This is a genomic window from Crocosphaera watsonii WH 8501, assembly GCF_000167195.1.
GTDB classification, from domain to species: domain Bacteria; phylum Cyanobacteriota; class Cyanobacteriia; order Cyanobacteriales; family Microcystaceae; genus Crocosphaera; species Crocosphaera watsonii.
Genome location: NZ_AADV02000002.1, coordinates 1 through 57,418 on the forward strand (window position 1 = coordinate 1; position 57,418 = coordinate 57,418).

At 38.0% G+C, this 57,418-nt stretch carries 51 protein-coding genes, 1 tRNA gene and 14 pseudogenes (1 of these 66 cut by a window edge); 30 read left to right on the forward strand and 36 right to left on the reverse strand.

Features of this window, described 5'->3' with window-relative positions; all coding sequences use genetic code 11:
* Positions 1-604 (reverse strand): transposase (locus tag CWATDRAFT_RS03515; RefSeq protein WP_042711160.1); only part of this gene is annotated, 604 nt, incomplete at its 3' end.
* 135 nt (positions 605-739) lie between these two features.
* Between CWATDRAFT_RS03515 and CWATDRAFT_RS32795 the strand changes: the two are divergent.
* From CWATDRAFT_RS32795 to CWATDRAFT_RS03530, 4 genes and pseudogenes are all read left to right on the forward strand, one after another.
* A pseudogene (locus tag CWATDRAFT_RS32795) lies at positions 740-949 on the forward strand (transposase); the annotation flags it as partial.
* 47 nt (positions 950-996) lie between these two features.
* On the forward strand, positions 997-1,521 hold the full coding sequence (locus tag CWATDRAFT_RS03520; protein WP_007303698.1) for a helix-turn-helix domain-containing protein: 525 nt from the start codon (positions 997-999) through the stop codon (positions 1,519-1,521).
* 121 nt (positions 1,522-1,642) lie between these two features.
* Positions 1,643-2,284 (forward strand): annotated as a pseudogene (locus tag CWATDRAFT_RS03525) (transposase).
* Between the two features lie 48 nt (positions 2,285-2,332).
* Positions 2,333-2,895: pseudogene (locus CWATDRAFT_RS03530) on the forward strand (transposase).
* Positions 2,896-3,119: 224 nt separating this feature from the next.
* Here the strand turns inward: CWATDRAFT_RS03530 and CWATDRAFT_RS03540 are convergent.
* The 3 genes from CWATDRAFT_RS03540 to gltX form a co-directional block, all read right to left on the reverse strand.
* On the reverse strand, positions 3,120-3,431 hold the full coding sequence (locus tag CWATDRAFT_RS03540) for a type IV pilin protein (RefSeq protein ID WP_071892142.1): 312 nt from the start codon (positions 3,429-3,431) through the stop codon (positions 3,120-3,122).
* 196 nt (positions 3,432-3,627) lie between these two features.
* A complete protein-coding gene (locus CWATDRAFT_RS03545) occupies positions 3,628-3,840 on the reverse strand; it encodes a hypothetical protein (protein WP_007309239.1) in 213 nt (70 codons plus the stop codon).
* A 307-nt stretch (positions 3,841-4,147) separates the two neighbouring features.
* On the reverse strand, positions 4,148-5,599 hold the full coding sequence (gene gltX / locus CWATDRAFT_RS03550; protein WP_007303702.1) for a glutamate--tRNA ligase: 1,452 nt from the start codon (positions 5,597-5,599) through the stop codon (positions 4,148-4,150).
* Between the two features lie 566 nt (positions 5,600-6,165).
* Here gltX and CWATDRAFT_RS03560 point away from each other — a divergent pair.
* The 4 genes from CWATDRAFT_RS03560 to glgX all read left to right on the forward strand — a co-directional run bounded on the left by CWATDRAFT_RS03560 (position 6,166) and on the right by glgX (position 10,121).
* Entirely contained in the window at positions 6,166-6,747 is a 582-nt protein-coding gene (locus tag CWATDRAFT_RS03560; protein WP_007303150.1) for a helix-turn-helix domain-containing protein, read from the forward strand.
* A 64-nt stretch (positions 6,748-6,811) separates the two neighbouring features.
* On the forward strand, positions 6,812-7,453 hold the full coding sequence (locus CWATDRAFT_RS03565; protein WP_007303704.1) for a transposase: 642 nt from the start codon (positions 6,812-6,814) through the stop codon (positions 7,451-7,453).
* A 111-nt stretch (positions 7,454-7,564) separates the two neighbouring features.
* Positions 7,565-7,711: a hypothetical protein gene (locus CWATDRAFT_RS36950; protein WP_021836417.1), complete on the forward strand. Its 147-nt coding sequence runs from the start codon at positions 7,565-7,567 to the stop codon at positions 7,709-7,711.
* Between the two features lie 292 nt (positions 7,712-8,003).
* A complete protein-coding gene (gene glgX / locus CWATDRAFT_RS03570; protein WP_007303705.1) occupies positions 8,004-10,121 on the forward strand; it encodes a glycogen debranching protein GlgX in 2,118 nt (705 codons plus the stop codon).
* A gap of 27 nt (positions 10,122-10,148) precedes the next feature.
* Here glgX and CWATDRAFT_RS03575 read toward each other — a convergent pair whose 3' ends face one another.
* On the reverse strand, positions 10,149-10,433 hold the full coding sequence (locus tag CWATDRAFT_RS03575; RefSeq protein WP_007303706.1) for a hypothetical protein: 285 nt from the start codon (positions 10,431-10,433) through the stop codon (positions 10,149-10,151).
* A 570-nt stretch (positions 10,434-11,003) separates the two neighbouring features.
* Here CWATDRAFT_RS03575 and ltrA point away from each other — a divergent pair.
* From ltrA to CWATDRAFT_RS03585, 3 genes and pseudogenes are all read left to right on the forward strand, one after another.
* Positions 11,004-12,788 carry a group II intron reverse transcriptase/maturase gene (gene ltrA / locus CWATDRAFT_RS03580; RefSeq protein ID WP_007303707.1) on the forward strand — a complete coding sequence of 595 codons (1,785 nt, stop codon included), beginning with the start codon at positions 11,004-11,006 and terminating at the stop codon, positions 12,786-12,788.
* 83 nt (positions 12,789-12,871) lie between these two features.
* A pseudogene (locus CWATDRAFT_RS41615) lies at positions 12,872-13,356 on the forward strand (HNH endonuclease); the annotation flags it as partial.
* A 120-nt stretch (positions 13,357-13,476) separates the two neighbouring features.
* On the forward strand, positions 13,477-14,217 hold the full coding sequence (locus tag CWATDRAFT_RS03585) for a phycoerythrobilin:ferredoxin oxidoreductase (protein WP_007303709.1): 741 nt from the start codon (positions 13,477-13,479) through the stop codon (positions 14,215-14,217).
* Between the two features lie 108 nt (positions 14,218-14,325).
* Here the strand turns inward: CWATDRAFT_RS03585 and CWATDRAFT_RS39305 are convergent.
* The 5 genes and pseudogenes from CWATDRAFT_RS39305 to CWATDRAFT_RS03610 form a co-directional block, all read right to left on the reverse strand.
* Positions 14,326-14,873 (reverse strand): annotated as a pseudogene (locus CWATDRAFT_RS39305) (RNA-guided endonuclease InsQ/TnpB family protein); the annotation flags it as partial.
* Between the two features lie 100 nt (positions 14,874-14,973).
* A pseudogene (locus CWATDRAFT_RS03595) lies at positions 14,974-15,282 on the reverse strand (DUF4277 domain-containing protein); the annotation flags it as partial.
* 309 nt (positions 15,283-15,591) lie between these two features.
* Positions 15,592-16,206, reverse strand: coding sequence for a HEAT repeat domain-containing protein (locus CWATDRAFT_RS03600; protein ID WP_007303712.1), 615 nt, complete (start codon positions 16,204-16,206; stop codon positions 15,592-15,594).
* 74 nt (positions 16,207-16,280) lie between these two features.
* Entirely contained in the window at positions 16,281-16,874 is a 594-nt protein-coding gene (locus tag CWATDRAFT_RS03605; RefSeq protein ID WP_232286990.1) for a HEAT repeat domain-containing protein, read from the reverse strand.
* Between the two features lie 373 nt (positions 16,875-17,247).
* On the reverse strand, positions 17,248-18,687 hold the full coding sequence (locus CWATDRAFT_RS03610) for an NF041680 family putative transposase (RefSeq protein ID WP_007303714.1): 1,440 nt from the start codon (positions 18,685-18,687) through the stop codon (positions 17,248-17,250).
* Positions 18,688-18,766: 79 nt separating this feature from the next.
* On the opposite strand from CWATDRAFT_RS03610, the pseudogene CWATDRAFT_RS03615 reads away from it, so the two are divergent.
* Positions 18,767-19,162, forward strand: a pseudogene (locus CWATDRAFT_RS03615) (hypothetical protein).
* Between the two features lie 135 nt (positions 19,163-19,297).
* Here the strand turns inward: CWATDRAFT_RS03615 and CWATDRAFT_RS03620 are convergent.
* Together CWATDRAFT_RS03620 and CWATDRAFT_RS32815 are read right to left on the reverse strand one after the other, a co-directional pair.
* Positions 19,298-19,450: pseudogene (locus tag CWATDRAFT_RS03620) on the reverse strand (HEAT repeat domain-containing protein); the annotation flags it as partial.
* Positions 19,451-19,479: 29 nt separating this feature from the next.
* A pseudogene (locus CWATDRAFT_RS32815) lies at positions 19,480-21,006 on the reverse strand (IS5-like element ISCwa2 family transposase).
* A 638-nt stretch (positions 21,007-21,644) separates the two neighbouring features.
* Here CWATDRAFT_RS32815 and CWATDRAFT_RS03640 point away from each other — a divergent pair.
* The gene (locus CWATDRAFT_RS03640; RefSeq protein ID WP_007303717.1) at positions 21,645-21,920 is read left to right on the forward strand and encodes a hypothetical protein; all 276 of its coding nucleotides are present in this window, start codon (positions 21,645-21,647) and stop codon (positions 21,918-21,920) included.
* 214 nt (positions 21,921-22,134) lie between these two features.
* Here the strand turns inward: CWATDRAFT_RS03640 and CWATDRAFT_RS39310 are convergent.
* A pseudogene (locus CWATDRAFT_RS39310) lies at positions 22,135-22,770 on the reverse strand (RNA-guided endonuclease TnpB family protein); the annotation flags it as partial.
* Between the two features lie 63 nt (positions 22,771-22,833).
* Here CWATDRAFT_RS39310 and CWATDRAFT_RS03650 point away from each other — a divergent pair.
* A complete protein-coding gene (locus CWATDRAFT_RS03650; RefSeq protein WP_007303150.1) occupies positions 22,834-23,415 on the forward strand; it encodes a helix-turn-helix domain-containing protein in 582 nt (193 codons plus the stop codon).
* Between the two features lie 64 nt (positions 23,416-23,479).
* Positions 23,480-24,121, forward strand: a pseudogene (locus CWATDRAFT_RS03655) (transposase).
* Between the two features lie 26 nt (positions 24,122-24,147).
* Here the strand turns inward: CWATDRAFT_RS03655 and CWATDRAFT_RS32825 are convergent.
* A pseudogene (locus CWATDRAFT_RS32825) lies at positions 24,148-24,354 on the reverse strand (helix-turn-helix domain-containing protein); the annotation flags it as partial.
* Between the two features lie 239 nt (positions 24,355-24,593).
* Positions 24,594-25,592, reverse strand: a complete 999-nt coding sequence (locus tag CWATDRAFT_RS03665) for a metal ABC transporter solute-binding protein, Zn/Mn family (protein WP_007303719.1) — start codon at positions 25,590-25,592, stop codon at positions 24,594-24,596.
* Positions 25,593-25,946: 354 nt separating this feature from the next.
* On the opposite strand from CWATDRAFT_RS03665, the gene CWATDRAFT_RS03670 reads away from it, so the two are divergent.
* Positions 25,947-26,666: a metal ABC transporter ATP-binding protein gene (locus CWATDRAFT_RS03670; RefSeq protein ID WP_007303720.1), complete on the forward strand. Its 720-nt coding sequence runs from the start codon at positions 25,947-25,949 to the stop codon at positions 26,664-26,666.
* Positions 26,638-27,582 carry a metal ABC transporter permease gene (locus CWATDRAFT_RS03675; RefSeq protein WP_007303721.1) on the forward strand — a complete coding sequence of 315 codons (945 nt, stop codon included), beginning with the start codon at positions 26,638-26,640 and terminating at the stop codon, positions 27,580-27,582. Before CWATDRAFT_RS03670 ends, CWATDRAFT_RS03675 begins: the two co-directional genes overlap by 29 nt.
* A 110-nt stretch (positions 27,583-27,692) precedes the next feature.
* Here the strand turns inward: CWATDRAFT_RS03675 and psaC are convergent, their stop codons facing one another.
* Together psaC and CWATDRAFT_RS03685 are read right to left on the reverse strand one after the other, a co-directional pair.
* Entirely contained in the window at positions 27,693-27,938 is a 246-nt protein-coding gene (gene psaC / locus CWATDRAFT_RS03680; protein ID WP_007303722.1) for a photosystem I iron-sulfur center protein PsaC, read from the reverse strand.
* Between the two features lie 211 nt (positions 27,939-28,149).
* Positions 28,150-28,536, reverse strand: a complete 387-nt coding sequence (locus tag CWATDRAFT_RS03685) for a hypothetical protein (RefSeq protein ID WP_021831103.1) — start codon at positions 28,534-28,536, stop codon at positions 28,150-28,152.
* Positions 28,537-28,784: 248 nt separating this feature from the next.
* Here CWATDRAFT_RS03685 and CWATDRAFT_RS03690 point away from each other — a divergent pair, with 248 nt between their 5' ends.
* The 3 genes from CWATDRAFT_RS03690 (at position 28,785) to CWATDRAFT_RS03700 (ending at position 30,824) form a co-directional block, all read left to right on the forward strand.
* The gene (locus CWATDRAFT_RS03690; RefSeq protein ID WP_007303724.1) at positions 28,785-29,066 is read left to right on the forward strand and encodes an HU family DNA-binding protein; all 282 of its coding nucleotides are present in this window, start codon (positions 28,785-28,787) and stop codon (positions 29,064-29,066) included.
* Between the two features lie 16 nt (positions 29,067-29,082).
* A complete protein-coding gene (gene cobD / locus CWATDRAFT_RS03695) occupies positions 29,083-30,144 on the forward strand; it encodes a threonine-phosphate decarboxylase CobD (protein ID WP_007303725.1) in 1,062 nt (353 codons plus the stop codon).
* A gap of 194 nt (positions 30,145-30,338) precedes the next feature.
* Positions 30,339-30,824, forward strand: a complete 486-nt coding sequence (locus tag CWATDRAFT_RS03700) for a hydrogenase maturation protease (RefSeq protein WP_007303726.1) — start codon at positions 30,339-30,341, stop codon at positions 30,822-30,824.
* Between the two features lie 113 nt (positions 30,825-30,937).
* Here CWATDRAFT_RS03700 and CWATDRAFT_RS03705 read toward each other — a convergent pair whose 3' ends face one another.
* The 5 genes from CWATDRAFT_RS03705 to CWATDRAFT_RS03720 all read right to left on the reverse strand — a co-directional run bounded on the left by CWATDRAFT_RS03705 (position 30,938) and on the right by CWATDRAFT_RS03720 (position 35,017).
* A complete protein-coding gene (locus CWATDRAFT_RS03705) occupies positions 30,938-32,629 on the reverse strand; it encodes a restriction endonuclease subunit S (RefSeq protein WP_007303727.1) in 1,692 nt (563 codons plus the stop codon).
* A gap of 4 nt (positions 32,630-32,633) precedes the next feature.
* Positions 32,634-32,981 carry a DUF5615 family PIN-like protein gene (locus CWATDRAFT_RS03710; protein WP_007303728.1) on the reverse strand — a complete coding sequence of 116 codons (348 nt, stop codon included), beginning with the start codon at positions 32,979-32,981 and terminating at the stop codon, positions 32,634-32,636.
* On the reverse strand, positions 32,981-33,259 hold the full coding sequence (locus CWATDRAFT_RS03715; protein WP_007303729.1) for a DUF433 domain-containing protein: 279 nt from the start codon (positions 33,257-33,259) through the stop codon (positions 32,981-32,983). Before CWATDRAFT_RS03715 ends, CWATDRAFT_RS03710 begins: the two co-directional genes overlap by 1 nt.
* Before the next feature lie 476 nt (positions 33,260-33,735).
* Positions 33,736-34,095, reverse strand: coding sequence for an N-6 DNA methylase (locus CWATDRAFT_RS39315; protein WP_007303730.1), 360 nt, complete (start codon positions 34,093-34,095; stop codon positions 33,736-33,738).
* A complete protein-coding gene (locus CWATDRAFT_RS03720) occupies positions 34,055-35,017 on the reverse strand; it encodes a class I SAM-dependent DNA methyltransferase (protein ID WP_232286991.1) in 963 nt (320 codons plus the stop codon). The genes CWATDRAFT_RS39315 and CWATDRAFT_RS03720 overlap by 41 nt, the downstream gene beginning before the upstream one ends.
* A gap of 105 nt (positions 35,018-35,122) precedes the next feature.
* Between CWATDRAFT_RS03720 and CWATDRAFT_RS36955 the strand changes: the two genes are divergently transcribed.
* Complete coding sequence (locus CWATDRAFT_RS36955) at positions 35,123-35,269, forward strand: hypothetical protein (RefSeq protein WP_042711232.1); 147 nt, start codon at positions 35,123-35,125, stop codon at positions 35,267-35,269.
* Between the two features lie 99 nt (positions 35,270-35,368).
* On the opposite strand, the gene CWATDRAFT_RS03730 is transcribed toward CWATDRAFT_RS36955, so the two are convergent.
* The 7 genes and pseudogenes from CWATDRAFT_RS03730 to CWATDRAFT_RS03760 all read right to left on the reverse strand — a co-directional run bounded on the left by CWATDRAFT_RS03730 (position 35,369) and on the right by CWATDRAFT_RS03760 (position 42,355).
* Positions 35,369-35,560 (reverse strand): type I restriction-modification enzyme R subunit C-terminal domain-containing protein, encoded by a 192-nt coding sequence (locus CWATDRAFT_RS03730; RefSeq protein ID WP_007303732.1) that lies wholly within the window; start codon positions 35,558-35,560, stop codon positions 35,369-35,371.
* A 169-nt stretch (positions 35,561-35,729) separates the two neighbouring features.
* Positions 35,730-37,883, reverse strand: a pseudogene (hsdR, locus tag CWATDRAFT_RS03735) (EcoAI/FtnUII family type I restriction enzme subunit R); the annotation flags it as partial.
* Between the two features lie 161 nt (positions 37,884-38,044).
* Positions 38,045-38,509, reverse strand: coding sequence for a DUF29 domain-containing protein (locus tag CWATDRAFT_RS03740; RefSeq protein ID WP_042711165.1), 465 nt, complete (start codon positions 38,507-38,509; stop codon positions 38,045-38,047).
* A gap of 28 nt (positions 38,510-38,537) precedes the next feature.
* Positions 38,538-39,239, reverse strand: coding sequence for a hypothetical protein (locus CWATDRAFT_RS03745; protein WP_007303735.1), 702 nt, complete (start codon positions 39,237-39,239; stop codon positions 38,538-38,540).
* Positions 39,229-39,705, reverse strand: coding sequence for a hypothetical protein (locus tag CWATDRAFT_RS03750; protein ID WP_007303736.1), 477 nt, complete (start codon positions 39,703-39,705; stop codon positions 39,229-39,231). The genes CWATDRAFT_RS03745 and CWATDRAFT_RS03750 overlap by 11 nt, the downstream gene beginning before the upstream one ends.
* 3 nt (positions 39,706-39,708) lie before the next feature.
* On the reverse strand, positions 39,709-40,887 hold the full coding sequence (locus tag CWATDRAFT_RS03755; protein WP_007303737.1) for a MotA/TolQ/ExbB proton channel family protein: 1,179 nt from the start codon (positions 40,885-40,887) through the stop codon (positions 39,709-39,711).
* 73 nt (positions 40,888-40,960) lie between these two features.
* Complete coding sequence (locus CWATDRAFT_RS03760) at positions 40,961-42,355, reverse strand: sensor histidine kinase (RefSeq protein WP_326997401.1); 1,395 nt, start codon at positions 42,353-42,355, stop codon at positions 40,961-40,963.
* 202 nt (positions 42,356-42,557) lie between these two features.
* Between CWATDRAFT_RS03760 and CWATDRAFT_RS03765 the strand changes: the two genes are divergently transcribed.
* Positions 42,558-43,376, forward strand: coding sequence for a hypothetical protein (locus CWATDRAFT_RS03765; RefSeq protein ID WP_007303739.1), 819 nt, complete (start codon positions 42,558-42,560; stop codon positions 43,374-43,376).
* 129 nt (positions 43,377-43,505) lie between these two features.
* Here CWATDRAFT_RS03765 and CWATDRAFT_RS03770 read toward each other — a convergent pair whose 3' ends face one another.
* Both CWATDRAFT_RS03770 and CWATDRAFT_RS03775 read right to left on the reverse strand, forming a co-directional pair.
* Positions 43,506-44,411 carry a putative bifunctional lysylphosphatidylglycerol flippase/synthetase gene (locus CWATDRAFT_RS03770; RefSeq protein WP_042711166.1) on the reverse strand — a complete coding sequence of 302 codons (906 nt, stop codon included), beginning with the start codon at positions 44,409-44,411 and terminating at the stop codon, positions 43,506-43,508.
* Between the two features lie 89 nt (positions 44,412-44,500).
* A tRNA-Glu gene (locus CWATDRAFT_RS03775) sits at positions 44,501-44,573 on the reverse strand.
* 180 nt (positions 44,574-44,753) lie between these two features.
* On the opposite strand from CWATDRAFT_RS03775, the gene leuB reads away from it, so the two are divergent.
* The 8 genes from leuB to CWATDRAFT_RS03815 all read left to right on the forward strand — a co-directional run bounded on the left by leuB (position 44,754) and on the right by CWATDRAFT_RS03815 (position 53,678).
* Entirely contained in the window at positions 44,754-45,839 is a 1,086-nt protein-coding gene (gene leuB, locus CWATDRAFT_RS03780) for a 3-isopropylmalate dehydrogenase (protein WP_007303741.1), read from the forward strand.
* An 87-nt stretch (positions 45,840-45,926) separates the two neighbouring features.
* Entirely contained in the window at positions 45,927-46,184 is a 258-nt protein-coding gene (locus CWATDRAFT_RS41275) for a hypothetical protein (protein WP_007303742.1), read from the forward strand.
* 24 nt (positions 46,185-46,208) lie between these two features.
* Positions 46,209-47,231 (forward strand): ABC transporter ATP-binding protein, encoded by a 1,023-nt coding sequence (locus CWATDRAFT_RS03790; RefSeq protein ID WP_007303743.1) that lies wholly within the window; start codon positions 46,209-46,211, stop codon positions 47,229-47,231.
* Between the two features lie 114 nt (positions 47,232-47,345).
* Positions 47,346-48,131: an ABC transporter permease gene (locus tag CWATDRAFT_RS03795; protein WP_007303744.1), complete on the forward strand. Its 786-nt coding sequence runs from the start codon at positions 47,346-47,348 to the stop codon at positions 48,129-48,131.
* A 15-nt stretch (positions 48,132-48,146) separates the two neighbouring features.
* The gene (locus CWATDRAFT_RS03800) at positions 48,147-49,910 is read left to right on the forward strand and encodes a GldG family protein (protein WP_007303745.1); all 1,764 of its coding nucleotides are present in this window, start codon (positions 48,147-48,149) and stop codon (positions 49,908-49,910) included.
* Positions 49,911-49,934: 24 nt separating this feature from the next.
* Complete coding sequence (locus tag CWATDRAFT_RS03805) at positions 49,935-50,495, forward strand: DUF4340 domain-containing protein (protein WP_007303746.1); 561 nt, start codon at positions 49,935-49,937, stop codon at positions 50,493-50,495.
* An 81-nt stretch (positions 50,496-50,576) separates the two neighbouring features.
* Positions 50,577-52,016 (forward strand): caspase family protein, encoded by a 1,440-nt coding sequence (locus tag CWATDRAFT_RS03810; RefSeq protein ID WP_007303747.1) that lies wholly within the window; start codon positions 50,577-50,579, stop codon positions 52,014-52,016.
* Between the two features lie 135 nt (positions 52,017-52,151).
* Positions 52,152-53,678, forward strand: coding sequence for an IS5-like element ISCwa2 family transposase (locus tag CWATDRAFT_RS03815; protein ID WP_007303748.1), 1,527 nt, complete (start codon positions 52,152-52,154; stop codon positions 53,676-53,678).
* Positions 53,679-53,757: 79 nt separating this feature from the next.
* Here CWATDRAFT_RS03815 and CWATDRAFT_RS03820 read toward each other — a convergent pair whose 3' ends face one another.
* From CWATDRAFT_RS03820 to CWATDRAFT_RS03840, 5 genes and pseudogenes are all read right to left on the reverse strand, one after another.
* The gene (locus tag CWATDRAFT_RS03820; RefSeq protein ID WP_007309294.1) at positions 53,758-54,252 is read right to left on the reverse strand and encodes a host attachment protein; all 495 of its coding nucleotides are present in this window, start codon (positions 54,250-54,252) and stop codon (positions 53,758-53,760) included.
* 184 nt (positions 54,253-54,436) lie between these two features.
* Positions 54,437-54,808: pseudogene (locus CWATDRAFT_RS03825) on the reverse strand (clan AA aspartic protease).
* Positions 54,805-55,080, reverse strand: a complete 276-nt coding sequence (locus tag CWATDRAFT_RS03830; RefSeq protein ID WP_007303750.1) for a hypothetical protein — start codon at positions 55,078-55,080, stop codon at positions 54,805-54,807. The pseudogene CWATDRAFT_RS03825 and the gene CWATDRAFT_RS03830 overlap by 4 nt, the downstream one beginning before the upstream one ends.
* A 188-nt stretch (positions 55,081-55,268) precedes the next feature.
* Complete coding sequence (locus CWATDRAFT_RS03835; protein WP_007303751.1) at positions 55,269-56,549, reverse strand: D-alanyl-D-alanine carboxypeptidase; 1,281 nt, start codon at positions 56,547-56,549, stop codon at positions 55,269-55,271.
* Between the two features lie 152 nt (positions 56,550-56,701).
* Positions 56,702-57,418 carry the 3' portion of a hypothetical protein gene (locus tag CWATDRAFT_RS03840; protein ID WP_007303752.1) on the reverse strand. Its footprint extends 156 nt past the window's final position, so 717 of the gene's 873 nt are visible here — the last part of the coding sequence; its start codon lies beyond the right edge, outside the window; it ends in the stop codon at positions 56,702-56,704.

A 57,418-nucleotide genomic window follows, 5' to 3' on the forward strand; every position in this document is an offset into this window, starting at 1 on the left:
ATATTACGCTTAATGGTTGATAAAGATAATCTATTATTCTTTCTGTCTCAATTCTGGCTTGATTTAATATGCCTAAATCCGTTGGGTATTTGATGTCTGCTGGCGCACAAGTCGCATCTAAAATTAGTTTACCTTTATTTTTTATTTTTTCTCCTTTTTCTTGGAGACAATCCTTTTTTTTTACTTCTTTATCACTCTTGTCTATTTCTCTTTTTACTATTTTTTTATTGATTTTGTTTATCAATTCTCCATCAATTCTTTTCCTAAAATGAACTAGCATTGAAGATTCCAGTGGTGGCTCTTGTTGATAACAATTTAAACCTATAAAGTATTGTAGATAGGGATTTTCTCTAATCTGTTCTATAGTTTCTCTATCACTTGTTCCTAATTTTTCCTTAATAATTAATGTCCCTAATGCCATTCTAAATAGTTTGGCTGGCGCACCTTTTTCTGCTGAAAAAAGTTTAGCATATTCTTCCTCAAAATCATCCCAAGGTATCAACTCTGCCATGATTACCCAACGATTATTGGGGGACAATTTGCCCTCGAAAGGTAATTCAAATTTTTCTGGGGGCGGTAAAGGTTGCTCCTCTTTTCGATACATTTGTTCTTGACCAACAACTGGGAGGTGTTTCTACCAATTATAGCGGTTTGTAGCCGACAAAGCTGATCTTTTTTGCGATCGCGAATATGGGTGTAACCTTTTAAAGAATAGGGTTTTGCTTTTATTCAGCAAACCCTAATTAGAGAAAAATGGTCAGAGACTCATATCCTACTTAGGGGTGATAGTGCCTATGCCCGTGAAAAAATCTTCTATTTTTGTGAAAATCAGCCTTTAGTTGATTATGTTATAGCTATGGGAACAAATGGCGTTCTTAAGTTACGAGCGGATGATGTAATTGAAAAAGCCAAACATGAATATGAAAAAAAACTAGTGCAGCTTGGCGAAAGTAATCCACCAGATTTTTACAGAAACTTTCGTGACTAGCCACGACAATGTGTTTCAATGAAACTAACGGAAGAATCTCGAAGTTGATGTCCATGATAAAAGCATTGCCAATTAACCTCTCCAACCTACAGAAAACAGTACTCCAACAAATAGTGAGAGGGACAACAAACCCCTATCGCCTTGTTAGACGAGCCAAGCTAATCTTAGCCGCAGCATCAGGAGAGAGCAATAGTTCGATTAGTCGAAGATTAGAATTAGACCTAGTACAAGTGCGTCAGTGGCGATCGCGATGGTTTGAGGAGAGAGAAAAACTGAGTGCCGCCGAAGAACAACAGGTAACGGAGAAAGCATTAATGGTCTTGATCAAAGGAATTTTAAGCGATCGCCCAAGACCTGGAACAACAAAATCCTTTACGGTCGAACAAGTAGTCCAGATTGTAGTGATCGCTTGTGAAGAATGTGAAAAATCAGACAGACCAGTGAGCCATTGGACACCTTCAGAGTTGGCGGATGAAGCCATAAAAAGAGGAATTGTCGAAAAGATTTCCCCCCGTAGTGTGGGGCGTTTTTAAAAAAGAAGCGACATTACAACCACATCTCGTTCGTTACTGGTTAAATGCCAAAATTGATGATCCCTTAAAATTTAAAAAGCAAGTCAAATATATCTGTGAACTTCATCAAGAAGCTAAAACTTTGTTAGAACAAGGAATTCATTTAATTAGTACAGATGAAATGACAGGGATTCAAGCTCTTGAGAGATTATTTCCGAACAAAAGAATCAAGCCTAAACAAGTAGAAAAAATCGAATTTGAATATGAAAGACACGGAACTTTAAGCTTGATTGCGAACTGGGATGTGGCAAGAGGAAAAGTTGTTAGTCCCTCTATTGGACCGACAAGAACAGAACAAGATTTTTCTGAACATATCCAGAGAACGATTAAGATTGATGAAAAAGCAGAATGGATTTTTATTGTAGATAAACTCAACACTCATAAATCGGAAAGCTTAGTCAAATTAGTAGCAGAAAGCTGTGGAATTACTATTGATTTGGGGAGAAAAGGAAAGGAGGGGATTTTGCAATCTATGGACAGCAGAGCAGATTTTTTATCAGATGAATCTCATCGAATTCGCTTTGTTTATATTCCCAAACATACATCGTGGCTTAATCAAATTGAGTGTTGGTTTTAGATCTTAGTCAGGCGTTTACTCAAAAGAATTACTGTCCGTTCAACTGAAGAACTATCCCAAAAAATTCTCAATTTTATTGATTACTTTAATCAACATTTTGCTAAGCCGTTCGTTTGGAAATTTAAGGGCTTTAAAGATCATAAGTGACTGGTGGATTATTTTTGCTAAGCTGCACTAGCTCCAATAACTGAATTAATGGATAGTTTATTTCAGAAAAAAGAAGATTTAGAAGAAGTTAAAAAATTAGTACCAATTTCTACTTGGTATCGCTCTATTCGTTATAAAACAGAAAAGTCATGGAGTTGTCAAAGAAGAGTAGTGACAAAAGTTTGTTATGGAAGTGATGGCTTAAAAATGCGCCATGTGGTGACATCTTTGCCCGCTTCAAAAATTCCACCCTCAAAACTTTATACAAAAAAATACTGTCCGAGAGGCGAGATGGAAAATCGGATTAAAGAACAACAATTAGACTTGTTAGCTGATAGAACTTCAACTCAAACATTTCAAAGTAATCAACTAAGATTATGGATACATTCCTGGGCTTATGTTCTCATAAATGCTTTTCGTCAACACTGTTTAAAAAAACTTCATTGGCTAAAGCAACTGTGGGAAGAATACGTCTAAATCTTCTTAAGTTGGGAGCCAGAATAAAGATTAGTTGTAGAAGAATTATTATCGCTATAGCTAGTGCTTGTCCTTATCAAGATATTTTGTCTATTGCTAACAAAAGAATTAAAACTATTCCTAATACTGGATAAGTAGAATAAGTTGTTTTTTAAAAAAGATATCTATCATAAGTTGTTGACTGACTGATACTTTCATTTAGTCTTATTTATCGTGGAGAAAATCAAAAGTTAATATAATTATTCCCTCTTAAACTCAATTTTTGGATAATCAAAGTCAATTTTTTTATTCATCTATATTCAAAATTTCTATTAGTCCTAAAAATTATCATTTTTCATCTCTGGATTAGGCTTTCAAATTAATTTGTGAGAAATCCGGGTACTGCACCATATTTAACTCTTAGGTGATCGATGCGAGGACGGGGAATATCGCGATAGATGTAGTACTTCGCTTGTAAACCCAGTTCAAGGTTGGAGGGTTCGTTAATTCCCTCGGGAGTAATTTCGCCGATTAAAGCAAATGTTCCATATTCATAGCGATAGGCTAGTTGCTTCCGATTTATGCTTGCTAGTGTTGTAACTGCTTCTGTTTCTCTAGAACGAGCTACTTGGACTAACAAACTGGGTATGGTTAAAGCCGCCAAGATACCCATAATTACAACAGTAATCATAAGTTCTAGGAGGGTAAACCCGAAAGGAATTGATCTGTTTTTTTGGCAACACTTGACTATTATTAAGCCAAAAAGCTTACTATTCTTCATTCTTCCTATGGGTTAGACTTAATATAGAATGTGTTCATAAGATACCCAGAAAGTTATCTTTATCTATCATCTGTAATATTACGTAATAAAAATGGGATGCTCCGAATTATTCCTTCTCTATCAACCTAATCTTTCCTGATTCCAATCCTTGAAAAATATCAGTAATTCCCGTTAATTCCTCTTGTGTAATAGGTTGATTACACAGCATTGCATCTAGAAAATATTTTTCATCCACTGAGGTTAACTTTCCTTGTTGAAGCACTCGTTTGATTTGAGTAATGAGATAAGAATGAGAATGGGTATAACTTAAATGGTACATTACAATTTCCTTGTATTTATCACATTTTTCTCAGCTTCTAATTGCTAAAAAGTTGTAATCAAAAAGAATTATCATGACTCAATGATAACAATCTTAAGAGTGGGTTAATTGTGATATCAGGAAAATATAGATGTGATCCTGATCAATTTTGCTTTTCTCAGGTGGGCAACTATTGCAGATTTGATCATAGACGTGATCCTGATCAATTTTGCTTTTCTCAGGTGGGCAACTATTGCAGATTTGATAATCGTTTTAAATGAGTATCTGCTTTGCCCACCCTACAGTGTAAGAGAAGATTTTGAGGGGATTATAATAAATCTAAGCCATGACTCAAACGACTTTTATCCCACCCTTTTTGATTAAGTAAAAGCCAAGATTGAATTAAATCAGGTCCGTGTAATTCACCCATTAAACCAGCACGAAGCGATCGCATCACTAATCCTTTTTTTACTTTGAAGTTTTTTGTCACTTGTTTGAGGGTATCTTTGGCTTCGTCTTCTGTTAACTGAGAAGATTCAGCAATCTTCTCTAAAACAGCTTGCAAAACCTCTTTGACCCCTTCTTGGCGCATTTGGGCTATAGCTTCTTCACTGTAGTCCACCCTGTCACCAAACAATAAGACACTTTCTTTAACCCCGTCACTCAAACGGGTAAGACTGGGTCCTATTAAGGTAGCCATTTGTTCTAACCAAGGGCGATCGCCGTCTACATCGACAGGATAACCCGCTTGTTGCCAATAGGGAACCAAGAGATCCACTAATTCCTCCCCTGACATTTTGTGTAAATATTGACTATTAATCCAATCGAGTTTATCCCAATCAAACTTAGCCCCGGGCTTATTAACCCGTTCTAAGTTAAACTGCTCGGCAGCTTGCGTCAAGGTGAAAATTTCTTCAGTGGAGTCTGGGGGAGTCCATCCCAAGAGGGTCATATAGTTAGCTAAAGCTTGGGGTAAAAAGCCCATTTTACGGAAGTCATCGATGGAAGTTACCCCACCTCGTTTTGACAACTTTCGTCCTTCCTGGTTCAAAATTAAGGGAGTGTGGGCAAAGTCTGGGACTGTTGCCCCAAAAGCCTCATATAAGAGAATTTGTTTAGCTGTGTTAGCGATATGATCTTCTCCTCGGATAACCTGGGTGATTTTCATATCCATATCATCCACCACCACGGCTAAGTTATATAAAGGTTGTCCAAAAGGTTGCTCAGGGTTATCAGCAATACGAGCGATTACCATATCTCCGCCGAGATCACTTCCTTTCCAGGTAACTTGACCTCGGATGAGATCCTGCCAAACAATTTCGCGATCGTCATCGATCATAAAGCGGATGACTGGTTTTCTCCCTTCTGCTTGAAAAGCAAGACGTTGTTCTTCCGTGAGATGACGATGACGGTTATCATAACGAGGGGCTTGATTTTTAGCTTTTTGGGACTCTCGCATCTGTTCCAGTTCTTCTGGAGTACAATAACAGCGATAGGCACAACCTTTGTCTAGTAGGGTTTGAATGGCTTGACGATAGAGATCGAGGCGTTGGGTTTGAAAGAAGGGGCCTTCATCCCAGGTTAAACCTAACCAGGCTAATCCTGATTTAATATTCTCTGTGTATTCAGGCCGCGATCGCTCTTGATCTGTATCTTCCACTCTGAGGATAAACTGGCCTTGGTTATGATGGGCAAATAACCAGTTAAAAACGGCGGTTCTGGCGGTTCCTATGTGTAAATTCCCTGTAGGACTAGGGGCGATCCGAACTCTAACTGTCACAAAATTTTCCCTGTAGTCAATGTTATTAAGTCCAACTTATCATCATAATTGATTTTAGGTTAACTCATTTTGAAACATTCAGGCCCCCAATCCCCCTTTAATAAAGGGGATTAGCTGGAAAAACCTGATGAAGCAAGAATCCCACACACTTCTACTCGTGAGACAGAGAAGTGATCTAAGCTCTTTCAACCAAAAAGGGCAGAGATAAGCGGTAGAATATCCATCCAACAAAAGTAGTAATTAAAGCTATAGCACTAGTGATCCAAAACCCTGTAAGATTAGTAATCTCCCCAGTGGTTATTAAGTCTCTTGTGGTTACCAATAGGGGAGTAACAGGATTAATGGCCACTAAAATTCCCCAGAGTCCCTCTGTAAGTTGAGGATAGATCACAGGAGTGACGAATATCCAGAACCGATTGACAAAACCGATTCCCCTATTAACATCACCATACAGACAAGAAAAAGGGCTTAATATTAATCCCATCCCTGTACCCAACATTACTAGTGCAGCTTGGCGAAAGTAATCCACCAGATTTTTACAGAAACTTTCGTGACTAGCCACGACAATGTGTTTCAATGAAACTAACGGAAGAATCTCGAAGTTGATGTCCATGATAAAAGCATTGCCAATTAACCTCTCCAACCTACAGAAAACAGTACTCCAACAAATAGTGAGAGGGACAACAAACCCCTATCGCCTTGTTAGACGAGCCAAGCTAATCTTAGCCGCAGCATCAGGAGAGAGCAATAGTTCGATTAGTCGAAGATTAGAATTAGACCGGGTACAAGTGCGTCAGTGGCGATCGCGATGGTTTGAGGAGAGAGAAAAACTGAGTGCCGCCGAAGAACAACAGGTAACGGAGAAAGCATTAATGGTCTTGATCAAAGGAATTTTAAGCGATCGCCCAAGACCTGGAACAACAAAATCCTTTACGGTCGAACAAGTAGTCCAGATTGTAGCGATCGCTTGTGAAGAATGTGAAAAATCAGACAGACCAGTGAGCCATTGGACACCTTCAGAGTTGGCGGATGAAGCCATAAAAAGAGGAATTGTCGAAAAGATTTCCCCCCGTAGTGTGGGGCGTTTTTTAAAAAGAAGCGACATTACAACCACATCTCGTTCGTTACTGGTTAAATGCCAAAATTGATGATCCCTTAAAATTTAAAAAGCAAGTCAAATATATCTGTGAACTTCATCAAGAAGCTAAAACTTTGTTAGAACAAGGAATTCATTTAATTAGTACAGATGAAATGACAGGGATTCAAGCTCTTGAGAGATTATTTCCGAACAAAAGAATCAAGCCTAAACAAGTAGAAAAAATCGAATTTGAATATGAAAGACACGGAACTTTAAGCTTGATTGCGAACTGGGATGTGGCAAGAGGAAAAGTTGTTAGTCCCTCTATTGGACCGACAAGAACAGAACAAGATTTTTCTGAACATATCCAGAGAACGATTAAGATTGATGAAAAAGCAGAATGGATTTTTATTGTAGATCAACTCAACACTCATAAATCGGAAAGCTTAGTCAAATTAGTAGCAGAAAGCTGTGGAATTACTATTGATTTGGGGAGAAAAGGAAAGGAGGGGATTTTGCAATCTATGGACAGCAGAGCAGATTTTTTATCAGATGAATCTCATCGAATTAGCTTTGTTTATATTCCCAAACATACATCGTGGCTTAATCAAATTGAGTGTTGGTTTTCGATCTTAGTCCGGCGTTTACTCAAAAGAATTACTGTCCGTTCAACTGAAGAACTATCCCAAAAAATTCTCAATTTTATTGATTACTTTAATCAACATTTTGCTAAGCCGTTCATTTGGAAATTTAAGGGCTTTAAAGATCATAAGTGACTGGTGGATTATTTTTGCTAAGCTGCACTAGGTCAATTTGGTCTCATTTTTATTTGAATAATCAAAATTGTGTACAGATTCCTTTTGCTATACAATTAGACTACAAAAATCATGAAACAACATAAAGGATTTGGCGAACCTAAAAAAACAGTATCCATCAAGTTAATTGAAAGAGAAAAAGTAACCGATAAGGGATTAATTGATATAATTGAAGAACATAATTTGAAATGGTTTGCTAAGGTAAAAAAAATGGAGTAAAACAGCAATGTGGACTAATTCCTGTTAATCATTCAAAGACAAAAAAAATTAAACTAACATTTTATTTAATCTTTGGTTATCCTTTTAATATTAAGTTAACCCAGCAGGAAACCGATGAATTGTCAACAAAAGTGACCAAACAGATATTAAGACAACTAGATATTATTAATTGAATTATGGCATTTTTTCTCAAATTTACTTTAATCTAAAAACATCGTAAAAAATTGGGATGATAGAAGTAATCTGAGGTAAGGTTTTGATAATATTAGACAAGAGTTACTAACCACATCTCATGACCCTCAAAACCCTTCCAGGCGAAAGTTATCCCATCGGCGCAACAGTAGAAAAAGATGGAAAACATGGGGTAAATTTTTGTATTTTCTCCAAAGAAGCGACTTTTATAGAATTACTATTATTTGCAGGGCAAAATGACCCCCAACCCTCCCATACTATCCCCTTAGATACTAAAACAAATCGTACCCATTATTATTGGCATATTTTTGTAGAGGGACTCAAAGCCGGACAAATCTATGCTTATCGGGTGCATGGTCCCTTTGATCTCAGTCAAGGCCATCGCTTTAACCCTGAAAAAGTATTACTAGACCCCTACGCTAAAGCCATTGTGGGATCTTCTATTTACAATCGAGAAGCCGCCAAACAACCAGGAGACAACTGCGCCCAAGCCTTACGTGGTGTGGTGGTAGACACAGAAACCTATGATTGGGAAGGGGACTGGACACAAAAACCTCGTTTACGCCAACCCTATTCTAAAAGTGTCATCTATGAGATGCACGTGGGAGGGTTTACCCGTCATCCCAACTCTGGGGTGGCCCCAGAAAAAAAAGGCACCTTTGCTGGATTAATTGAACCAGAAAAAATTGCTTATTTAAAAAGCTTAGGAATAACTGCCGTTGAACTATTACCCATTCATTACTTTGATGTAGAAGATGTCAAACCGGGACTTCAAAATTATTGGGGATATAGTACCATCGGATTTTTTGCCCCTCACAGTTACTATAGTTCCGATCAAAGTCCTCTTGGCCCCGTTAATGAATTTCGGGACATGGTGAAAGCGTTACATAAAGAAGGCATAGAAGTCATTTTAGATGTTGTCTTTAACCACACCGCAGAAGGCGACGAACGGGGGCCAACCCTTAATTTTCGGGGGATCGATAACTCAACCTATTACATCCTAGAAGAAGACCATTCACAGTACAAAAATTATGCCGGTTGCGGTAATACTTTTCGGGGAAATCATCCCATTGTGGGTCGTTTTATCTTAGACTGTTTGCATTATTGGGTCACAGAAATGCACGTGGATGGATTCCGTTTTGATCTGGCTTCGATTCTGTCCAGAGATTCATCAGGAACCCCCTTAGAAGACTTGCGAGGAACAACTCCAGATATTTTATGGATTATCGAATCTGACCCCGTTTTAGCAGGAACAAAATTGATTGCAGAAGCTTGGGATGCTGCCGGATTATACGATGTGGGAAGATTTGTAGAGTTAGCAGACTGGTTTGCTGAGTGGAATGGACCGTTTCGGGATGATGTGCGTTGTTTTGTCAAAGGGGATGACGGGATGGTTCCCCGTTTAGCCAGTCGTATTCTTGGTAGTCCCGATATTTATCACCGTGAAGATGTTGATATTAATCGTAGTATTAATTTTGTCACTTGTCATGATGGTTTTACCCTCAATGATTTAGTTTCTTATGATGAAAAACATAACGAAGGAAATGGGGAGGATAATTGTGATGGAGATAATCATAATAATAGTTGGAATTGTGGGGTAGAAGGGGAAACAAATGATTCAGTAATTAATACATTGCGACTGCAACAGATTAAAAATTTCTTCACCATTCTCTTTTTATCCCAAGGAACTCCAATGATATTAATGGGGGATGAAATAAAACGCACCCAAAGAGGTAATAATAATGTTTATTGTCAGAATAATGAGTTAAGTTGGTTTAATTGGGATGGGGTGGAAAGCGAATATGATTTATGGTGTTTTCTTCGACGTTTAATTTACTTTACTCAAGGGTTGGAATTATTTAATCAAGAGGAAAGGTTAGAGGTTGCTTATAATAATCCTAATCATCCTCATATTAGTTGGCATGGGGTAAAATTAGGAGAACCAGATTGGTCAGATTATTCCCACTGTTTGGCTTTTAGTTTACGTCATCCTGAAAAAAAAGAGTATCTTCACGTAATGCTTAATGCTTATTGGGAACCTCTAGAATTTGAATTACCTTGGTTGGGAGATGACGAGCATTGGTATCGTGTTGTAGATACTTCTTTACCCATCGATAAAACCATTTGTGAATTAGACGTTGCGGTTGAAGTAACTACGGGAAATTATACAACCAATGGACGATCTTGTGTGGTTTTAATGGCTAAAGCAAAACATTAATTATTATAGGGAAAAATTTGCTTACATTTATTGATTGAGACGTTTTTGCCAGTTTATTTTAGTTTCTTGTGCAATTGAGTAAATTTGACTATTATCTGGTATTAAATCAATGCTTTGAATCGCTAGATTTAACTGTCCTTTTTCCGCCTGCTCTTGAGCTAATTTGTAAATATTTTCACTTAGTTCTTCGATTAGTTTCTGGGCGTGATTGTAAGCTAATTCTTCTTTTTCTATCTCCTTTAAAATCCTAATGGCTTGCTTATATGATGAGGCTTGGTGTGCGATTCGTTGAGCTAGAAAGTTTGGAAACAAGCGTGTAGCTCGTTCAGAACATTGAAATCTGAATAACTGTTGATTTGTTGGCTAATGGAGCCACACTCGGAATCAAAGGAGAAAATCCTAAGAGTGACGACATAACCCTCCGTTTTGGACTTAGTAAACCCAGGATGGAAGCAGGGTTAGAAGGGGAACCCGTCATGAAGCAGCATGGTAAGTCGCTCCCCAAGTCAATCGGTCATGGTTAAACATTACGTTGAATCATCGACATGAACCCTCAAAACCGCCAAGTAGCCAAATATGTTTGATAGGCTGCGTTCAAAAGAACAAGGTAAAAAGTGGAGTTTTTCCATGAGCATCCACACAGATTCCTAAAAGTAACCTGGGGGAAAGATGAAACCTAAAACCGATATACCCAAATCAACGGAACGAATTAAGTCCATGATTGCTCTTACCACCGGTCGAGTAGGTAAGTAGGGACAAACTGAACCGCAAGGGTCATGGATGTGAGAAGCAATTAAGTTGCTAATGCCCACTTGTAATGAGTACGGATAAGCTGACGTATTGCTGGTTAATTAGAAGAAATAGTCTCTATTAGAGGTGAATATGTCGAATGCGAGTATAACCAAGACTACGCCAGAGTGGAACACAATTAACTGGGCAAAAGTCCAGAGAAAGGTGTTTAAGCTTCAAAAAAGAATATTTCAAGCTGTTAAATCAGGTAATAAAGTTAAAGCTAAAAAGCTTCAGAAGTTACTGTTAAAGTCACATTACGCAAAGCTCTTAGCCATACGCAAAGTAACCCAAGACAACCAAGGCAAAAAAACTGCTGGCGTTGATGGGAAAAAGGCATTACGCCCCAACCAAAGATTAAAGTTAGCCAAAGAACTAGCTTTAAAAGGTTACAAAGCAAAGGCACTCAGACGGGTTTGGATTCCCAAACCTGGAAGAGAAGAAAAACGTGGTCTGGGAATTCCCACAATGAAAGATAGAGTAATGCAAGCCTTGGTTAAATCAGCCTTAGAGCCATATTGGGAAGCCCAATTTGAGGGAACATCTTACGGTTTTCGTCCAGGCAGAAGCGCACAAGACGCTATACAAAGGATATACACGGTAATCAATTCAAAAGCCAAATATGCTCTAGATGCCGATATATCCAAATGTTTTGATAAGATTAACCATGACCACCTACTGTCCAAATTAGATTGTCCTAATAACGTCAAAATAGTCATTAAACAATGGCTAAAATGCGGTGTTATGGACAAGGGTATATTTGAGGAAACCGATTCAGGAACTCCCCAAGGCGGTGTAATAAGCCCTTTATTGGCTAATATTGCACTACACGGATTGATTAATGATATAAGAAACCAATTTCCTGCAAATAAAAAGAGGAAAGATGGTAGCTACAAAACAGGATACCAACCTGCAATCATCCGTTATGCCGATGATTTCGTAGTTCTCCATGAGGACTACGACGTTATTCTAAAATGTAAAAATCTAATTGCACAATGGTTGAAACAAGTCGGACTGGAACTAAAACCAGAAAAGACTTCCATCAGACATACTCTAAAAAGTATTGAACACGACGGAAAAACCATTGACCCTGGTTTCGATTTTCTTGGATTCAACATAAAGTCCTACCCCGTAGGGAAATACCACTCTGGGAAAACACCCCATCGTGAGATACTTGGATTCAAAACTATAATCAAACCAAGCAAAAAGAAAATACTAGCTCACCATGAGGCGATCAAAAAGGTCATAAATGCCAACAAGAATGCCCCACAAGCAGCATTAATTGCAAAATTAAACCCCATAATAAGAGGATGGTGTAATTATTACCGAACTGTATGCAGTAAGGAAACGTTCGACACCGAAGACCACATATTATGGAATATGCTGAGAGCCTGGACAGTCAGCAGGAAAAAGAATAGGACCCCACTGATTGAAGCCCTCAGAAAATATTTCTCATACGGAAGACGCGGAAAATGGACATTTCAAACAAATGGAATGGTCCTTTACTACCACGCCGAAACGGAAATAAAAAGACATCAATTGGTTAGGGCCGAAGTCTCACCATATGACGGAAACTGGACATACTGGAGCAAAAGACGGGGAATATACACTGGAACACCAATGAGAGTGTCAAAACTCTTAAAGAAACAAAAAGGTATCTGCCCTATCTGCAAGCAACACTTTACACCCGATGACTTGATAGAAGTTGACCACATAATCCCAAAATCGAAAGGTGGAAAGGACAGGTACGACAATCTACAAGCTCTACATCGTCACTGTCATGATGCTAAAAGCAAAAATGACTATCTCTATGATTGGTTAGATAATGGCTATGAATGGAAAGACGACGTTTTAACAGTACCCACGACAAGGGACTAATTGCCGAGAGCCGTGTGAGGTGAAAGTCTCACGCACGGTTCGGAATGGGAGTCGTGGTAGGTGACTACCACTTCGACCCCTAATCAGTCAGCAGGACAAAGAAAAAGACACCATTGACTAAAGCTCTAAGAAAATATTTCTCATACGGAAAATACGGACTATGGACATTTCAAACAAAAGGTAATGTCCTCTATAATCACGCCGAAACGGAAATTAAGAGACATCAACTGGTCAAGCCTGAAGCATCACCATTAGACGGAAACTGGACGTACTGGAGCATACATACGGGGTACATATACTGGGACACCAACTAGGGTCGCAAAACTCTTAAAGAAACAAAAAGGTATATGCCCTCAATGTAAGCAACACTTTACACCCGAAGACTTGATAGAAGTTGACCACATTATCCCAAAATCGAAAGGTGGAAAGGATACCTACAACAATCTTCAAGCTCTACATCGTCATTGTCATGATGTTAAAAGCAAAAATGACTATCTCTATGATTGGCACTTATAATGGCTATGAATGGAAGGACGATGTACTAACAGTACCCATGACAAGGGACTAATTGCCGAGAGCCGTGTGAGGTGAAAGTCTCACGCACGGTTCGGAATGGGAGGAGAGGTAAGCGATTACCTTTTCGACCCCTAATCGCTCACCAAAAAAAAAAGATTGATTTTCTAATCCTATGACCCTCTATCAACCGTTCTTAGACTATGCTATTTCTCTAATGCAAGACCAACTTTCCTTGCAACCCTATCCCATTCCTGAAGGGTTTGAGAGAAAAGAAGAGATGACAGGGAAGGGGAAAAGGCAGCAAAGGGTTGTCACTAGCAGCTATGCTTTTAAATCTCCCAAACTAAGACAAATTCGAGCCGCTCATGTTCAAGGGGGTAGTTCCCTACAAGTTCTTAATTTTGTCATCTTCCCACAGTTAACTTATGATTTGCCCTTTTTTGGCGCAGATTTAGTCACGTTGCCTGGGGGACACCTCATTGCTTTGGATATGCAGCCACTATTCCACGATAAAGCTTACCAGCAGCAATATACAGAGCCTATCTTGCCCCTTTTCAAAAGCCACCAACAGCATTTACCCTGGGGGGGAGATTTTCCAGAAGAAGCCAAACCTTTCTTTTCTCCAGCTTTTTTATGGACTCGTCCCCAAGAAACAGAAGCGGTAATTACACGAGTTTTCTCAGCTTTTAAGGACTATCTCCAAGCTTATTTGAATTTCGTGGAGCAAGCCAAACCGATTACTGATAGTCAAAGACTCGAAGATATCCTCCAAGCACAAAGGCGTTACATCGCCTACCGTGCGGACAAAGATCCGGCACGAGGAATGTTTACTCGTCTCTATGGACAAGCATGGACAGAGGAGTATATTCATGGATTCCTGTTTGATTTGGAACGCCAAATGGTAACGGTTTAGTGCCTCGTTGAGAAGCCGTTTCTGCCTCCTGAACCGAAATGGTTGAATGGTTAATTGACACTCCTCGACCTAAAGGTACGAGGATTCTTCAATCAACGACTCGTCTTGCTAATGCAGGATTGCTCCAACAAAAGTAGAGGACAAGTCTCCTGAAGTGTTCGGATCTAAGATCCAGGTTCCTGTATGCCCTACAGTACCCAAGGCTCGATTAAGAATATTAATGGCTGCGTTTTCGTCTCTATCTAATCGACATCCACAAGCACAAACATGAGTCCTTGTAGATAAGGATTTTTTAACGACAGCCCCACAATTAGAACAAATTTGGCTTGTATAAGCAGGATTAACTGCAACAGTTACTCTGCCCATTTTTTTTCCAAAATATTCTAACCATTTTCGAGCATTGATACCAACCAGCATCATTAATAGACTTGGCTAAACAATGTTTTTTCACCGCCGACCCACCTTGAATTGAATTCAAGGCGTGGAATGCGCTGCCGACCCTGCTGGATTTGAAATCCAGCAGGGTCGGCAGTGGAAAGCGGCGGTGCATTCCGCACTAAGTTTTTAATTCTCAAATCTTCATAGGCGACCAAATCTAAGAATTGGATTACGCAACGGGCAAGTCTTTTTGCGTGTTCTTCACGTTGCCTACTTAGGGTTTTGCTTTTATTCAGCAAACCCTATTTAATCAAAATATCCTCAGAACTTAATTGACTTTCTTCAAGTTCATTGGTAGCTAAAATAAATCTTCCTGCTTTCATAAAGTTTGTCCATTACTCTACCAATCTTGTCATCGTTTAAATATTCAGCTTTTATCCCTTCTCCGATTAAATGTTCTGTCGCTTTATCTTCAAAAAACTTAGGGAATAAGTACAGAGGTTGGGAAGTAAATCCTAATCCGTTAAGAAGAATCCCTTTTACGACTTGACCTGATGTTATCAATTCTCTGGGGTCAGAGCCAACAACTTCATTAATAATTTGTTCAAGACCAATATCATCAATAATTCCGGCAACTAATCCTAAGTGGTTGATAGTTTGAATCGAGTTTTCTTGTGATGATAACATCGTCTAAGCTTATTGAGAACTTTATCTTATTATCTCTTTTTTGACGAATCTTGTCTACAGTTGAAAAACTGTTTATTCCAATTGAAAACGAATTAACTCTCACACTTTTATCTTGTCAGGTTGAGATTATGTCTTGCAACCCCGTTATGAGTTCATTTGTTTGCCCACTGAGTTCTAGCGGGGTTCCAAGCCATAATCTTTTTTGCGACGAAAGATGTGCGGAATGTGGGTTGTAAAGTTGAAAGTACCAAATAAATATTTGTATAATATTGGCAGATATTTGAGCGGTGAAGGAAGAATTCCTCGCTTTCAGCGACGGGACTTGTCAAAGTTGATTACTAAATCCAAACGAGATAAAGCACTTATAGCTGATTCGCGTACATAGGAATCCACCGATTCATCATTGGCAAATGTTGTGAGGACTTCAGCACACTTCGGATCTCCAATGGAAGCGAGTGCGTTGACAATTGCCACCTGCACTGCTATGTTTTCTGTTGTCTTCAACGACTCCACTAAAATGGAGTATGCAGCTGAACCCATTTGACCTAATGCCATTACTGATGCAATATGAACCACCGGATTTGGGTCATTGATAGCAGCCTTCAATCCCTGCAAACCAGTAGAAGGAAAAGGTAAATCGGGATAATTAACAGCAATCTGTGCCAAGGCTTTAGCTGCACTTCCTCGTACCGTTACATTGTCACTATGCAGCAAGGATTCAACTACCAATGGGACGGCATCGATACCAATTACTCCTAGTGTTTTTACGGCTGCCCGACGATAAGTTGTATCTTCTTCATCCAAAATACTCATCAGATAAGGAATGGTGTTTTCATCGCGGGACTCGGCAATTTCCAACATTGCTTGCTCCCGTAGATGGGGGTTGGGGTGTTTTAGTTTGGCAAATAAGGAATCTGTGGTCATAGGATTACAAATCAAAGAAATGGGAAAAATTGACCCTAATTAATTACTCGATAAGCGCGTTTGTCGTCGATTAATTAATTAATTAGAGTGGATTGGAGTTGGGCTTTTGCTTGAATCAACCAGTCAGAGTCGTTGAGTGCGATCTCATGACCATTCCTGCAGCCAAGTTTTTCAAGTGCCATCAATGTAGCGTATTTTAAAACCCAGTTTTTTGATGAGAGGGTGGCTTTTAGAACTGGAATAGCCTTTGAAACCCCCAGTTCCCCTAATGCGATCGCAGCAGCGGCCCGTGATTTCTGATATTGAGGTTGAAGATTATGCAAGGCTTCTAGTAGTAAATCATAAGCTGGAGCATATTTCAACCAGCCTAATAGTTTGATTACATGAAAATGCGCTCCATAATCACTCTTCACTTCTTCCTCATAATTCGCCAATAGGGCCGATGCGGCGGTGTCTGCATAATGGTCGAGAATCGTTTTACTGGCCAGATAACATTTTCCAAAATCGGTTTCGTATAAGGTTCGTACTAAAACTGTTAAATCTGGCGTTGTCTCATAGCTATGCACTAAACCGAAATCATCGGGATGATCTCTAATGGTTTGCTCTAAAGGGGGTTGAATCATTTCAAAAGTGATTTCTTCGCTCTTCATACCTGCTTCTGCTAACATCCGAATACCTCGTAAGCGAAACACCAATGAGACAGGACATCGGGCTATATCCGGAATTGCATTGTAGTAACGAGCATCGATCAAATCCTGAATAGACAACCGCCTTGCTAAGACATTTTGGTGCTGCAACATGACTATCACTTTCCCCATCTGAGAATAATCCTTGCTAAAACGGCAAACTGAAGTAATGGCAGCACTAGCAATAAGAGGGTCAAGATCATTTATAAATTGGCGAATTCGGTCTATTGGACTTTGGACAAAAAAAGTTTGTTAGCGTATATTTTACGCTAAACTAAAATCCCAAAATATCGGCTCTGTATCAGTCAATAAAATTGGCTGACAAATAGGGCTAATCTATAGATTCTGAGGAAAACTAAGGAGCTTTTAAGTTTTCAGTTGATTTTTTGCTCCCTTTCTTGATAACATCATGACGAGTTCGTGGGGCTTTTTTGTAACCTTTAATACGTCCGGAAGAAAAACCTCGACGTTTGGGAAATTTGGCGAAAGTCCCCAAGGTCGTAATTATTCTTGAAAAGTCTCTTTGAACTAGACTAGGGGTGATTTTGATGGATTTATTAGTCTTCAAATACTGTTCCCAATCACGGGGTAAAACCACAGCTAATTTTCTGGCAGCCCACAAATTTACATAAGAAGGAAGTGTTAGTTTAAACCAATTTTCTTCATGATGTACATCGGGAGTTAAATAAGATGTCATCAATAATCTTTGTTTACCAAATCGAAAAAGATGTTCCATGTCATAACGTTGTCGATAACACTGATAACAATCAACTAAACTTAACTCATCGCGCCGAGAACCAATAACAATAAGCCACATAGGTTTCCAAATACTATTTCTTTCTTGAGCTCTGACAACAATCTGGAGTAAAGTAAAGGGGTGATTGTTCATTTTATAGTTTTTAGTTCCTCTCATTAACATCTGTTTCCATCCCGAAATAGTCACTGTTAATTGACGACCTTTTTTCGTTGTAAAGGGAACATGATGAACTTCATCAGGTTCAGTCCAAGTTTGGTCATCTTTAAGGTCAAATTTATCCCCATACCAACGGGGATGTCCCGAAGTTTTGGCTTGATTTTGGTCCCGAATAAATTGACGATAAAAAACTCGGTCACTTCTAACTCTTGTAATAGTAACTACGTCTTCATGCTTAACTTGTTCCCCAATAAAATCCTTTTGGCTGTAGTCACTATCAGCCACTAAGACAGATAATTTATCAGAAAATAAAGAACTTTGCCAGATTTTTTTTAGTTGTTGATTGCCTTGATTTACTCCTTTATGTTTAGAGGGGACTCGCTCTCCTGATAAGGGGACAGCCCAAGGGACTTTTTCTGTGTCTATTTGGTCAGGTAAAGCGCAGATAACGGAATAACAATGTCCAATATTAATGGGTTTATTTCCCTTAATTGGATTGGGGTAATGAATAAAGGTTTTATCCGCTAACGTTTCGGCAAACCGTCGTGGACAGGGAGTTGTGTCAATACCAAATAAGTTATAATGTTTTGAAGTGGGAGGAATTGTTCTCGATACCGCTGAAAATAAAGTCTCAATTCTCTGTTCATAATTAGGGTCAGTTTGAGTGGGTAAAAACTCTTGAATTCCTCTATATAAACTGTTATAATCTCTTCTAAATAAAGGATTGAGAGACAATTTAACGACTGAGTGAGCTTGTTGGTTACTGGAGAGAGCCTCGAGTAATTCTATAATAGTTTCTTTTCTAGCTTTTAGTTCTTGGAAGAGGTTAGACCTCCACACCAGGAATTCCTCGACAGACGTAGCCGTTTCATTTTTGGTCATTTTTAAAATTTATTACCTTATAAATTAGCGGAATATATACGCTAACATCAAAAGAGGTTGTTTGTTACAGTTAAGGCTAATGTCATCACATTCCGAACTTAAGACCAGTCAAGATGTCCACCTGAGAGCCAAACAAATTAAGAGTCTAATTCGCTCTCTTAAACAGAAAATAAAGAAAATTGAACGGGAAGGGGAAGTAGCACCAGCTAATTGTCATATTATTCGTTATCAGGTTAATGGAAAGGGAACAATCTACTGGTATTATAAACTACAGGCTGCTGAATCAATTTTTCCTATGGCCACTAATAATGAGAAAAAAACCAAATATAAATATTTAGGACGAGCCGGAAGTTCTGCTCATATTGATGCTGTAGAAAAACTCACTAGAAGAAATCTCATTGATGAATGAGAACGAGTCATTCAATCTCTAACTGAAAGCTACTTAGATATCTATATTGGAACCGAAACTGAATGAAGCTATTTAATATTTAAAATCCCCTAAAAAGATGGAAAGAGAGTTTTTAAAATCACCTTAATTCTCTATTTTAGCTCTGGAGATATGTTTAGCGTAAAATTTACGCTAACAATTGTTTTTTATCCAAAGTCCAAGGTCTAGGGCCGGTTCATAATTTAACTTAGTTAGGGTGTGGATAATAACGCGGTAAGTTTGCCCAGGTTTGTCAAGTAATTGAGCAATATCTTCAAGAATATTTAGATCACTGGTGCCAATTTCTCCCACTGCCCAAACAGCATTTTCTACTGTAGGGTTTGCTGAAAAAGTTTCTCCAAAATTTATGCCACTTTTGACCAAGAATTTTCTGACAAATCAATAAGTTTTAGTACATAAAAATTGTTTAAAGTATAATCAAAATTAATGAAAGGCGGTTTGACGAGTTCCCCTGTTCTATTATTAGTAAATAAGGACAAAAAAAGCGACAAAAACTGCCTCAGAAGTTTAGAAAGATTGACAACTAAAAATGTAATAGCAATAGATGTAATGGAGGTTTCAGGGAGTTTTGTCATCACGAGATTTAGGCTACATCTTCGTTTAGCTTGTCCAAACTTTCCCTCAATAGCATTACGGAAGCATTCATCGGAGTGGGCTTGTTTCTTTTCTTCTTCACTGACATTTTTCGGAGGTCTTCCTAACTTCGGACCACTGATTCTTATCCCTCTTTCCTTACACCAATTTCTGTTTTCCCTAGTTCGATAAATTTTATCTACATGGACGGATTCGGGATAATAGCCAAACGTTTCTTTATACTTTTCTACTTGTTCTTTTAAATGACAAGATTCATTGAAGTTTTCCCAACTTATTTTGTATAGAAACACATAGTTATCTACACAGCTTACTGAGAGTTTAGCTCCAAACTCTATTGGTTTTCCTGCTTTTCCCCTCACTATTGGACGAATATGCCGTTGAGTTAAACTTACAATTCTTTGAGGAACACTCTGGGTCTTATTCTCCCACATTGACTGTTGTTGTTCATAAACTTTTTTGATAGTCTCTAGACAATTTTTCTGTCTTTTACTCAGATTTTCCTGGGAAGCCCCAGCTTGAATTAAGTCTTCTATATTTCCTAAATTTTTCTTAAGGTATTTTAACTGTTTCCCGATAGCTTTTCTTCTTTCTTGATAAGATACTTTTCGTTTTTTAGCTACTTTTAAGTATTCCTTTCTAGCAATTTTTCTAGAAGTTCTCGGCTTTTTTCTCAATTTTACTCTTAATGGTTTATAAAGATTATCTATTATTCTTTCTGTCTCAATTCTGGCTTGATTTAATATGCCTAAATCCGTTGGGTATTTGATGTCTGCTGGCGCACAAGTCGCATCTAAAATTAGTTTACCTTTATTTTTTATTTTTTCTCCTTTTTATTGGAGACAATCCTTTTTTTTTACTTCTTTATTACTCTTGTCTATTTCTCTTTTTACTATTTTTTTATTGATTTTGTTTATCAATTCTCCATCAATTCTTTTCCTAAAATGAACTAGCATTGAAGATTCCAGTGGTGGCTCTTGTTGATAACAATTTAAACCTATAAAGTATTGTAGATAGGGATTTTCTCTAATCTGTTCTATAGTTTCTCTATCACTTGTTCCTGATTTTTCCTTAATAATTAATGTCCCTAATGCCATTCTAAATAGTTTGGCTGGCGCACCTTTTTCTGCTGAAAAAAGTTTAGCATATTCTTCCTCAAAATCATCCCAAGGTATCAACTCTGCCATGATTACCCAACGATTATTGGGGGACAATTTGCCCTCGAAAGGTAATTCAAATTTTTCTGGGGGCGGTAAAGGTTGCTCCTCTTTTCGATACATTTGTTCTTGACCAACAACTGGGAGGTGTTTCTACCAATTATAGCGGTTTGTAGCAGACAAAGCTGATCTTTTTTGCGATCGCGAATATGGGTGTAACCTTTTAAAGAATAGGGTTTTGCTTTTATTCAGCAAACCCTAAGTAGTTATAGCGTTATTCTTTAATTTTGCGCAGCAAACCGTGAGCCTTGAAAGATAGCAACAAAGATGAAAAATTTATAGATGCTATTTTAAGAAAGACACAGTTTTATATTGGTCTAGATGATCATTACTGGCAGCAGAAAATAAAGGTTTCCTCTATGCCATCAACTCTCGAAACCAAAGAGCATTCATACAAGTTTGAATGTAGGAGAAGGCTAAACCCGCATTTCTCACAAACTGATCAGTAATCAGCTAGAGGTTAGATGTGGCTTATTTTTCAAGCGATCGCTTAAAATGGCACACTGTTATTTTTTACTCGCCCCTCAAATCAAGGTTAAACTCAGACTACATAATGGTTTGAAGTTTAGCGATCGCAGAATTTGTGAGAAATGCGGGTCGCGCCTCTCGCGACGTGAGGTTCAATGAAATAGAAGGAAGATTAGGGATGAATAGCGACATCAGGATAAAATAATTATCGATATTTACAGGGGGCAACACATATGAACTTCACTCCAGACTCTACACCAGTCAGTTCTCAAGGAACTCAAGATAATGGGAAACCAGTAACTGCAGAAGACCTAACAGAAGTCATTGAAGAATTTGAACAATATCGAGAGCGACTCCTCTCCGAAACAATGGCAACGGCTAAACGAGCTAAATTGCCTAAGAAAACAGCCATGGCTCAAATAGAACCTGAACTAGCCAAAATTGACGCAACACTCTTAAGTCTCCGCCAACAACAGGCCAGTCTAACCGCCAAAAAGGATATTACGTGACGTTCTCTCCCCGTTAACCGCTTAGGCGGTTTAACGGGGGCTTCTAAAATAGAGATAGCTGAACATACTCTTTTTCAGAAGTTTCCTGCTTCACAGGCTGTCCATCGACTAAGCCTCCACAGGCAGACAGGGTGAGTGTAAGATTTAGTGAGAGGTGGATCTACAAGACTTAATCGGGAATTTGAATCTGGATATGTTTCGTGAACTACCCCAACTAATTGCAAGCAATATAGTTGGGGCTTCCAATCTCATCTTCGTGTTGCGTCTAAGAGGTAAGAAATCTTCCCTCCTAGCCGTCTTACACTCCCTCCCTTGGCAGTATCGCTAGTTCCTAACGACAATATCCGTAAGGCTTCATTTCTAATGTTTATTGAGGCGTTTATGTCGCGGTCATGGTTTGTATAACAATGTTCACAAGTCCAGTTTCTAATATCAAGAGGTAAGCTTTCCACTTGATAACGACAGACATGACAAGTCTTAGAACTAGGAAAAAACCTATCAACTTCAACATAAGTTTTCCCTTCCCTTTCTGCCTTGTATTTAAGCATTGTACAAAACATTCCCCAACCACAATCACTAATAGCCTTAGCTAATTTGTGGTTTTTAACCGCTTTCCACCTTGAATTAAATTCAAGGCGTGGAACGCGGCAGTGGAAAGCGGCGGTGCATTCCGCACCATTCCCTTGAAATTGACGAGCGACCCCGCGCCGTCGTACGGCGCACCTGGTAGCGCGAGGAGATTTTCTACAGCAATAACTTGGTTTTCGTTGACTATCTTACGGGATAGTTTGTGTAGAAAATCTCCTCGACATCTAGAGATTTTGGACTGGACTTTGGCTACTAACCGTCTAGTGCAGCTTGGCGAAAGTAATCCACCAGATTTTTACAGAAACTTTCGTGACTAGCCACGACAATGTGTTTCAATGAAACTAACGGAAGAATCTCGAAGTTGATGTCCATGATAAAAGCATTGCCAATTAACCTCTCCAACCTACAGAAAACAGTACTCCAACAAATAGTGAGAGGGACAACAAACCCCTATCGCCTTGTTAGACGAGCCAAGCTAATCTTAGCCGCAGCATCAGGAGAGAGCAATAGTTCGATTAGTCGAAGATTAGAATTAGACCGAGTACAAGTGCGTCAGTGGCGATCGCGATGGTTTGAGGAGAGAGAAAAACTGAGTGCCGCCGAAGAACAACAGGTAACGGAGAAAGCATTAATGGTCTTGATCAAAGGAATTTTAAGCGATCGCCCAAGACCTGGAACAACAAAATCCTTTACGGTCGAACAAGTAGTCCAGATTGTAGCGATCGCTTGTGAAGAATGTGAAAAATCAGACAGACCAGTGAGCCATTGGACACCTTCAGAGTTGGCGGATGAAGCCATAAAAAGAGGAATTGTCGAAAAGATTTCCCCCCGTAGTGTGGGGCGTTTTTTAAAAAGAAGCGACATTACAACCACATCTCGTTCGTTACTGGTTAAATGCCAAAATTGATGATCCCTTAAAATTTAAAAAGCAAGTCAAATATATCTGTGAACTTCATCAAGAAGCTAAAACTTTGTTAGAACAAGGAATTCATTTAATTAGTACAGATGAAATGACAGGGATTCAAGCTCTTGAGAGATTATTTCCGAACAAAAGAATCAAGCCTAAATAAGTAGAAAAAATCGAATTTGAATATGAAAGACACGGAACTTTAAGCTTGATTGCGAACTGGGATGTGGCAAGAGGAAAAATTGTTAGTTCCTCTATTGGACCGACAAGAACAGAACAAGATTTTTCTGAACATATCCAGAGAACGATTAAGATTGATGAAAAAGCAGAATGGATTTTTATTGTAGATCAACTCAACACTCATAAATCGGAAAGCTTAGTCAAATTAGTAGCAGAAAGCTGTGGAATTACTATTGATTTGGGGAGAAAAGGAAAGGAGGGGATTTTGCAATCTATGGACAGCAGAGCAGATTTTTTATCAGATGAATCTCATCGAATTCGCTTTGTTTATATTCCCAAACATACATCGTGGCTTAATCAAATTGAGTGTTGGTTTTCGATCTTAGTCAGGCGTTTACTCAAAAGAATTACTGTCCGTTCAACTGAAGAACTATCCCAAAAAATTCTCAATTTTATTGATTACTTTAATCAACATTTTGCTAAGCCGTTCGTTTGGAAATTTAAGGGCTTTAAAGATCATAAGTGACTGGTGGATTATTTTTGCTAAGCTGCACTAGGAAAAGGATAACTTGCCGCCATGATATATTCTGACTCTAAACTACACCGATCTATTGGACACTTCCTCGAAGCAATCCAGTCTTTTAGCTCCCGCAAAGCATAGTTATAAGAACGGCGACAAATTTCTAGCCATTGGTCTAACATTGCCTCTTGTTTGCTGTCAGGGTAGATTCGGTACGAGTAGTTGAGTGTTAGAGTCATGACAATATGTTAGCACAAAAATAATAAAGTGGTAACATAAGTCATCTAAGCAAGGTTGTGCTGTCGCACGTTAATATATTGATCGGGCTTTATCCGCACGCTAAAACCTTGGCGAGCGACCCCGGCGAATCGCATTCGCGCTCGTGAACGCGCGAGCAGGTACTCACCTACGGTTCGATGCGTCCCCCTCGTTTATAGCGTGGGACTTAGCCCGACATTAAAGTTAACGGGGGAATATGTTAATCGAACTCTGAACAAGTTCCCCCCAGTCCATTCACGATGGTACAGGTGTTGTAAACCAGCATACCTTGATAGCTTCCAGCGGAAGTGTCCTTTTCCCCAATGCCGTCGGCAATCAGCACATCCTCTGAAATAGTTACCCCTGCCTCATTGGCGACAGTTTGCAGTACCTTGTCGTTGGCGGTGAGTTCTGCAAACAGCACGGGAACGCCAACTGTCTTAATCCCCTCCGATAGTGATTTAACTTTGGCTGCTGTGGGTGTTTCCTCCGTTGAGAGTCCCAACAGGGTACCTTCCACGGTCAGGCCATAGGCTCTGGCGTAATAGCTCATGGCGTCGTGGGTAGTAATCAGACGGCGCTGATTTTCTGGAATGGTAGCAATTTGTTCGGGAATCCAAGCGTCCAACCTTTCTAACTTACTGGTGAGGGCATCGGCATTGCTGGTGTAGGTGTCGGCATTGTCGGGGTCGATTTTAACCAGGGTTTGCTTAATTACCTCTACCATGCGAGTGCCGTTTTCAATGTCGTGCCAAATATGGGGGTCAGGCTCCACTTCCCCTTCTTCCTCAATTTCAATCACGTCCTGGACGGCTTCATCGTGTACCGCTACTTTGGGAGCAGGGGTGGTAGTCGCTTCTGCCATCTCAATAATCGAAGGCTCAAAGTTCATCCCCCCATAGAACACCGCATCCGCAACCTCGATCGCCTGTCGGTCAGACGGTTTGGCTTCATAGGTGTGTGGATCTTGGTCATAACTGATCAGGCAGTTGGGTTCAAACACCCCCTCTGCAACTTGCTCTACCATGTCGCAAACGACACTGTAGGAAGCGACGACATTTATGGTTTCACCATCACTAATGACTTCCCCAGGATTTTCCCCTGGTTCTGGGTCGGTGGTGGTTTGGGAACTGCTACCACAGGCCGCCAAACCAGTTACGAGGGCTAAAGCGGCGAAAGTGCTGGCAAAACGACGCTTTGACTGAAAGAAAAAATTCATAGAATTTTCTTAATATGTTGGGTATCTAATCGAGAAATAATCTCACTATAGTTTAGATCATGATTATTGATAGTTTAAGGGACTGTTTATAAATAAAATATAAAGAAATTAAGTAGCACAAATTCCTGATTATAAAACTATAATTCTTAAAAACTAATAAACTTGTTACAGGTTTATTGGGGATGATTTTCTGGTAAAAGTTTCTTAATTTTCTTTTTACAAGCAGTCTCTAAAAGGTCTGTTCCGTCTAGGTAGCAAAAAGCCGTTGATTTTTGAAAAAGATTTGCACTATGCTTATTTCATAATTGCATCATTTTCTGTTCATTGTCTATTCACTTTTCTCGGAGGCAGGCTATGCTCCTAGTTCAAAACTTGTCCGTGAGTTACCGCAGTTTTACAGCACTCAACAATGTGAGTTGTACCTTCGACCCTGGCCAATTGGTGGGCATCTTTGGCCCAAACGGGGGGGGTAAAAGCACCTTGGTCAAGGCCATGCTGGGGCTGATTAAGTCTGCCACGGGGACAGCCCTATTAAAAGGTAAGCCTCTGACACAGCAGCTTTCTCAGGTTGCCTATGTACCCCAGCGATCGCAAATTGATTGGGACTATCCTATTACCGTCTGGAATGTGGCCATGATGGGCTGCACCCTGCAAACCGGGCTGTTTCGTTGCCCCAGTCGCCAGTCCCGTGAACTGGTTAAGGCCGCGCTACAACGGGTTGGTATGTATGAAAACCGCGATCACAGTCTTAGTAACCTGTCCGGCGGGCAGCAGCAGCGAGTATTTTTAGCCCGCGCCCTTGCCCAAGAAGCGGAACTCCTGATTTTGGATGAACCCTTCAACGGAGTGGATCAGAAAACGGAGTCCATCATGTTTGACATTTTTAGGGAGCTTAAAGCCCAGTCCAAAATTTTGTTCGTCATCAGCCATGACCTCAGCGAAACTCTCGATAACTACGATCAGCTGCTATTACTGAACAAGCGGGTCATCGCCCAGGGAGCGCGCCACGAAGTAATGACTAAAGATAACTTGCTGGCAGCCTACGATGCCCCGGTGTGGTCTATTGCTCCATAAGGTCTCGGGTGTTCATTTTAGTAAAACGGAGTGTATTGGTTTGAACTGGTTAATTGAGCCCTTGGGCTTTGAATTCATGCGTAATGCCCTGACTATGGGAGTCCTGCTGGGGGTTTTGTGCGCCGTCGTGGGCAGCTACATGATCGTGCAGCGCATGAGCATGATGGGTGATATGATTGCTCACTCTGTCCTGGCCGGGTTGCCGGTGGCTCTATTTCTGGGGTTGCCCCTATCGTTGGGGGCGCTGGTAGCGGGGGTAGTGAGTGCGGTCGTGTTGGCTGGCATTGAGTCCCAATCTAAGCTCAAGATGGATGCCGTGATGGCGTTGATCTTGGCATCATTTCTGGCCATCGGTACAACCTTGGTAACGGTGCTGCCAGGAGCCAACCGCATCGATGTGATTCATGTGTTGTTTGGCGATATCCTGGGGGTCACCCGGGGCGATCTGATGCTAACCTTCGGCGTGGCGTTAATCATTTTGATTAGCGTCTGGCTGTTTTACAAAGAGCTTTTGTTTTACACCTTTGACCCCATTGGGGCGCAGGCGAGTGGACTGCAGGTGCGCTGGTATTACCTGGGCATCGTCACCGCCATTAGTCTGACCATAGTTGCCAGTCTGCAAACTGTGGGGGTATTACTGGTGATTGCCATGCTGGTAGCTCCTGGAATGACGGCTTATCTGCTGGTCAAAGAGCTACACCAGATGATGATTTTGGGGGGCTTTCTGGGGGCATTTGCCAGCATTGCCGGAATGTATATGAGCTTCTATCTGGACATTCCTTCGGGATCGGCCATTGTGTTGGTGGCCTTTGGGCTGTTTTTGCTGGCGTTCTTCTTCAGTCCATCCCAGGGAATTTTGACCCAATCCGGCTTAGTTAAAGGCATCCTTCTGAAGTCGTCTAGAGGCTCCAGTTGAACCTCTATCTTGCCAGGATCGTGGCCTAGCACTTCATCAAAAGCCCCACCTCAATGAGAAATCATCGGGTGGGGAAAATGTTGTCAATGATAGGTTTAATGGCAGATTTTTTAGTAAGCTAATCCCATACTGCGGGTTGTTTCTGCCCCAAGATAAACACGGATGCTTAAGAAGTCGGTAGGACAAGCGGTTTCGCATCGCTTACAGCCCACGCAGTCCTCTGTACGAGGGGAGGAAGCAATTTGACTTGATTTACAACCATCCCAGGGAACCATCTCTAAAACATCTAGGGGACAAGCGCGAACGCATTGAGTACAACCAATACAGGTATCGTAAATTTTAACTTTATGTGACATTGATTTTCGGCTCCTTAACCGAATGTTCTCCTTCGTCAAGCACCTCGACTTAAATTTAATTACAGTCGAGATTTACCCACTGAACAAAGACTTAAGAATATCTTAATGTGTCTATTGTAAAACATAGTTAGGCTTAAGGGTTAGTTTACCTCAGTACGAGGGTCTATCACTACAAATTGTTATAGAACTTTAATTTATGTAACAAAATATTTCAATCGGGATCATCAAATTGTCTAACCGAGACATCAACCACTTCAACGTCAACGATTCCTGGGGGTGTAATCCTTTGAAACTTGCCGTTTTTCACTTGTAGAGCTTCACCACAGTTGGGACAGGAAGAATTGACCCCTTTGAACCCTGTAAATTCATAGCCACACACAGGACATTGATCTTCGATTAGGTTGCGCTGAACCCACCACCGTAAGATCCATAATCCGATTATGGGGGTAACAATAATAACCCCCAATAAAATCAAAAATCCATTAACCAGCCATCCTAAACCCAGGGAGACCAATAAAATGCCCAATAGTAGCAAGTTTAGGAAACATCCTAACCCCGATCTGTTAAGCCATAGTAGTTTTGGAGAATAATTATTCACAATTTCTCTGTGTTGGTTGCTTTGTTTTTGGACTTATATTTTCCTATGTTATCCAAAAAATTTATATAAATTACTGTTTTCAGGGATCTATAGGGGACAATTCGTCTTAGAATAATGCAGTGAAACATTTAGTCTATGGGTATTTTGGGGATTTAAGTTTATTAATGTAACTGATCATCCATCCTTTTTTAATTGGGATTAGCCAAAACGACATAGGACAGAAAACACCATACTAAGGAGATTATTCGATGAATAAAAGTGAATTAATTGATGCAGTAGCGAATAAGGCTGAAGTTACCAAAAAACAAGCAGAAATGGTTATTAGTGCCACCATTGACACCATAATGGAGGCAGTGGCCTCAGATGATAAGGTGACTTTGGTGGGTTTTGGCTCTTTTGAATCACGGGATCGCAAAGCCCGTGAAGGTCGTAACCCTAAAACCAACGAAAAAATGAACATCCCTGCTACCAAGGTTCCTGCTTTCTCCGCCGGAAAGAAATTTAAAGAAGCGGTTGCCCCTAAAGAGTAGTTACCTTAATCGGCAGATGAAACAACCCATTCATGGTGGTAATTTAGTCTGGGCAGCAGAGCAAATAGGCTGTCCAGTTTCTTCTATTTTGGATTTTTCTGCTAGTATCAATCCCCTGGGTCCCCCTCAATCTGTCTTAACCGCCATTCAATGGGCTTTAAGCACTGTTCAACACTATCCTGACCCTAACTATACAGAACTGAGGCAAGCCCTCTCAGAATGGCATCAACTGCCCTCTGAGTGGATTTTGCCAGGGAATGGGGCAGCAGAATTATTAACCTGGGCTGGCTGTGAGTTGGCACGGCAAAAAGAAACTTATGTCATGATTCCTGGATTTAAGGATTATTGGCGAGGGTTACAAGCTTTTGGGGCGAATATTATCCCCGTCTCTTTTCCTTGGCAAAGTTCTGATGCTCTTAAATGTGTCTATAATGTTGGGGAAAATGATGCTGGTATTATTATTAATAATCCCCATAATCCTACGGGTAAGTTATTCACTAGAGAGACTTTATTGCCTTTATTAGAACGGTTTAGTTTGGTGGTGGTGGATGAGGCTTTTATGGATTTTGTTGACCCTGCTCAAGAAGAGAGTTTAATCTCTGTTATTGCTGATTATCCTAATTTGATTATTGTGCGATCGCTGACTAAGTTTTATAGTCTTCCGGGTCTGCGTTTAGGTTATGCGATCGCCCATCCCCAACGTATACAAAAATGGAAATCTTGGCGCGATCCTTGGCCAGTTAATAGTTTGGCGGTTCAAGCTGCGATCGCTGCTATAGAAGATAAAGAATTTACAGAACAAACTAGGGAATGGTTATCAGTATCTCGTCAACAATTATTAACGGGACTATCACAAATTAAAGGTTTAAATACTTTTCCTAATTACGTTAATTTTATTTTGGTTGAAACCGAGATCCCTGGTCCTAAACTACAACAAAAATTATTACAAAAGTATCATATTTTGATTCGAGATTGTTTAAATTTTGAAACTTTAGGCGATCGCTATTTTCGCATTGCGGTTCGTACCTCCGAGGATAATAATAAATTACTTGAAGGTTTATCAGATATTTGCGGTTAAAAATATATAGTAGGGTGGGTTAGACAGCTATAATTTAGGTTTTAACCAGAACAGAAAAATCTGTCTTAACCCACCATCTTAGTTAAAGTATCAGCGAATATTTTTCAATCGTAAGATAATAATTTTCTTTTAATTTTATTTATATAATAAGGACAATTATAATGGTTAATAATCTAAGAAAAAAATAATCAGATATGTTAACAGTTATTGGTTGCGGCAATCTAAACCGATGTGATGATGCAGTTGGGGTTATTATTGCTCAGAAATTACAAGATATTTTTAAGGATAAAAAGTTGACTGATTTACACATTTATGACTGTGGAACCGCAGGAATGGAGGTCATGTTTCAAGCAAGGGGAAGCACAAAATTAATTATTATTGATGCTTGTTCTACAGACTCAGAACCAGGAACTATTTATAAAGTACCAGGACAGGAATTAGAAGAATTACCGGAAGCTAGTTATAGTTTACATGACTTTAGGTGGGATAATGCTTTAGCAGCAGGAAGAAAAATATTTAAAGAGGAGTTTCCTGAAGATGTTACTGTGTATTTAATTGAAGCAGAAAATTTAGGATTAGGGTTAGAAATTAGTCCCATTTTAAAAGATTCTGTTGAAAAAGTTATTGATTATATTCAACAAGAAATTAATGATTTTTATCCGAAAGTTAATAGAGAATAGTAATATCATTTTCATAAATTTAGACTACAGATATTAACATTGTAGGGGTCAACGGCCGTTGACCCCTACGGAGATATTTTAGGAAATTGGTAGAATTAAAACAAGTTTAAAGTTTAGGCTGCTAATAGTTGATAAATAGCGGTTTGTATCAGCTTTTTTCTATATTCTATTCCTTGGGTTAGTTGCTGTTCTAAATCATCACAATATTTCATTAATTGGTCAACTTTTTTAACTATTCGGTGTTGTTCATTTAGGGATGGTAGTCCAATTACAAAAGCATTGATCAATTCTTTTCTAACACCTGTTTGTCCAGCCGTTCTTTCTGATTCTGCAATCACTATTTTTTGTATTCTAGGTTCTTGAAGTAAATAATATAGATAATCTTTTGATATTAATAAGTGAATGGGATCAGCTTTCATTAACGCTACGTTATAAGTTCCTTCTAAACCTCGTAATATTTGAAAAACTGGAGGGCCATATCTTCCTATCATTACATCATCTTTTGAAAAAGGACGATTAGCATATTGATTAGGAACAAAAGTTTTAAATTCTTCAGACTTAAAATCTCTAATTTGAATTAATCTTGTATATCCTTTCTCTTCATGATAAATAAATTTTTTTTTTGGAGGCTGACTACCTCCTATAAAATTAACTATATTTCCTAACCTAACCCATTCCCAACCAACAGGTAAATTATAAGGAATTTCATCATCAGTAATAGGGGGTAAAGGTTTAGATTTTTTAATCTTTTTATCCTTGACTAATTTAGCTTTTTCGGACTTTATTTTCTCCAACAAAATAGAAGCAGGTTCATCACTTTTATCCTGGGGAACTAACTTACCCATCACCGCTAATTGTAGAATAGTTTGACGTAACTGTTTAATATTTTCGGGGGTACTATAGATTAACTCAAAGTTTTCTTGAATCTGTTGCCAATTATTCTTAAAATCCTCTTCTTTGGTCTTAGTTAATTTATTAGTTGCTGTTTCTCCTAGTAATATTAGTTGCTTTTTTTGCTCTGTTTTTTTATTTTCTAATTCGTCGCAATATTTCATTAATTGAGCAACTTTTTTAACTATTCGGTGTTGTTCATTTAGGGGTGGTAGGGGAGTAACAAAATTTTTGATGTGTTTTAGCACTAAATTTTTATTACCAACCCCTTGAGTATTTTTTGCTGATTTTTCTTTGACTAAAGGTGAGTTAATTAGTAACTCTAAATAATAAGTATAAATCAAAGATTTATTGAACTTTAATAAAGCTAAACTAACAAAAATACTAAACTCGATATCAATATCAATAACCTTAGCAATTCCAGTTGTCTCAACTTTAGTTAATAAAATATCATTGAACTCTGGATGACATCTTTTAATTAATTTTTGATGTGTTTCTTCAGATATAAAGCGTGTATTTGCTAGATTAATAAAACCACTAGAAATATCTTTCACTGATAAAAAAGGAACTCCTGAAAATCTATAAGTTGGAGTATGATGTGCGCCATCTGTAATTAATAAGGTAATATCATCTAACCTAACCCATTCCCAACCAATAGGTAAATTATAAGGAATTTCATCATCAGTAATAGGGGTTAAAGGTTTAGATTTTTTAATCTTTTTATCCTTGACTAATTTAGCTTTTTTTGCTTTTATTTTCTCCAATAAAATAGAAGCAGGTTCATCATTTTTATCTTGGGGAACTAATTTACCCATCACTGCTAATTGTAAAATTAATTCCCTTAATTTCTGCACTCCATTGGGTGCATCAGCTAATAATTCAAAGTGATTAAAAAATGTTTCTAGATTCATCATTTTACTAAAGATAACGTACTTGGTTTTTCATCTCATCAGCCGTGACATGATTAAGAATAACTAACAGTCGCCTCGCAATTTCATGAGGAGGATGACGAACAGCAAAAATGACCCCATAATGTTCCCTATCTTCCTCAAAATACTGCTGCACTAATAACTCAAAATCTACTCTATTATGAGTTACTATTGTACTCTTTAAACTCACAGCATATTCTAACTGCTCCTCATCACTTTTTTGTAATTGATTTTCGTCCCTTGCTGTGGTTGTCATAAACCCTTTTGCCTTCACTAACTCAGCTACCAAAACATGAACATCTTCATCTAAATATAGTGTGATAAATAAATTATTCATTACTCTTTAAATAACGGATCAATTAACTCATCAGGAATACGATTTAACTCAATATAATAATTAATTTCTGTGTGATGATCACTGTAATAAGACAGAGCATCAAATACTTGTGCTAAAGTTAAATGAGGCATTCCTTGGGGTATTTCTTCAGGAGAAACACCCCTACGCCACGTTTCGACAATTGCTCTTACAGGAGTGCGTGTTCCTTTAATAATTGGTTCTCCATTGAGAATTTCTGAGTCAGTTATAATATAACAATGTTCGGTTTTGTTTACCATTTTATACCTCTATTAATTTTAATTTAACAATCCTGATTTGTACTGTTTTTACTTATTCTAAATATTGTAAATATTCATCAGATATGTAATTTTTACCTTGATTAACTTTATCAGTAAATTCTGTCATTGACATAATAATTTTCCTATCTTCAATAAAACATTAAATAGTGGATTGTTTTGACTAACATGGTGGGTTACGACGGATTGTTATATTCTTGTGATAACCTACCTAAATTATAGCCGTCTAACCCACCCTACTCTTTTAAGCCCCCCTTAGTAAGGGGGGTTGGGGGGATTATCCAAGAGTGATAATTTGCCCACCCTGGTTTTTATAGCCCCCCTTGCTAAGGGGGGTTGGGGGGATCATCTAAGGCTGATTTTAACTCATTTTTTAACAATTGTTGTGTGTTGGATATTTCGTTAATTAATCCTTGATACTCTTCTAACATTGTACCTAAATCTCGATGTTTTTCCCTTTATTGGTAAGGATTCTTAATATCTAAATTATAGCCATTAGCTTTAATTTCTTCTATGGAAACACACCAAGCAAACTCATTTTCTTCTCGATTATTCCACCATGCCTTTTCCGCTGCGAATTCCTCAATTTTTATCGGTTTAGTTTTAGAATAAGATTTATAACCAGGGGGATAAGGATGTTCATGAAACCAGATATTTTTTGTTGATTCACCCTTGGTAAAAAAGAGTAAATTAGTCTTAATACTGGTATAAGGATTAAACACCCCATTAGGTAGCCTCACAATAGTATGTAAATTACATTCTGATAACAATTTTTCCTTAATTCTTGTCTTTACTCCTTCCCCAAATAATGTTCCCATCAGGTAACACAATACCTCCTCGTCCCCCTACTTCTAATAAGTGTATAATTAACACTAAAAATAAATCAGCAGTTTCCTTAGTTTGATAAGCTTTAGGAAACCCCCCTTCAATCCCATCTTCTTCCTTCCCTCCAAAGGGTGGATTAGTCAAAATAACCTCTACCTTATCCGAGGGTTGATAATTTCTTAAAGGATTAGCTAAAGTATTATCACGGCGTACTTTGGGCGCATCAATTTCGTGTAACAAAAGATTAGTAATACAGAGTAAATGGGGTAAAGGTTTCTTTTCTACTCCCATAATTAAATGACTTAATTTTTCCCTTTCTTCAACGGTTTTAACTTGCTTTCTGAGATGATTTAAAGCACAAGTTAAAAAGCCACCAGTTCCACAAGCAGGGTCAAGAATTCTCTCTCCTAACTGTGGTTTAATCATATTTACCATAAATTGAGTTACAGCACGAGGCGTATAATATTCCCCTGCATTTCCTGCATTTTGTAAGTCCTTTAATATTTTTTCATAAATTTCCCCAAAGAGATGTTTATCTTGAGAATTATTGAAGTCAATCTCATTAATTTTATTGATAACTTGACGGATCAATGTGCCATTTTTCATAAAATTGAATCCGTCTTCAAACGCTTCTTTTAAAATTCTTGACTTAGGATTATTGCTTGTTGACAAATCAAGATTTTTGAGACTTTTAAACAGTTTACTATTCACAAAATCTAATAAAGTTTCCCCTGTCATACCCTCATCATTAGCCGCCCAATCTCGCCATCTTAAACCCTCTGGCATAGCTGAAATATAATCATCTTCAAATAATTCTGCTTCCATTTCTCTATCATCAAAAATCTTGAGAAATAGCATCCAAGTTAATTGACTAATACGCTGGGCATCTCCATCTACCCCCTCATCAATTCTCATAATATCTTGGATAGCTTTAACAGTAGTAGAAATGGACATAAAATTAAAAGGACAAATTAAGTTAAAATGACAGATATATAAATTATGCCAGAAAATATATTCATTATGAAAAAAAGAAACATAAATATTTTATCTAAAACTGAAGCTTTACGTCGCGCTCAAAAAATTGTTGCTCGTTACGCTAAAAATTGCTCGTTAGCCAGGGAATTAATTTCAGAACGTCGTCAAGAAGCTGAGGCTGAAAACACATAAATATTAATTGATACAAAGGAAAAAAATCTCTAATTATTCTCATTGTTGTTCATATTGTAGGGGTCAACGGCTGTTAACCCCTACGGAAATAGGATAACATTAAGAAACCCCATAAAGTTCCCTTGCTAACTCTTGAATAGCTGCTAAATATTGCTTTTTCCCCCCAAAATGTTTAATAATTTCCATCGGGGTTCCCAACCTATCAAAAGGTGCAACAGTTAACACTTTCAAATCTTCAATGGACTCTATTCCCTCATCTGCATACTTATCTAAAAGTGCCTTAACCCGCATTTCTCACAAACTGATCAGTAATCAGCTAGAGGTTAGATGTGGCTTATTTTTCAAGCGATCGCTTAAAATGGCACACTGTTATTTTTTACTCGCCCCTCAAATCAAGGTTAAACTCAGACTACATAATGGTTTGAAGTTTAGCGATCGCAGAATTTGTGAGAAATGCGGGCTTAAGCACTTTCCTAGCCTTTTCCCCATATTTTGTGAAACAATTGCGCTTTTTCACTTCATTTGCCCTCTCAAGACGACTTAAAGGCGGTTGATCAAACGCCACATGACAAATGAGATCAAACGCATCAAACTCCTTACCAACCTCCTGCATTAACCCTTCAAAAATGACCCCTCTCTCCTGTAAAGCATCAATAATGACCTGTTTTTTGGTAGCCTCACCCCATTGCCTCAAAAAGGCATCCATTGACCTATATTCCTTATTAACCGTCTTTTTCGTGTAATATTTCAAAGATTCGGTGATTAATCTCCCCTCCTTATCGTAATACTGCACCCTCTCCCTGATAACCGATGTTTTCACCGTCTCTTTACCCAGATAATATTTAGTCCGTTTCTCCCTAACCACTGGTGAAGGGTTGGCCATTTGGTACGGTTTATCCTCTTCTAAGACAATGGGATCATCCCCTTTCGGTTCGTAAACTTGTACTGGATCGCCATCAAAGTTGGGGTCAGCAAATAATTCCGTGGCCTTCTTAAAATCCATGATAGTAAAGTAAGATTTACCAAACGCCTCATTAATACGGGTTCCGCGCCCAATAATCTGCTTAAACTCCGTCATAGACTTAATAGAACGGTCTAAGACAATTAATTGACAAGTTTGAGCATCTACCCCCGTCGTCATCAACTTAGAAGTGGTTACCAACACAGGATAAGGACTATCGGGCAGAATAAAATTATCTAACTCTTCTTTGCCAATTTTGTCGTCTCCTGTTATTTTTAGCACATAACGGGAATTTTGCGCCACTAAATCGCTATTTGCTACCACTAACGCCCGACGCATCCGTTCTGCATGGTCAATATCTTCGCAAAAAAGAATAGTTTTCCGAAAACGGTTCGTCCTTTTGAGAAATGCTGTGATTTTTTGGGCCACCAAAATATCCCGATTTTCGAGTACCAGGGATCTATTCATATCCATTTGATTATAGATTCTATCCTCGATAAATTGCTGATATTTATCTATTTGTCCCGCTTTCGGTCGCCAGCCCAACAAATCCTTATCAATATCGATTCTTATCACCTTATAGGGGGCTAAAAAACCATCTTCAATTCCTTGTTTCAGGGAATAGGTGTAAAGGGGTTCGCCAAAATAGTCGATGTTAGAAATATCTTTGGTTTCCTTGGGGGTGGCCGTCAAACCGATGTGAGTAGTACTGCTAAAATAATCAAGAATTTCACGCCATGCTGAATCTTCTGCTGCGCTTCCCCGATGACATTCATCTACAACGACTAAATCGAAGAAATCGGGGGAAAATTGCTTATAAATGTTTTTTTCTTCCTCATTCCCTGTGACTGCTTGATATAAAGCCAAATAAACCTCATAGGACTTATCTATCTGACGCTTCTTAATTTTGGTCATGGCCTGACCAAACGGCTTAAAATCATTGGTTTTGGTCTGATCCACTAAAATATTGCGATCGGCTAAAAATAAAATCCTTTGTTTGGTGCGAGATTTCCATAAACGCCAAATAATTTGAAACGCAGTGAAGGTTTTTCCCGTTCCTGTAGCCATTACCAATAAAATTCGCTCTTTTCCCTTGGCAATAGCTTCAACGGTGCGATTAATGGCATTTAATTGATAATAACGGGGACGTTTGCCTCGACCATCACTATAATAGGGTTGGGTGATAATCTCGTTTTCTTCCTCCTCTATGCCCTTCCATTGGCGATAACGCTGCCATAATTCGTCAGGGGAAGGAAATTCATCTAAAGAGATTTCTCGTTCTATCAGGGCATCATTACGGGTAAAATCGTGTTCAATGAAGCCATCCCCATTGGAACTATAAGCAAAGGGAACGTCTAAAATCCTAGCATAGTCCATCGCTTGCTGCATTCCGGCACCCATACTGTGGTTATTGTTCTTGACTTCCATGACGGCAATGGGTAGATTAGGACGGTAGTAGAGGATATAATCAGCCCGTTTTCCTTTCCCTCGACTGGTTAGTTGGCCTCTAACTAATATTCGACCATCGGTAAAAGTGACTTCTTCTCGAATTTAGATGTTAAGATCCCATTTATTATTTTTAACTAAGGACGGAGTGATATATTTTGTGCAAATATCCCGTTCACTGAAACTTTTTTTATTAATGTTGGTCATGGGCAACATAATCATAACTTACTGTTAGTTTGCCCAAATCTTAGGGAAAATAAACAAAAATTTCCTGAAATAATTTGTCATAGTGATTTCATAATGTAGGGGTCAACGGCCGTTGACCCCTACAAAGTCCACATCTGTAGTCCAAGTTGATGAAAATGAGATTAGTTGGGATACCAAGTCTCATCAAGAATCTGTTCAAAAGTAAAAGGACATTTTTCGGGATACTCAGATTCATCTCTTTTAATAACTTTGCGTCCATCAGCACGTTTACCTTCTTTTATGGCTAAATCCCTAGCATCTGGATAGGCATTTTCTATAGCAGTTGGCAAATATTTTTTAATTGGTTTATACTTTCGTTGCGCTTTAAGAACTCGTTTTCTGTGTTCATCAATAGAATTATACCAACTATTGGTCATCCAATCAGGAGCATCTTTTTGCACAGCAAGTTTTAAAAGATGAGCAATCAAAATAATGAGATTACTTTCAACTGTTTCTTTGGGATCTCCCATCTCTAAATTCTCGATTAAATGCTCAAAATCTATGTTTTTCAAATCTTGTGCTTTCAATGCTTCAATTTGCGATCTTGTCCATTGAGCATAATATGTATCATATAAATTATTAATCATAATAATATGCTTGATCACTGTTAAAAATCTATTGTACCCCGACGCTTCTTCCATTAGAACCAAAAACAATGGGGGTTTCTTGTTTTAAAGGTTCCCATCCCACATTATAACCTGCTTTCCAAGCTTGTTTTCTAGCTGCTCTAAAGGCAGAAAAACTATCTGGACGCACCAGAAAAGCTAAATAATCTGTGTTCGGATCGAAGTTTTCTAGGATCTCATTAAAGTTTGAATCCGTTTGTGCAATGGTTTGATAAGATTCTCCTGTTTCGGGGGTTAAAGGTTCATAAATTAGTGCATCTACATCATAAAATTTAACTTTATAATGTTTTGTTTCTCCCTTAAAGCGTCGAAAACTTTGAATAGTTTGCCCTCGACACTTTTCGTATTCTTGAATACGATTAAGATATAACTGATAAGTATAATTATCTAAGTTTTGGGGTATTTCGGGGACAGAACATTCTGGTAAATTTTTGGTTAAAATGGCAATCTGACGATCCACTTCTTCATCGTCAATATAAGATATTTTGTTATTCCGAACTTCAAAAAACCTCGGCTTTTTCTCGGTATTAGAAACCAAGGGAGTTGTCACAATGGTACTCGAATCCACTGCAACAACGGTGATAAATAAACTAATAAACATTAATACACCGACGGTATTAGTTAGAATGTCTAAAAAAGAATCTAGGTTTTGACTAGGTGAGTTTAGCTGACGGTATCTTCTAGTTCTCATTGTTGTTTAATTCTTCTATTTTTAATGTCCAATCTTCATCAATGGGTTCGTATCCAATATCGATCCCTCGTTTTTCTACTATGTCTCTAACTTGTTGAAACACATCGATTCCTTGGGGACGGAGGACAACAATTAAATACTGTTTATCTTTGTTTTTTTCTACCTCTCTAATTAATTGATTTAAAGGCGATCGCCGATTGTTAATGTCAGATTTGGGGACAAAAACTTGACTAGGATGTAATAAAACTCCATCCTCCCGACATTCTACATATCTAGGTATTTTACCTTGATTTTCTCCTGCGGTTTCTTGTTTGGCAATAATGGTAATTGCTCGTTCATCTTTTAGTAGTTGGGTGGTTAAAACAATGATTAATAAAATGAGCGTACCAATGGTACAAGCTAAAATGGAGAGAAAGGGAAATAACTCGACTTCTAGGGAATTTTTGGCAAAAGAACGACGACGCATAAATTAAAGTTCTTCGGAATCGGTAAAGGTTATCAAACGGGGTTTACTTAACTTTTCTAGAATCGGTTGAATGTGTTTTATTTCTGTGATCATAGACTGGGAAAGTTGTCGATTGACGTTTACTTGTTGGTCTAATGTTTCTAAGAATTTACTCTTTTCTTCTAGACTCATGTTATTAATTTTCTCTATTTGTTCCATCAAATTACCACTTAATTGTTGTAACTTTCCTATTTCTGTGATAAAGCTTTGAGAAAAATTTTCTACTGCTTGTTTAGCATACATTTCTGCTGGTTGTATTAACGCTTCTGGGTTTGGTAAATAGTCTTGAAATGCCTGACGAACCGATTGATTAATGCCATCATAATCTAAGTTTTCACCCTTCTCTTTGAAACGAGGTAAGACGAAATCATTGATATAAATATCGATTCTTAGCAGTAAACGAGATTCCATTCTTTCTACTAAAACCAAAGGAATCATCACCAAAACACTCAACAATAAAGCTAATAAAGTTGTATCAAAAGCCACTGCTAAACCACTGGTAACAGTCCCAATACCTTCTTTAATTTGTTCGATTTCTCCTGCTTGTTCCAGGAAACTAGAAAACCCGTTTACCGCTTGACTAATACCAATAACTGTGCCAATAAATCCTAATAAGGGAATTGCCCAAACTAGAACACGGGGAAAGGTATAAGAAGTCTCTGTTGCACTTAAATAAAACGTAGAATCATCTAGGGCTAATTCCGAAGCAACTTTACGACTTCCCGACTGAATATATGCTCCTAAAATACGACTACAACGAATAGGTAAAAGTTGATTCTGTTTGGTTAAATTGTTTTGTAAGGTCAATAAATCTCGGGATCTTGGATTATCAAAGGTAACAGTTTGGGGAACCCAAGAACGACGCAATGCTACAGATTCTTGTTGTAATTTAATTAGTTTAATTACTGTCAAAGAAACCACAAAACAAGCTAAATAGATAACCAAAAATTGGGTGAATCCTCTTTCATACAGAAGCACCCCAACAAAAGTCGGTCTTAAAAATAATAGGGTTAGGGTATAGATAGCGATAAATAGCAATAACCCCATTAAAGAGATCAGCCAGAAATTAACATCTAATTTCTGACGTTCAGCATCTCCCGATAATAATAAATATTTGTTAGATTCTTTAGTTGTTGTTGTCATCCTAAATTAAGTATGAAAATAGGGAATAGAGAATGACTTAAAGTTATCACAAATATTCCAATATTAAACCCGATCACGACACAGGGAAAAGAATGGTGAAAGTTGTGCCTTGGTTGGGTTGGGAAATAACTTTAATGGTCCCTTCCATCCCTTCTACCAAAGTTTTGACGATAGATAAACCTAGTCCGGTTCCCCCAATGTTACGACTTCTCGCCTCATCAACCCGATAAAACCGCTCAAAAATGCGAGTTTGATGGGTTAAAGGAATACCTACACCCCGATCGCACACTTGGATATTGGCCTGTTGTTTTTCTTGAGAGAGTTTCAGCAAAATGGGTTCAGAAGAATGGGAATATTTAACAGCATTATCGACTAAATTCAAAAACACCTGTTTGAGGCGATTTTTATCCCCTTTTATCTTAACTAACTGATCAGGAAGAGAAATCTTAACAGGAGTTGGGTATTGATCCACCATTCCCTCAATTTCAGTCAATAACTCGTTAAGAACAACGGTTTCTAAATGAAAATACATCCGTCCATTTTCTGCCCTGGCTAAATCTAACAAATCCTGTAATAATTGGATAGTACGCTCAGCCTCTGAAGAAGCGGTTTCTAAGGCTTCCCGTTGGATATCGGTTAAATTATTGCCCCTGCGTAGGGTACTCTGCAAATAACCAGAAACCACCGTTAACGGGGTGCGTAACTCATGGGAAATATTGCTAACTAACTGACGTTGATCTTCCCAAGCGTGGGAAAGATCCGTTAGGGTGGTTTGTAGGGTTTGGGCTAATTCTTTGACCTCACTGGGAGCATTTTCTAACTCAATTTGTACCTTGCCTAGAGTTTCAGGAGAAATGTCTTTTGTCGTCTGACTCATGCGTTTTAATGGTTGTAAGGCGTTTTGAATATACCAGGCGATCGCTGCTGTCATCAAAATAGTTACAATCAAACCCACCAGCAAAAGACTGCTCATAATACTCAAAAACATGGTTTGATCCTTGGTGATATCTTGCGCAATATAAAATTCTCCAAGATGAACCCCTTTAACCACTAATTTTGTGGCACATAACAACCAATAACGATTATTAATCCGTTGTAACTCTGGTTGAAGAGGAATATCCGTCAAAGAAACTAAATTTTTTCCTCTCATTCCCATTTTTAAAGCTTCAGACTGGGCCAAGATTTCTCCTTGGGGACCTTTCACCCATAATAAGGTTTGGGGGTTAGAAAGGTTATCAATGGCCCTTTGTGTTCCCTCTTCCAAGGAAACCATATCGCTATATATCTCCACATCAGAAGGAAAACGGCCTGCAATGTAGCGTGTATTGTTTTTATGGGTGACAACTAAAATACTCTGCATTTGCCAACAGATCCCAGTAACAACCCCACTCAACCCTAAAATAGACATCGCAGCAATACCTACCGTTAGTCGCACTCGTAGAGAAGTTAGATGAGATAGTTGTTTCACACTAGGGAAGGATTTGATTAGGAACATGACAGACAATTTATTATGAGTCTATCTTTATCTTTTCACAATTAACTAAACCATAAATGATAAAAAGCTGAGTTTTGCCCGAAAATCTCACTGCGATCGCATTTCAAAGACCATAGCACAAAGGTAAGGATTTTTGATAATCTTGAGAAGAGGATTTATTCTTACACAAAAAACCATGCCAGAACCATTTAGATTTAGTAGTGGTCATCTTGCCCATACGGTAGCAGATTTAATCGGAGTTTGCCATCAGTCTCCACAAGAAGTTATATCTTATTTAAAAAGCGGGGATTTTGAAAAATGGTTATCCTATATCGGGGAAACAGAAATCTCTAAAAAAGTTGAAGAACTTAGGAAAATATTATTTATAGAAGAAGAACAGTTAAAACAGTTTATCCAAGTTTTACAACCTCCTGAAACTTCTGCCACAGAAACTATTGAAACTGAACAATCTCTAGAAACTCCTGAAACTTCTACAATAGAAGAACCTGAAACTGCACAATCTCTAGAAACTCCTGAAACTTCTACAATAGAAGAACCTGAAACTGAACAATCTCTAGAAACTCCTGAAACTTCTGCAATAGAAACTACTGAAACTGAACAATTTCTAGAAACTCCTGAAACTTCTGCAATAGAAACTACTGAAACTGAACAATCTCTAGAAACTACTGAAACTGAACAATCTCTAGAAACTTCTGAAACTTCTGCTACAGAAACTACTGAAACTGAACAATCTCTAGAAACTCCTGAAACTTCTGCAATAGAAACTACTGAAACTGAACAATCTCTAGAAACTTCTGAAACTGAACAATCTCTAGAAACTTCTGAAACTTCTGCAATAGAAACTCCTGAAACTTCCGAAGTTGCCGAAGAAAGCAAAGAAGCTGAAAAAATCATTGCTCCAATTAATGAGTCTTCTGATGAAGTTACCGAGGCAAAAAGTTTCTTTGCTAAAGCAATTCAAGGTTTTAAGTCTAAATATATTAGTCAGGGATAATTTATTGTTGATGATATCATTTTCATCAACTGAGACTAAAGATGTTAAGGTCGTAGGAGTTAACGGCCGTTAACCCCTACTTTAGGAAACTGGTATTATTTTGTAAGCTAGTTAGGAGAAAATTAACTCCTAACGATTCAACCCAAAATAACCTAATCCTGCCCCTATTACTTCGGCTAAAATACTAATTATTCTGAAAATAGCAATGGTTGTTAAAACGACTTCGATGGGTAAGGATGATGTTTCTAATAAACCAATAATTGTTGCTTCAAAAACCACCAACCCCCCGGGCGCACCAGGAATTACTAAACCTAACAACCAAGCGAAACTAAAGGCACTAACTATCATTGGTATTTGTTGAAGTGTGATAGATACAAATGCCATTAAAGCTAAAATAAATCCTGAACTTCTTAATAGTAAAAAAACAATCTCTTCCAATAAAATAATACCAGGATATTGCTGTAAATAAATATTTTCTCTATCTTGATTTTTCTCCTTTTTTATAAAATGAATAACTCTATTGATAACGAAAGGGTGAATACCTACTAAAACACTAATTAATAAAAAACATTGTAAGAATAATATGTTAAGATTTTTCGTTGTTTCAATTAAGCCAATACTATGACTTAATAAAGCAATTAACAAGGCAGCAGCAGCCATTAATAAAGGTTCTAGTAGTACACTTAAACTGGCAATAGATAAAGAAGCTCCTTGTTTAGAAATAGCAGAAATTCTAGCATAAAAATGACCAACATTTCCAGGTAAATATTTATAAATATTAGTCACTAAATATATTTTTAATCCCCATTGATACTGACAAGACTGTTTAAACAATTGTAGAATTTTTATCCAAACAATAGCCGACCAGATATGTGCAAATAAAGTTACAGTTAAAGCTAATAATAACAATAACCATCCCTGAGAATTAATTTTTATTTCCGTAACAGCTTGCCAATGATTTTTAAAAGTTGCAATTATAAAAAATAAGGTAACTCCTAAAACTATCCATTTTATGTAAGCTTTAATTGATGACATAATGACAATTATCCATGATCCATTGTTCATTATCCATTGTTAATCTTCTCAACAACAAAGGAGCAAGAGTTAAAGCTTGCTCCTTTTGATACCCCCAAGGGAAGTCGAATCCCTGTCGCCTCCGTGAAAGGGAGGTGTCCTAGGCCACTAGACGATGGGGGCTTGTTTTTTCTAGACCTTTATTAATATAACAAGAGTTTTTATCCGTGTCAACCATTTTGAGAAATTTTTTTTTGACCAACTCATGGTAGAGTTAAGATTGCAGGTTAAATGGATAGATATTAACCTCCACAGCGTGAGATTAGCGATCGCTCACTAAACAAATAAATGAAGAACTGAACTATGACGAGGCAATATCGCATTACCCTACTGCCAGGGGATGGCATTGGCCCTGAGATTTTAGCTGTTACCGTTGATATCCTCAAAGTTGTTGGTAAGCAGTTAGAGATTGATTTTCAATTCCAAGAAGCCCTGATCGGCGGGGTAGCCATTGATGAAACAGGCAAACCACTGCCAGAAGCAACCCTGAAGATGTGTCGTAGTAGCGACGCTGTCTTATTAGCTGCCATCGGCGGTTATAAATGGGATAATTTACCCCGTGAAAAGCGACCGGAAACAGGTTTATTAGCCATCCGTGCCGGACTAAACCTTTTTGCTAACCTACGGCCAGCTACCATTCTACCTCAACTCATCAATGCTTCTTCCCTGAAACCAGAGATCGTTCAAGGGGTAGATATTATGGTGGTTAGGGAGTTAACCGGGGGGATCTATTTTGGCAAACCCAAAGGCATTTTTGAGACAGAAACCAAAGAAAAACGAGGGGTCAACACTATGGCTTATACCGAGTCAGAAGTTGATCGCATCGCTAAAGTAGCCTTTGAAACCGCTCAGAAACGCGGTGGCAAGCTTTGTTCTGTAGATAAAGCAAATGTCCTCGATGTTTCTCAACTATGGCGCGATCGCGTCACCTTGATGGCGGAAAAGTACCCCGATGTAGAACTTTCTCACCTCTATGTAGATAACGCAGCAATGCAGTTAGTCCGAGAACCCAAACAATTTGATACCATCATCACAGGTAATTTATTTGGGGACATCCTCTCCGACGCAGCAGCCATGTTAACCGGTAGTATTGGGATGTTACCTTCTGCTAGTTTGGGCTTAGAAAAACCAGGGTTATTTGAACCCGTTCACGGTTCGGCCCCCGATATCGCAGGAGAAGACAAAGCTAACCCCTTAGCCCAGGTTCTCAGTGCAGCGATGATGCTACGCTATGGCTTAAACGAACCAAAGGCAGCTACTAAGTTAGAAAAAGCTGTTTTAGAAGCCTTAGCCCAAGGATATCGTACAGGAGATATTATGTCTGACGGCATGAAAGCAGTGGGATGTAAAGGGATGGGAGAAGTTTTGTTAAGGATATTGGAATCATAGTTAAAGATTTTTCCGTCCTTTGATGTGTATTCTTTGCATTAATATAATAAAGACAAACCTCGATAACTTTGTGAGGAGATCATAGTTATGGCTTATGCACATCAAATACACGAGTCCCAACCCCAGGGTATGGACTCTACCATTATTTTAGACCCAAGTTTATTACGGGCGGCACAAAGGACCTACCGTACCTATTGTATGTTACATCCGAGAAACTCCAAGCGACCCTATGGTATCGCCATTCATCGCAAAAGTTATCGAGGCCAATTAATTTTTCGTAATAACCCGGTTCTTTTGCCGGGGGAATGTTTTGTGCCAACCAAGCAGCTAGAAGTTGAAATCTAATAATATATACGCTTTTTAATATACATGATTGAAGTCGAACACTTAAGCAAAATTTATGGTTCAACTGCTGCTGTCGAGGATGTAGATTTTTCAGTTGAAAAAGGGGAAATTCTCGGTTTTCTCGGACCTAATGGCGCAGGAAAAACAACCACCATGCGTATACTGAGCGGTTTTATCCCTGCCACCGCAGGAACCGCTAAAATTGCCGGATATGACGTTCATGAACAGTCTTTAGAAGTTAGACGCAATATCGGTTATCTTCCGGAAACTCCCCCCCTGTACCCAGATATGACAGTGGAGGGTTTTTTGCAGTTTGTGGCTAGAATTAAAGGAGTAGCCCGCAAAAATCGCCAATCTCGGGTAGACTGGTCTCTGGAACGCTGTCAATTGGAAGATAAACGTAAAGTTTTGATTCGGAAGCTATCTAAGGGTTATAAACAAAGGGTTGGTATTGCTCAAGCGATCGTCCACGATCCCCCCGTGATTATACTAGACGAGCCTACTGTTGGCCTCGACCCTAAACAGATTATCGAAGTTCGCAACCTAATTAAGAGTTTAGCTGGGGAACATACCCTACTTTTATCTACTCATATTTTACCAGAAGTAAGCATGACCTGCGATCGGGTGACAATCATTAACGGTGGTAAAGTTGTGGCCACGGATACCCCTAATAATTTAATGTCCCATTTAACAGCAAAAGGAGGATATGAAATTGAAATTGTAGGGGATATCTTTAGTTTAGAACCGATGTTAAACGATCTACCTGGAATTAGTCAATTAGAAATTATATCCAATAGTGAAACTAAACATCATACTTTATTATTAACCACTGATTCCCATCAAGAAATAGGCAAAGATATTGCTGCTTTAATTATTAATCAAGGGTTAGACTTATACGAAATGAAGCGCACTCGTGCTACTTTAGAAGATGTTTTCTTAAATGTGATTACAGAAGAAGCGGCAACGGAAGGGAAAGCTCCTATTTTGGGAGAAAAATCATCTTTGGAGTTTGACGGGGAGACGGGGGGACAGGGAGACGGGGAGTAAATTTATCCGATAAAATATTATCAAAAAAGGATAAAAAAGCAACTTTGGGATTTTCCCATCAGAAGAGTCTTTAGAGACTACCGACAATGAATCAACTTTATAACTATTATTGAAATGATACTAACCAATTTATATGCTATTTTTCGTAAAGAATTTCAAAGTTATTTTGCTTCTCCTTTTGCCTATATTATCGCTGCCGTTTTTTGGTTAATTGGGGGCTTCTTTTTTAGTGCTATTCTAGAAGAAATATTACAAACCCTTTCCTTTTTTGAACAAAGTGGTCAATTATCTGTTCCCGTTGATGTTGCTGGTCAATTTATCGATAGTTTTTTTGCGGTAATTATCTCTTTATTATTAGTGTTATTACCTGCTCTATCTATGGGACTTTATTCAGAGGAAAGAAAACGGGGAACCCTAGAATTATTAGCAACTTCTCCCGTAACAAACTGGGTTGTTGCTGTGGGAAAATTGTTAGGGGTTTTAGCATTTTTTATCGTTTTAATGATGCCGTTTTGGATTTATGAAATCATAATTTTTAGTAACGCAAGTCCACCAATTAACCTCAATATTATACTATTATCTCATGGTGCTTTAATTTTAGTTGCCACTGCTATACTTTCCTTGGGAATGTTTATTTCTTCCCTAACCGATAGCGGAATTTTGGCTTATATTTTGACCTTTATTTTAATCTTATTTTTATGGATAATGGATGCGATCGCTGCTAATCTACAAGAACCTTTTAAAAGTATTTTATCCTATCTTTCGCTGTTTGATCGCTATACAGATTTAGTTAGTGGAGTGTTAGATATTAGTAGTATAGTTTTGTTTACAAGCTATATACTATTAGGAATTTTCTTAACTGCACAATCTATTGAAGCTTTACGATATCAACGTTCTTAAAATTATTATAAACAAATGCAGAAAATAAACAACTATAAAATAATCCTCAAATATCTTTTTGTTCCTGGACTGATTTTAACCGTTGCTGGTTTAGTTCCGATCTTTCTTACCCAAACCCAAACTATCCTCTATCTAACTTTAGTGATTGTAGGAAGCGTTTTTTTATTTATTTGGTTAGTCTATTTGTTGGTTACGGGGCGAAGTTTTTGGCAAAAAAGATCAACTCAAATAGGTACAAATGCGTTTATTTCTACTCTGTCTTTACTAACCATTTTAGCCTTAATCAACTTTATTGCTGTTCGTTATTCCCCTCGTATTGACTTAACGGAAAATCAACTATATACCTTATCATTACAAACCCAAGAAATTATCAAAAATCTTGATAAACCAACCAAAGTTTATGTTTTTGATAAAGAAATAAACCCACGAGATGAAGACTTATTAGAAAACTATCAACGTTACAATGATAACTTTAAATTTGAACTAGTTGATCCAGATAAACAAGTTGCACTCACCCAACAGTTTAATGTTCAATCATTAGGAGACGTTTACCTAGAATACGAAGATAAAAAACAATTAGTACAAACCTTGATCTCTTTTAATCAAAGGGAACCCTTATCAGAGATAGAATTAACTAATGCGATCGCAACCATTCAAAAAGACTATATCCCAAAAATTTATGTATTACAAGGTCATGGAGAATATTCACTGGAAGCAAATCCCGAAGGAAGTTTATCAGAAGCAAGCAAAAGTCTTGAAAGTAAAGGATATGAAATAAAAACCTTAAATATAGTAGAAAATGGAGGTATTCCCGATGATGCAAATGTGATTATTATTGCTAGTCCAAAACGGGAATTATTTGACCAAGAAGTAACAGCACTACAAGAATATTCAAAGCAAGGAGGTAACTTATTACTCTTACTTGATCCTAACATAGACCCAGGCTTAGATCCCATACTAAAAGACTGGGGAATTAAGTTAGATAATCGTATAGTTATAGACGGTTCGGGGGCCGGAAATATTGTTGGTTTAGGTCCTACTACTCCCTTTATTACCAATTATGGAAACCATCCTATCACAGAAGAATTTACTAATAGTATTTCCTTCTATCCCTTATCTCGTCCTGTGGATACTATTGAGGTTGAAAATGTCCAAGGAACCTCCTTATTAGTCACCAGTGAACAAATGTGGGCCGAAAGTAATTTAGACTCAGAAGAAGTTACATTTGATCCCCAAGAAGATATATCTGGCCCCTTTGATTTAGGGGTTGCACTAACCCGTACTATTCCCTCAGAAACAGTTGAGAATCAAGTAAAAGAAGATAATAAAGCAGAAGCAGAAAAAACTGATAATAATCAAGAAAGTTCAGCTAAAAATAACGATGATATAGATAATACTAACAAAAACGAAACAGAAAAGAATAATGATTCTCCACCAAAAGAAACTGATAAGGTAACTGATTCAAACAAAGATGAAACAGAGAATAATAATAATGTTAATAAAGACAAAATAGAATCTCGCTTAGTGGTGATTGGTAATTCAACCTTTGCAACCAATAATTTATTTAATCAACAATTAAATGGAGATGTCTTCCTAAACTCTGTACAATGGTTAAGTAATCAAGACGAACAAACATTATCAATTCGTCCTAAACAAGCAAAAGATAGAAGACTCAATTTATCCCCCTTCCAAGCTACTATAGTCCCTATATTGTCATTAGCTGTTTTTCCCTTATTAGGTTTAATTGCTGCTGGGATAACCTGGTGGCGAAGAAGATAAAAATTAACAATAAAGAGGTCAATCATGAAATTACAAAAAAACACTTTTATTTTATTAGGAATTGCTACGATTTTGGGAGTAGGAGTTTATGTTTACGAATTACAAATTAATCCCCAAAAGCAAGAAATTGCAACCCAAAGTAAACAATTATTCACTTTTGAAGAAAAAGACATCAAAGTATTAACCATTGAAACCAAAGATACAACCTATAAATTCGAGAAAACCAGCGACGAGAAACAACCTTGGCAAATGAAAAAACCCCAAGAAACTGTAGCAAACGATGCTATTATCGCTTTTTTAACCAATCTTTTAGTTAATAGTGAAACTGCTAGAACTTTAACAGTTCCTAATAATCAAAAAAAAGAGTACGGTTTAGATAAACCATTAGGAACAATTACTATTGAACTTGAGAATAAAAAACAACATAAAATTATTTTAGGTAAACCAAACTTTCAAGGAGAATTATTATATGCTCACATTGATCCTCTTCCCTCATCACAACAAGAAATTACCATTGACTTAGTACCGAAAAATTTTCAGTATGCAGTAGATAGACAACCAGACGAATGGACTAAAAAGAATTAATTTATCTAAACACAAAATAGGGAACGGGATCTTTGTTTAAACAGTCTTAATAATTAAGACGAGAAAATAATAATAGTATCTATGAATAATTTTTGGGCTATATGTATAGGAATAGAAGAATATTTACATTATCAACCTTTAAGAGGTGCTGAAAATAGAGCACAAGCACTGTATCGTTATTTTTTTGCAGAATCTAATCTTCCCTCTGATCAATTATTATTACTCACTGATACCTCTCCCTCCCCAGGAAAACGCTCAACTTATCCTAACCACAATAATATTTTAGAGTGGATTAATGATATTCCTGTCAATATAGAATATTGTTGGTTTTTCTTTCAAGGATACGGTATCAACTATCAAGGAGAAGATTATTTATTACCCATTGATAGTAATATCAATACAGTTACCCAAACAGGAATAAAAGTGCGATCGCTCTTTGAAAAATTGCAAACCCGTAGTAAAAACCTCTTAGTTATTTTAGATTTACAAAACCCTTTAAAAGACGGTAAACTAGGACAAGTAACCTTAAAAATAGCCCAAAAAAAAGGAATTTCTTTGATTTCTTCCTGTCGTTCCCTTTTTTATCGAAGCATTAATCTAGAAAAAAGTCCTTTAATTAATGTCTCAACGGAAGGTTTACGTTATTATCAAAATGATCTTACCCTTGCTAAATTAGACTTTTACTTAAGAAAAAAATTAAACCCTTCTGAGCAAAGTAAATTTCCTGCAATCGCCCTTCCCATTATTATTAGTCGTTATAAGACTCGTCATCAACCCCTATTCCCCAAGCATCAGAAGCAGTTAGTTAATAATCAAGCAAAATATACCCCATCTTTCAAGATAAAAAAAACGTCATCCCATTTCCCTCAAAAACAGTCCATAAATACCGTCATTTTACCCAAGCTACCACAACCATCATTTAACCCGACACTCTCTTTAAATATCCCTACTGCAAAAACCCCTACTGCAAAAACAAATATTCAACCCGTTGTTGCTACTGCCTCACCCCCTTCAACCTCAAAAAAAAGTAATAAAACCCCAAAAAAATTATGGATCATACAAGATTTATTATGGATAGGAGCAATATTAGGAATAATAGGTGTGTTGTGGTGGATGTCTCTTAAAATACGTCAACATCTCAACAAGATCAATTATCAAAGCATCCAGGAGAATCAACAAATATTAGATTATGGTAAGATAAGACTAAATATACAACAAGCATCACGGTTTAATGAAGCCATTAGTTATGCTCGTCAAATTCAACCCCATACACCTCTCTATAAAGAAGCACAAAATAATATTAATCAGTGGAGTCAGATAATTTTAGATATTGCTCAGGGACGAGCTATTTTAGGAGATTTTCAAGGAGCGATCGCCGCAGTAAAATTACTTCCTCAAGACAATAAAAGACTATATGAATTAGGGCAAAAACGCTTAAAAGAATGGCAAAGTTTAAGTCAGAAACAAGACAATAATCAGGTTTTCATCGAAGCAGCCCTATATTTAATTCAACCTAATTAGGGTTTGCTGAATAAAAGCAAAACCCTATTCTTTAAAAGGTTACACCCATATTCGCGATCGCAAAAAAGATCAGCTTTGTCGGCTACAAACCGCTATAATTGGTAGAAACACCTCCCAGTTGTTGGTCAAGAACAAATGTATCGAAAAGAGGAGCAACCTTTACCGCCCCCAGAAAAATTTGAATTACCTTTCGAGGGCAAATTGTCCCCCAATAATCGTTGGGTAATCATGGCAGAGTTGATACCTTGGGATGATTTTGAGGAAGAATATGCTAAACTTTTTTCAGCAGAAAAAGGTGCGCCAGCCAAACTATTTAGAATGGCATTAGGGACATTAATTATTAAGGAAAAATTAGGAACAAGTGATAGAGAAACTATAGAACAGATTAGAGAAAATCCCTATCTACAATACTTTATAGGTTTAAATTGTTATCAACAAGAGCCACCACTGGAATCTTCAATGCTAGTTCATTTTAGGAAAAGAATTGATGGAGAATTGATAAACAAAATCAATAAAAAAATAGTAAAAAGAGAAATAGACAAGAGTGATAAAGAAGTAAAAAAAAAGGATTGTCTCCAAGAAAAAGGAGAAAAAATAAAAAATAAAGGTAAACTAATTTTAGATGCGACTTGTGCGCCAGCAGACATCAAATACCCAACGGATTTAGGCATATTAAATCAAGCCAGAATTGAGACAGAAAGAATAATAGATAATCTTTATAAACCATTAAGAGTAAAATTGAGAAAAAAGCCGAGAACTTCTAGAATAATTGCTAGAAAGGAATACTTAAAAGTAGCTAAAAAACGAAAAGTATCTTATCAAGAAAGAAGAAAAGCTATCGGGAAACAGTTAAAATACCTTAAGAAAAATTTAGGAAATATAGAAGACTTAATTCAAGCTGGGGCTTCCCTGGAAAATCTGAGTAAAAGACAGAAAAATTGTCTAGAGACTATCAAAAAAGTTTATGAACAACAACAGTCAATGTGGGAGAATAAGACCCAGAGTGTTCCTCAAAGAATTGTAAGTTTAACTCAACGGCATATTCGTCCAATAGTGAGGGGAAAAGCAGGAAAACCAATAGAGTTTGGAGCTAAACTCTCAGTAAGCTGTGTAGATAACTATGTGTTTCTAGACAAAATAAGTTGGGAAAACTTCAATGAATCTTGTCATTTAAAAGAACAAGTAGAAAAGTATAAAAAAACGTTTGGCTATTATCCCGAATCCGTCCATGTAGATAAAATTTATCGAACTAGGGAAAACAGAAATTGGTGTAAGGAAAGAGGGATAAGAATCAGTGGTCCGAAGTTAGGAAGACCTCCGAAAAATGTCAGTGAAGAAGAAAAGAAACAAGCCCACTCCGATGAATGCTTCCGTAATGCTATTGAGGGAAAGTTTGGACAAGCTAAACGAAGATTTAGCCTAAATCTCGTGATGACAAAACTCCCTGAAACCTCCATTACATCTATTGCTATTACATTTTTAGTTGTCAATCTTTCTAAACTTCTGAGGCAGTTTTTGTCGCTTTTTTTGTCCTTATTTACTAATAATAGAACAGGGGAACTCATTAAACCGCCTTTCATTAATTTTGATTATACTTTAAACAATTTTTATGTACTAAAACTTATTGATTTGTCAGAAAATTCTTGGTCAAAAGTGGCATAAATTTTGGAGAAACTTTTTCAGCAAACCCTAAATATTAGTAATACCACACCAAAATCTTTGATTTTGGTGTGGTATTACATCAAAGCACCACGGCTTTGCGAGCAGGGACTAAATTTTTATGGGCTAAATATTCATGAAGTTCTAGAGGTTTTAATTTACAAAGGTCTTTGGCTAATTCTTCAAGTTTGATGTTTCTGGATAAATGAGGCATCAGGGACTCACGCACAAATCCTAACATTTGAGGTTCAGCTACCAAAAGAATTAAATGAGACTCCCATTGACTGAGAAGTTCTGCAATTTTGTGGCTAATATCCTTAGCAAAATGACGTTCATATTCGCTGATATGGTTTTGACGATGATCGTCATAGCCATGGCCTTGACTGCGAGAGCCTCGGTTTCGCCCTGTTTTCGTATTCGCCCAGAGTTCCTTGCCGGCCATTTCCTTGGCCGCATTGGTTAAACATTGATGTTCAATTAGATTAGGACTTGACTGATATTCAGGAAAATCTGCCTCTTCTAGGGTAAAAAAGCGGGCTTTGGTACCATCCATAACAGCAACGACAGCTTGATTCATAGGACTTTCTGATAGAATTCTCGAGATCCCCATCTTAGCAGCCAAGTTTGTATAGTAGAACACTTTGGCATAAAGCTTAAAATTTGCAGTAAAACAACTTAACAATCTTTTCTTAACCTTCTGCCCAACCCTAGTGTAATTACTGGAGAGATGCAAATTGGGGCGATCGCATTTCTCGTTATCGTTAAGATAATGGTGTAATTGTTACCGATCCTCCAGCAATACCCTGAATTTTCAATTCATACCCTTCAAGTAATCCCATCCCAATCAACGGATCTGTTTCAGATTCGTTTACTTCGACGGATCTAACCTGTCCATCCCAAATTATGGAAGCTTCATATACATTAAATAAACATAAACTCCCATCCCCTAAAATCCCTTCTTATTCCATGTACCAAATCAATCCTAGTTTTGTGATAATAGCAGATGGCAAGGTGAGAAAGCCTGTATATCCCGTATCGATTACTGCTTTAATTCCCTGATTTACTTTATTTTCACCAAGCACAGCTAACTTGATAATTGCCTCTCTATTCGTATTTACATAACCAATAATCATGTTTGTGTATTAGAAGAAGAAAAACCAAAGCGATGAACCGCAGGATAGCCAATACGAATACCAAAAATTTGTGCATCAGGATGATGTTTTAGTAATTGTTTGGCCGCCGTTAAGCTATCATTAGCAACTTCAAAGGTTCCGCTTTCAATGTCAATAGCAACTATTTTACCGTGATTATTTGCCTCAACTTGAGAACGAATCTGAGAGTCATAGAGTTGATGACCACGTTTTGCTAATTCTTCTTTGCTATAACGGGGTTGTCGAATTGTCATGGATTTACTGATCTTGTCTTATTTCTTAATTTTAGCTTTGAATGAAGAAGGAAGATGAATAGGTTATCGAGTAATTTCCTTATTCTTCTACTTCAACTGAAAATTCACGATAAATTGCTAAAGGAGATAATGGATAATTAATTAACAAATAACCAACATATCTTATCGCCACCTAACCCACCCTACAACTAACTTTCGGTCTGTATGTTACGTTTAGGATCACCTAATTTAACTGGTTGTGTTGCTTTAACTGGAGAAACTACTGGGGTTAAATTCCAATGATTAGCTAATCTTTGTAAGAAGCGATCTTGTTCTACTCGAAAGCGATCAATATTTGGTCCATGATTGATAATAGCAAACCAGACTGGCCCCCTTTCTTTGGTAGGAATAACCCCAGCTAAGGCACTAACCTGGGCTAGGGTTCCGGTTTTAACGGCAACTCCATCGGGAAGATTTCGCCATTGAACTGTTCCTGTTTTATCTCGTCCCCCCATAGGAAATAAGTCGGCAACATTTAAAGGATTATCTTGTAATTTTTCTTCCATTGCTATTAACATTCCTACTGAAGCCCTGGGAGAAATACGGTTTTCTACCCCTAACCCCGATCCGTTGATTAATTGGATTTCATGGCTATCAACTTTAGCTGCTTTGGCTGCCACTTCTGAGACAACGGCCGCCCCTCCCACAGAGTCAGCAATCATCTCGGACATGACATTATTACTATAAATATTCATTTGTTTGAGGAGTTCCGCCATGGTTAAAGATTGATGTTTCAGTAACCTTTGTGCTGTTTCAGGGACATTATTTTCAACTTTAACTGTGCCTTGAATGGTAATTTGCGGTTTAGGAGTGTTGGGGGGTAAGGTTTGATATTGTTTTTTAATTAAGGGAGTCCAACGAGAAGAATTAAAAGCTAATTGTAATAATTGTCCTGATTTTTGGCGATCGCTTTTAAAATTCATGGCAAAATTATCCACAATAATCAGATTGCCACTAACTTGTTTAATACCCAGTTCATTGAGTTTATTTCCCACTGCGATCGCTTCTTCCCGAACAAATAAGGGATCACCGCTACCTTTAACGATTAAATCCCCCTTCAAAACTCCATTTTCGACGGTTCCAACCTTTAAAAATTCTGTTTCAAAACGATGTCCAGTTCCCCAAGTTTCCAAGGCTGCTAAAGAGGTAGCAATTTTGGTTAAAGAGGCGGCGGATAAGGGCGTTTTGGCTTGATGATCTCCTAAATAAGCCCAGTCTGATTGTAGCCAAATGGCTTGTCTATTACTAGAAAACCCTAAGGAGGACAATCTTTGCAAATAATCCGCAATGATAGACTCTACCACGGGATCGGATTGGGTGGGAACATCAAACACTTTTGCTTCTTGCCAAGCTACCACGGGAACCACCTCAATAGGAGGGGGTGTTTTTCCTAATAAGTTACCTAAAATTAAAGCTAATAGATCCAACATTTTTAAAACTCCTCACTGATCAATCTTTTCTGGAAAAAACTCCAACTCCGCGCCTCCGAACTCAGGTTACAGATGTTCATACTATAGGGGTCAACGCCGAGGGCAGTCGAAGTGTTCACCCCGAATGAAATTGGTATAAGAATCCTGTCTTTCTACGAAGGTGTGGGTAAGCCTTCCAGATAACGAAGAAATTCTAATAATTCCCCATCAGACAGCACCTGACGCGATCGCTTTCCATAAGTTTTGACTAAATATTCCCGACCTTGTTCCGTTGTCCATTTTAATCGTTTTAATTCTACATTAGAACGGGCTATAATTTCGGAAAAGTCAAGCAATTCTTCTTCTACGGGAGGTTTTTCTTCTATTTCTGGTTCTTCGGTAATTTCAGAAATAGGAAGAGAGGTTTCCTCTATTTCTGGTTCCTGTGGGGTTTCAACAATAGGAAGGGGTTTTTCTTCTATTTCTGGTTTCTGTGAAGTTTCAACAATAGGAAGGGGTTTTTCTTCTATTTCTGGTTCCTGTGGGGTTTCAACAATAGGAAGGGGTTTTTCTTCTATTTCTGCTTGTATTGATGGTGATTGCTTAGAGTTGGTTGTAGTTTTAACTCGCTTTTTAGATGATTTAGTTGGGGTTTCAGTTTTGATTTTAATCGGTGCTTCAGGTTCTGTTTCTATCTCTTTAATTTCATTTTTAGTAACAACTGGTTCAACGGTTTTTTCTGGGGGAGGAGATGAGTATGCAACCGTTGATTTTGGTTGAGTGATTTCTGGAGGAGAGGGTGATGGTTGAACCGCAATTTTCTCCGTCACTGCAACAGGTTTAACCTCTAATTGTAAATTATTTAATGCTCGTTCGATCGCCCGATCTTC

What these genes read in the sequence shown, in the direction of transcription:
- CWATDRAFT_RS03610 (WP_007303714.1), bottom strand. Translation starts at nt 18,687, where the DNA reads ATGACCAAAAATGAAACGGCTACGTCTGTCGAGGAATTCCTGGTGTGG.
- CWATDRAFT_RS03600 (WP_007303712.1), bottom strand. Translation starts at nt 16,206, where the DNA reads ATGACCACAGATTCCTTATTTGCCAAACTAAAACACCCCAACCCCCAT.
- CWATDRAFT_RS03805 (WP_007303746.1), top strand. Translation starts at nt 49,935, where the DNA reads ATGAAATTACAAAAAAACACTTTTATTTTATTAGGAATTGCTACGATT.
- CWATDRAFT_RS03765 (WP_007303739.1), top strand. Translation starts at nt 42,558, where the DNA reads ATGCCAGAACCATTTAGATTTAGTAGTGGTCATCTTGCCCATACGGTA.
- CWATDRAFT_RS03585 (WP_007303709.1), top strand. Translation starts at nt 13,477, where the DNA reads ATGACCCTCTATCAACCGTTCTTAGACTATGCTATTTCTCTAATGCAA.
- CWATDRAFT_RS03650 (WP_007303150.1), top strand. Translation starts at nt 22,834, where the DNA reads ATGTGTTTCAATGAAACTAACGGAAGAATCTCGAAGTTGATGTCCATG.
- CWATDRAFT_RS03745 (WP_007303735.1), bottom strand. Translation starts at nt 39,239, where the DNA reads ATGAGAACTAGAAGATACCGTCAGCTAAACTCACCTAGTCAAAACCTA.
- CWATDRAFT_RS03720 (WP_232286991.1), bottom strand. Translation starts at nt 35,017, where the DNA reads ATGAGAATTGATGAGGGGGTAGATGGAGATGCCCAGCGTATTAGTCAA.
- CWATDRAFT_RS03800 (WP_007303745.1), top strand. Translation starts at nt 48,147, where the DNA reads ATGCAGAAAATAAACAACTATAAAATAATCCTCAAATATCTTTTTGTT.
- CWATDRAFT_RS03730 (WP_007303732.1), bottom strand. Translation starts at nt 35,560, where the DNA reads ATGCGGGTTAAGGCACTTTTAGATAAGTATGCAGATGAGGGAATAGAG.
- ltrA (WP_007303707.1), top strand. Translation starts at nt 11,004, where the DNA reads ATGTCGAATGCGAGTATAACCAAGACTACGCCAGAGTGGAACACAATT.
- CWATDRAFT_RS03770 (WP_042711166.1), bottom strand. Translation starts at nt 44,411, where the DNA reads ATGTCATCAATTAAAGCTTACATAAAATGGATAGTTTTAGGAGTTACC.
- CWATDRAFT_RS03705 (WP_007303727.1), bottom strand. Translation starts at nt 32,629, where the DNA reads ATGATGAATCTAGAAACATTTTTTAATCACTTTGAATTATTAGCTGAT.
- CWATDRAFT_RS03810 (WP_007303747.1), top strand. Translation starts at nt 50,577, where the DNA reads ATGAATAATTTTTGGGCTATATGTATAGGAATAGAAGAATATTTACAT.
- CWATDRAFT_RS41275 (WP_007303742.1), top strand. Translation starts at nt 45,927, where the DNA reads ATGGCTTATGCACATCAAATACACGAGTCCCAACCCCAGGGTATGGAC.
- CWATDRAFT_RS03815 (WP_007303748.1), top strand. Translation starts at nt 52,152, where the DNA reads ATGTATCGAAAAGAGGAGCAACCTTTACCGCCCCCAGAAAAATTTGAA.
- CWATDRAFT_RS03700 (WP_007303726.1), top strand. Translation starts at nt 30,339, where the DNA reads ATGTTAACAGTTATTGGTTGCGGCAATCTAAACCGATGTGATGATGCA.
- cobD (WP_007303725.1), top strand. Translation starts at nt 29,083, where the DNA reads ATGAAACAACCCATTCATGGTGGTAATTTAGTCTGGGCAGCAGAGCAA.
- CWATDRAFT_RS03665 (WP_007303719.1), bottom strand. Translation starts at nt 25,592, where the DNA reads ATGAATTTTTTCTTTCAGTCAAAGCGTCGTTTTGCCAGCACTTTCGCC.
- CWATDRAFT_RS03675 (WP_007303721.1), top strand. Translation starts at nt 26,638, where the DNA reads ATGCCCCGGTGTGGTCTATTGCTCCATAAGGTCTCGGGTGTTCATTTT.
- CWATDRAFT_RS03520 (WP_007303698.1), top strand. Translation starts at nt 997, where the DNA reads ATGTGTTTCAATGAAACTAACGGAAGAATCTCGAAGTTGATGTCCATG.
- CWATDRAFT_RS39315 (WP_007303730.1), bottom strand. Translation starts at nt 34,095, where the DNA reads ATGGGAACATTATTTGGGGAAGGAGTAAAGACAAGAATTAAGGAAAAA.
- CWATDRAFT_RS03750 (WP_007303736.1), bottom strand. Translation starts at nt 39,705, where the DNA reads ATGCGTCGTCGTTCTTTTGCCAAAAATTCCCTAGAAGTCGAGTTATTT.
- CWATDRAFT_RS03830 (WP_007303750.1), bottom strand. Translation starts at nt 55,080, where the DNA reads ATGACAATTCGACAACCCCGTTATAGCAAAGAAGAATTAGCAAAACGT.
- CWATDRAFT_RS03710 (WP_007303728.1), bottom strand. Translation starts at nt 32,981, where the DNA reads ATGAATAATTTATTTATCACACTATATTTAGATGAAGATGTTCATGTT.
- leuB (WP_007303741.1), top strand. Translation starts at nt 44,754, where the DNA reads ATGACGAGGCAATATCGCATTACCCTACTGCCAGGGGATGGCATTGGC.
- CWATDRAFT_RS03690 (WP_007303724.1), top strand. Translation starts at nt 28,785, where the DNA reads ATGAATAAAAGTGAATTAATTGATGCAGTAGCGAATAAGGCTGAAGTT.
- CWATDRAFT_RS03670 (WP_007303720.1), top strand. Translation starts at nt 25,947, where the DNA reads ATGCTCCTAGTTCAAAACTTGTCCGTGAGTTACCGCAGTTTTACAGCA.
- psaC (WP_007303722.1), bottom strand. Translation starts at nt 27,938, where the DNA reads ATGTCACATAAAGTTAAAATTTACGATACCTGTATTGGTTGTACTCAA.
- CWATDRAFT_RS36950 (WP_021836417.1), top strand. Translation starts at nt 7,565, where the DNA reads ATGAAACAACATAAAGGATTTGGCGAACCTAAAAAAACAGTATCCATC.
- CWATDRAFT_RS03545 (WP_007309239.1), bottom strand. Translation starts at nt 3,840, where the DNA reads ATGTACCATTTAAGTTATACCCATTCTCATTCTTATCTCATTACTCAA.
- CWATDRAFT_RS36955 (WP_042711232.1), top strand. Translation starts at nt 35,123, where the DNA reads ATGAAAAAAAGAAACATAAATATTTTATCTAAAACTGAAGCTTTACGT.
- CWATDRAFT_RS03795 (WP_007303744.1), top strand. Translation starts at nt 47,346, where the DNA reads ATGATACTAACCAATTTATATGCTATTTTTCGTAAAGAATTTCAAAGT.
- CWATDRAFT_RS03715 (WP_007303729.1), bottom strand. Translation starts at nt 33,259, where the DNA reads ATGGTAAACAAAACCGAACATTGTTATATTATAACTGACTCAGAAATT.
- CWATDRAFT_RS03640 (WP_007303717.1), top strand. Translation starts at nt 21,645, where the DNA reads ATGAACTTCACTCCAGACTCTACACCAGTCAGTTCTCAAGGAACTCAA.
- CWATDRAFT_RS03755 (WP_007303737.1), bottom strand. Translation starts at nt 40,887, where the DNA reads ATGACAACAACAACTAAAGAATCTAACAAATATTTATTATTATCGGGA.
- CWATDRAFT_RS03820 (WP_007309294.1), bottom strand. Translation starts at nt 54,252, where the DNA reads ATGAATCAAGCTGTCGTTGCTGTTATGGATGGTACCAAAGCCCGCTTT.
- CWATDRAFT_RS03560 (WP_007303150.1), top strand. Translation starts at nt 6,166, where the DNA reads ATGTGTTTCAATGAAACTAACGGAAGAATCTCGAAGTTGATGTCCATG.
- CWATDRAFT_RS03540 (WP_071892142.1), bottom strand. Translation starts at nt 3,431, where the DNA reads ATGATTACTGTTGTAATTATGGGTATCTTGGCGGCTTTAACCATACCC.
- glgX (WP_007303705.1), top strand. Translation starts at nt 8,004, where the DNA reads ATGACCCTCAAAACCCTTCCAGGCGAAAGTTATCCCATCGGCGCAACA.
- CWATDRAFT_RS03740 (WP_042711165.1), bottom strand. Translation starts at nt 38,509, where the DNA reads ATGATTAATAATTTATATGATACATATTATGCTCAATGGACAAGATCG.
- CWATDRAFT_RS03605 (WP_232286990.1), bottom strand. Translation starts at nt 16,874, where the DNA reads ATGTTAGCAGAAGCAGGTATGAAGAGCGAAGAAATCACTTTTGAAATG.
- CWATDRAFT_RS03835 (WP_007303751.1), bottom strand. Translation starts at nt 56,549, where the DNA reads ATGTTGGATCTATTAGCTTTAATTTTAGGTAACTTATTAGGAAAAACA.
- CWATDRAFT_RS03790 (WP_007303743.1), top strand. Translation starts at nt 46,209, where the DNA reads ATGATTGAAGTCGAACACTTAAGCAAAATTTATGGTTCAACTGCTGCT.